The sequence below is a fragment of the Psychrobacillus sp. BL-248-WT-3 genome (assembly GCF_012843435.1).
Lineage (GTDB): Bacteria > Bacillota > Bacilli > Bacillales_A > Planococcaceae > Psychrobacillus.
The window spans coordinates 1-42,517 of the sequence record NZ_JABAFC010000031.1 but is presented as its reverse complement, the minus strand read 5'-3'; the positions used below and the strand labels follow the sequence as shown (position 1 = coordinate 42,517).

Annotated in this window: 44 protein-coding genes, 3 riboswitches and 1 other annotated feature; of the genes, 18 read left to right on the top strand and 26 right to left on the bottom strand. The window is 37.8% G+C overall.

Annotation, left to right across the window (positions count from 1 at the left end; genetic code table 11):
• Window positions 1–810 precede the first annotated feature (810 nt).
• A complete protein-coding gene (gene mreBH, locus HF876_RS14385; protein WP_169360739.1) occupies window positions 811–1,818 on the top strand; it encodes a rod-share determining protein MreBH in 1,008 nt (335 codons plus the stop codon).
• Window positions 1,819–1,887: 69 nt separating this feature from the next.
• Window positions 1,888–2,457, top strand: a complete 570-nt coding sequence (locus tag HF876_RS14380) for a beta-class carbonic anhydrase (protein ID WP_169360738.1) — start codon at window positions 1,888–1,890, stop codon at window positions 2,455–2,457.
• 174 nt (window positions 2,458–2,631) lie between these two features.
• Here the strand turns inward: HF876_RS14380 and HF876_RS14375 are convergent, their stop codons facing one another.
• Window positions 2,632–3,174 carry a GNAT family N-acetyltransferase gene (locus tag HF876_RS14375; RefSeq protein ID WP_169360737.1) on the bottom strand — a complete coding sequence of 181 codons (543 nt, stop codon included), beginning with the start codon at window positions 3,172–3,174 and terminating at the stop codon, window positions 2,632–2,634.
• Between the two features lie 6 nt (window positions 3,175–3,180).
• The gene (locus HF876_RS14370; RefSeq protein WP_169360736.1) at window positions 3,181–4,983 is read right to left on the bottom strand and encodes a M3 family oligoendopeptidase; all 1,803 of its coding nucleotides are present in this window, start codon (window positions 4,981–4,983) and stop codon (window positions 3,181–3,183) included.
• 158 nt (window positions 4,984–5,141) lie between these two features.
• Between HF876_RS14370 and HF876_RS14365 the strand changes: the two genes are divergently transcribed.
• On the top strand, window positions 5,142–5,870 hold the full coding sequence (locus HF876_RS14365) for a tryptophan-rich sensory protein (protein WP_169360735.1): 729 nt from the start codon (window positions 5,142–5,144) through the stop codon (window positions 5,868–5,870).
• 20 nt (window positions 5,871–5,890) lie between these two features.
• On the opposite strand, the gene map is transcribed toward HF876_RS14365, so the two are convergent.
• Both map and thiT read right to left on the bottom strand, forming a co-directional pair.
• Window positions 5,891–6,640 (bottom strand): type I methionyl aminopeptidase, encoded by a 750-nt coding sequence (gene map / locus HF876_RS14360; protein WP_169360734.1) that lies wholly within the window; start codon window positions 6,638–6,640, stop codon window positions 5,891–5,893.
• 51 nt (window positions 6,641–6,691) lie between these two features.
• Window positions 6,692–7,270, bottom strand: a complete 579-nt coding sequence (gene thiT / locus HF876_RS14355) for an energy-coupled thiamine transporter ThiT (protein ID WP_169360733.1) — start codon at window positions 7,268–7,270, stop codon at window positions 6,692–6,694.
• Between the two features lie 62 nt (window positions 7,271–7,332).
• Window positions 7,333–7,426: riboswitch (TPP riboswitch) on the bottom strand.
• A 100-nt stretch (window positions 7,427–7,526) separates the two neighbouring features.
• On the opposite strand from thiT, the gene HF876_RS14350 reads away from it, so the two are divergent.
• Together HF876_RS14350 and HF876_RS14345 are read left to right on the top strand one after the other, a co-directional pair.
• Window positions 7,527–8,591, top strand: a complete 1,065-nt coding sequence (locus HF876_RS14350; RefSeq protein ID WP_169360732.1) for a M20 family metallopeptidase — start codon at window positions 7,527–7,529, stop codon at window positions 8,589–8,591.
• A 36-nt stretch (window positions 8,592–8,627) separates the two neighbouring features.
• A complete protein-coding gene (locus tag HF876_RS14345) occupies window positions 8,628–8,969 on the top strand; it encodes a magnetosome magnetite crystal formation protein family (RefSeq protein WP_169360731.1) in 342 nt (113 codons plus the stop codon).
• 341 nt (window positions 8,970–9,310) lie between these two features.
• On the opposite strand, the gene HF876_RS14340 is transcribed toward HF876_RS14345, so the two are convergent.
• From HF876_RS14340 to HF876_RS14315, 6 genes are all read right to left on the bottom strand, one after another.
• Window positions 9,311–10,213, bottom strand: a complete 903-nt coding sequence (locus HF876_RS14340; protein ID WP_346764084.1) for an SGNH/GDSL hydrolase family protein — start codon at window positions 10,211–10,213, stop codon at window positions 9,311–9,313.
• Between the two features lie 14 nt (window positions 10,214–10,227).
• On the bottom strand, window positions 10,228–11,457 hold the full coding sequence (locus HF876_RS14335) for an aminopeptidase (protein WP_169360730.1): 1,230 nt from the start codon (window positions 11,455–11,457) through the stop codon (window positions 10,228–10,230).
• 3 nt (window positions 11,458–11,460) lie between these two features.
• On the bottom strand, window positions 11,461–12,612 hold the full coding sequence (locus HF876_RS14330; RefSeq protein ID WP_169360729.1) for a DEAD/DEAH box helicase: 1,152 nt from the start codon (window positions 12,610–12,612) through the stop codon (window positions 11,461–11,463).
• 110 nt (window positions 12,613–12,722) lie between these two features.
• Window positions 12,723–12,884: a Fur-regulated basic protein FbpA gene (locus HF876_RS14325; RefSeq protein ID WP_169360728.1), complete on the bottom strand. Its 162-nt coding sequence runs from the start codon at window positions 12,882–12,884 to the stop codon at window positions 12,723–12,725.
• A gap of 56 nt (window positions 12,885–12,940) precedes the next feature.
• Complete coding sequence (locus HF876_RS14320; protein WP_169360727.1) at window positions 12,941–13,522, bottom strand: VanZ family protein; 582 nt, start codon at window positions 13,520–13,522, stop codon at window positions 12,941–12,943.
• Window positions 13,523–14,239, bottom strand: a complete 717-nt coding sequence (locus HF876_RS14315) for an AAA family ATPase (RefSeq protein WP_169360726.1) — start codon at window positions 14,237–14,239, stop codon at window positions 13,523–13,525. It abuts the gene before it with no gap.
• A 53-nt stretch (window positions 14,240–14,292) separates the two neighbouring features.
• Between HF876_RS14315 and HF876_RS19290 the strand changes: the two genes are divergently transcribed.
• The 5 genes from HF876_RS19290 (at window position 14,293) to HF876_RS18930 (ending at window position 16,808) form a co-directional block, all read left to right on the top strand.
• Window positions 14,293–14,901, top strand: a complete 609-nt coding sequence (locus HF876_RS19290; protein WP_169360725.1) for a DUF3298 domain-containing protein — start codon at window positions 14,293–14,295, stop codon at window positions 14,899–14,901.
• A gap of 69 nt (window positions 14,902–14,970) precedes the next feature.
• Entirely contained in the window at window positions 14,971–15,756 is a 786-nt protein-coding gene (locus HF876_RS14305) for an HAD family hydrolase (protein WP_169360724.1), read from the top strand.
• A gap of 207 nt (window positions 15,757–15,963) precedes the next feature.
• Window positions 15,964–16,461, top strand: coding sequence for a hypothetical protein (locus HF876_RS14300; protein WP_169360723.1), 498 nt, complete (start codon window positions 15,964–15,966; stop codon window positions 16,459–16,461).
• Window positions 16,462–16,534: 73 nt separating this feature from the next.
• Entirely contained in the window at window positions 16,535–16,693 is a 159-nt protein-coding gene (locus HF876_RS18935; RefSeq protein WP_240949777.1) for a hypothetical protein, read from the top strand.
• A gap of 28 nt (window positions 16,694–16,721) precedes the next feature.
• Window positions 16,722–16,808 (top strand): hypothetical protein, encoded by an 87-nt coding sequence (locus tag HF876_RS18930; RefSeq protein ID WP_240949779.1) that lies wholly within the window; start codon window positions 16,722–16,724, stop codon window positions 16,806–16,808.
• A gap of 131 nt (window positions 16,809–16,939) precedes the next feature.
• Here the strand turns inward: HF876_RS18930 and HF876_RS14290 are convergent, their stop codons facing one another.
• The 3 genes from HF876_RS14290 to HF876_RS14280 all read right to left on the bottom strand — a co-directional run bounded on the left by HF876_RS14290 (window position 16,940) and on the right by HF876_RS14280 (window position 21,034).
• Window positions 16,940–18,040, bottom strand: coding sequence for a metallophosphoesterase (locus HF876_RS14290; protein WP_169360722.1), 1,101 nt, complete (start codon window positions 18,038–18,040; stop codon window positions 16,940–16,942).
• Between the two features lie 230 nt (window positions 18,041–18,270).
• Window positions 18,271–19,857, bottom strand: a complete 1,587-nt coding sequence (gene serA, locus HF876_RS14285) for a phosphoglycerate dehydrogenase (RefSeq protein ID WP_169360743.1) — start codon at window positions 19,855–19,857, stop codon at window positions 18,271–18,273.
• Window positions 19,858–19,888: 31 nt separating this feature from the next.
• Complete coding sequence (locus HF876_RS14280; protein ID WP_169360721.1) at window positions 19,889–21,034, bottom strand: pyridoxal-phosphate-dependent aminotransferase family protein; 1,146 nt, start codon at window positions 21,032–21,034, stop codon at window positions 19,889–19,891.
• Window positions 21,035–21,090: 56 nt separating this feature from the next.
• Window positions 21,091–21,317 (bottom strand) — a binding site (T-box leader).
• A gap of 368 nt (window positions 21,318–21,685) precedes the next feature.
• On the opposite strand from HF876_RS14280, the gene HF876_RS14275 reads away from it, so the two are divergent.
• Window positions 21,686–23,050: an aspartate kinase gene (locus HF876_RS14275; RefSeq protein ID WP_169360720.1), complete on the top strand. Its 1,365-nt coding sequence runs from the start codon at window positions 21,686–21,688 to the stop codon at window positions 23,048–23,050.
• A gap of 217 nt (window positions 23,051–23,267) precedes the next feature.
• Window positions 23,268–23,756 (top strand): DinB family protein, encoded by a 489-nt coding sequence (locus HF876_RS14270; protein WP_169360719.1) that lies wholly within the window; start codon window positions 23,268–23,270, stop codon window positions 23,754–23,756.
• A gap of 774 nt (window positions 23,757–24,530) precedes the next feature.
• Here the strand turns inward: HF876_RS14270 and HF876_RS14265 are convergent.
• The 8 genes from HF876_RS14265 to HF876_RS14230 form a co-directional block, all read right to left on the bottom strand.
• On the bottom strand, window positions 24,531–24,992 hold the full coding sequence (locus HF876_RS14265) for an SRPBCC family protein (RefSeq protein WP_169360718.1): 462 nt from the start codon (window positions 24,990–24,992) through the stop codon (window positions 24,531–24,533).
• Window positions 24,993–25,003: 11 nt separating this feature from the next.
• Window positions 25,004–25,981, bottom strand: a complete 978-nt coding sequence (locus HF876_RS19385; RefSeq protein WP_240949776.1) for a GNAT family N-acetyltransferase — start codon at window positions 25,979–25,981, stop codon at window positions 25,004–25,006.
• A gap of 433 nt (window positions 25,982–26,414) precedes the next feature.
• Window positions 26,415–27,704: an MDR family MFS transporter gene (locus HF876_RS14255; protein WP_169360717.1), complete on the bottom strand. Its 1,290-nt coding sequence runs from the start codon at window positions 27,702–27,704 to the stop codon at window positions 26,415–26,417.
• Between the two features lie 151 nt (window positions 27,705–27,855).
• On the bottom strand, window positions 27,856–28,173 hold the full coding sequence (locus HF876_RS14250) for a YbjQ family protein (protein ID WP_169360716.1): 318 nt from the start codon (window positions 28,171–28,173) through the stop codon (window positions 27,856–27,858).
• Between the two features lie 74 nt (window positions 28,174–28,247).
• On the bottom strand, window positions 28,248–29,531 hold the full coding sequence (locus tag HF876_RS14245; protein WP_169360715.1) for a nucleobase:cation symporter-2 family protein: 1,284 nt from the start codon (window positions 29,529–29,531) through the stop codon (window positions 28,248–28,250).
• Window positions 29,524–30,114, bottom strand: a complete 591-nt coding sequence (locus HF876_RS14240; RefSeq protein WP_169360714.1) for a xanthine phosphoribosyltransferase — start codon at window positions 30,112–30,114, stop codon at window positions 29,524–29,526. Before HF876_RS14240 ends, HF876_RS14245 begins: the two co-directional genes overlap by 8 nt.
• A gap of 129 nt (window positions 30,115–30,243) precedes the next feature.
• Window positions 30,244–30,345: riboswitch (purine riboswitch) on the bottom strand.
• A gap of 187 nt (window positions 30,346–30,532) precedes the next feature.
• A complete protein-coding gene (locus tag HF876_RS14235) occupies window positions 30,533–31,354 on the bottom strand; it encodes a hypothetical protein (protein ID WP_169360713.1) in 822 nt (273 codons plus the stop codon).
• Window positions 31,355–31,667: 313 nt separating this feature from the next.
• Window positions 31,668–31,958 (bottom strand): hypothetical protein, encoded by a 291-nt coding sequence (locus HF876_RS14230; protein ID WP_169360712.1) that lies wholly within the window; start codon window positions 31,956–31,958, stop codon window positions 31,668–31,670.
• Between the two features lie 74 nt (window positions 31,959–32,032).
• Here HF876_RS14230 and HF876_RS14225 point away from each other — a divergent pair, with 74 nt between their 5' ends.
• Window positions 32,033–32,695, top strand: a complete 663-nt coding sequence (locus HF876_RS14225; RefSeq protein WP_169360711.1) for an HAD family hydrolase — start codon at window positions 32,033–32,035, stop codon at window positions 32,693–32,695.
• Here HF876_RS14225 and HF876_RS14220 read toward each other — a convergent pair.
• The 3 genes from HF876_RS14220 to HF876_RS14210 are packed head-to-tail and all read right to left on the bottom strand — an operon-like array spanning window position 32,688 to window position 35,746.
• Window positions 32,688–33,596 carry a methyl-accepting chemotaxis protein gene (locus HF876_RS14220; protein WP_169360710.1) on the bottom strand — a complete coding sequence of 303 codons (909 nt, stop codon included), beginning with the start codon at window positions 33,594–33,596 and terminating at the stop codon, window positions 32,688–32,690. The two genes, HF876_RS14225 and HF876_RS14220, sit on opposite strands and share 8 nt — an antisense overlap.
• Before the next feature lie 20 nt (window positions 33,597–33,616).
• Entirely contained in the window at window positions 33,617–34,708 is a 1,092-nt protein-coding gene (locus HF876_RS14215) for an NAD(P)/FAD-dependent oxidoreductase (protein ID WP_169360709.1), read from the bottom strand.
• 3 nt (window positions 34,709–34,711) lie between these two features.
• Window positions 34,712–35,746, bottom strand: a complete 1,035-nt coding sequence (locus tag HF876_RS14210) for a S66 family peptidase (RefSeq protein ID WP_169360708.1) — start codon at window positions 35,744–35,746, stop codon at window positions 34,712–34,714.
• Between the two features lie 112 nt (window positions 35,747–35,858).
• Here HF876_RS14210 and ypfJ point away from each other — a divergent pair, with 112 nt between their 5' ends.
• From ypfJ to HF876_RS14195, 3 genes are all read left to right on the top strand, one after another.
• Window positions 35,859–36,710 carry a KPN_02809 family neutral zinc metallopeptidase gene (ypfJ, locus tag HF876_RS14205; RefSeq protein ID WP_169360707.1) on the top strand — a complete coding sequence of 284 codons (852 nt, stop codon included), beginning with the start codon at window positions 35,859–35,861 and terminating at the stop codon, window positions 36,708–36,710.
• Window positions 36,711–36,866: 156 nt separating this feature from the next.
• Window positions 36,867–37,715 (top strand): diaminopimelate epimerase, encoded by an 849-nt coding sequence (gene dapF / locus HF876_RS14200; protein ID WP_205964116.1) that lies wholly within the window; start codon window positions 36,867–36,869, stop codon window positions 37,713–37,715.
• A gap of 180 nt (window positions 37,716–37,895) precedes the next feature.
• Window positions 37,896–38,453 carry a 3D domain-containing protein gene (locus HF876_RS14195; protein ID WP_240949775.1) on the top strand — a complete coding sequence of 186 codons (558 nt, stop codon included), beginning with the start codon at window positions 37,896–37,898 and terminating at the stop codon, window positions 38,451–38,453.
• 495 nt (window positions 38,454–38,948) lie between these two features.
• On the opposite strand, the gene HF876_RS14190 is transcribed toward HF876_RS14195, so the two are convergent.
• Window positions 38,949–39,575 carry an NUDIX hydrolase gene (locus HF876_RS14190; RefSeq protein ID WP_169360706.1) on the bottom strand — a complete coding sequence of 209 codons (627 nt, stop codon included), beginning with the start codon at window positions 39,573–39,575 and terminating at the stop codon, window positions 38,949–38,951.
• Window positions 39,576–39,687: 112 nt separating this feature from the next.
• Here HF876_RS14190 and HF876_RS14185 point away from each other — a divergent pair, with 112 nt between their 5' ends.
• Both HF876_RS14185 and HF876_RS14180 read left to right on the top strand, forming a co-directional pair.
• Window positions 39,688–40,497 carry a polysaccharide deacetylase family protein gene (locus HF876_RS14185; RefSeq protein ID WP_169360705.1) on the top strand — a complete coding sequence of 270 codons (810 nt, stop codon included), beginning with the start codon at window positions 39,688–39,690 and terminating at the stop codon, window positions 40,495–40,497.
• Window positions 40,498–40,634: 137 nt separating this feature from the next.
• Window positions 40,635–40,679: riboswitch (PreQ1 riboswitch) on the top strand.
• Window positions 40,680–40,685: 6 nt separating this feature from the next.
• Complete coding sequence (locus HF876_RS14180) at window positions 40,686–41,198, top strand: QueT transporter family protein (protein WP_169360704.1); 513 nt, start codon at window positions 40,686–40,688, stop codon at window positions 41,196–41,198.
• Between the two features lie 35 nt (window positions 41,199–41,233).
• Here HF876_RS14180 and HF876_RS14175 read toward each other — a convergent pair whose 3' ends face one another.
• On the bottom strand, window positions 41,234–42,211 hold the full coding sequence (locus tag HF876_RS14175; RefSeq protein ID WP_169360703.1) for a ring-cleaving dioxygenase: 978 nt from the start codon (window positions 42,209–42,211) through the stop codon (window positions 41,234–41,236).
• Between the last annotated feature and the right edge of the window lie 306 nt (window positions 42,212–42,517).

The following is a 42,517-nucleotide window of genomic DNA, read 5'->3' as shown; positions in this document are numbered from 1 at the left end:
CCCCTTAACGGATAAAGTAAGTATGTGTTTAGAATAAAGATAGTAATACATTTACACAAAATATTTTACATTCCCCTTTAGGTGCGCTTTTACTTTGTTTAGGTGGCACTTCTTTACTTTTACGTGTGGTTTCCATGATTAGGCGAAAATTTCTACTTTTTAGGTATCACTCTTCTACGCTCTAGGTGCGCTTTTGCTCCGATTAGGTGTCGCTTTCTCTACTTTTACGTGCGGATACCCCTGATTAAGTGTCTCGTGTCTACCTGTACCAGGCAATTATCCGTTATACGTGCCTCCTCGCATTTTCCCATTTGCCTGTCGGGGCAGAACAGGCGCCTCCGCTTTTCTTGATGTCTAGCTCCTGCGCCTTGCCCCTCAGGGTCAAATGGGAAAATACTGCGGTGGCTGAGGAGCTGCCTCCTCGCATTTTCCCATTTGCCTGTCGGGGCAGAACAGGCGCCTCCGCTTTTCTCTGTTGTCTAGCTTCAGTGCCTTGCCCCTCGGGGTCAAATGAAGAAAATCTCCGGTGGCTGAGGAGCTGCCTCCTCGCTTTTCTTCATTTGCCTGTCGGGGCAGAACAGGCACTTACTCTTTTCTTAATGTTATTTCTTATTTTTTTCATTTCATTTTAGATAAGTTTGTATTACAAAACGAATACAAAATAGGTTTTTGTCATTATTTTTTTCCCTATAAATGCCCCTTACTACCCACAAAGTATTGAAACATACGTAAAATTCCATTATGTTACAAATGGCAATTGTGCTATTTTCCATTATAATAACGTAGAGCAAGTGAAATGGAGGAAGACATATGTTGTCAAATTCACATATCGGTATTGATTTAGGAACTGCTAATACTTTAGTTTATACAAAAAATAAGGGATTACTTATAGATGAGCCAACTGTGGTGGCAGTAAACACAAAAACAAAAGAAATAATTGCCTTTGGATCAGAGGCCAAAAAGATGATAGGTAAAACACCAACATCTATTGAAGTAGTTAGACCTCTAAAAGATGGCGTGATCGCAGACTTTGATGTTACTACCCAGTTGTTAAAACTTATTATGCAAAAAGCTAGCAAAAAACTTGGTACTTCTTTACGTAAGCCTACTGTGATTGTGTGCACACCTTCAGGAGCAACTTCTGTAGAACGCCGTGCCATCCAAGATGCGGTACGTCAAAGTGGCGCTAAAGAAGTGCAGCTAATGGAAGAACCTGTTGCCGCTGCAATTGGTGCTGGGTTGCCAGTCAATGAGCCAGTAGCAAGCATGATTGTTGATATCGGTGGAGGTACTACAGAGGTAGGGATTATCTCATACGGAGGTGTAGTCGCGTCTAGTACTGTGAAAGCTGCAGGAGATCGAATGGACGAGGCAATTATCCACTATGTACGTAAAGAGTTTAATGTGATAATTGGTGAGCCTACAGCAGAATTGATAAAAACGACTATAGGGTATGCCCTTGTTCCTCATACAGAAGAAGTAATGGAAGTGCGAGGAAGAGATGTAGTGACGGGGTTACCAAAAATAGTGAAACTATCTTCTACTCAAATACAGGGAGTTTTAAAAGAATCATTAGAGACAATTCTAGAAGCAATTCGTGCGACACTAGAAATTTGTCCTCCTGAGCTTTCAGGAGATATCGTAGACCATGGTGTTATATTGACTGGTGGCGGAGCGTTGCTAAAAGGATTAAAGGAATGGCTTAGCGGTGTAATTGAAGTACCTGTCCACCTTGCACCAGAACCATTACAGTCAGTTGTAATCGGTACAGGGAAGTCTTTCTTTATCCATGATCGCAAAAGAAACATTGCAAGATAATTTCTTTAAACAAATATTAAGTAAATTTCTTCTTTTTCGTATAAAATATATTAAGAAGGAGGAATTACTATGCCAAGTTTAAACGACATACTAACCTATAACAAATCATTTGTAGAAAACAAGCTGTATGAACCTTATGTAACTACTAAGTTTCCTGATAAGCGAATAGTTATTCTTACTTGTATGGATACACGTTTAGTAGAAATGCTTCCTAAATCAATGAATCTTAAAAACGGAGATGTAAAAATCGTTAAAAGTGCAGGGGCTGTTATTAACCATCCATTTGGTGGTATTATGCGCAGCTTGATCGTTGCAGTTTACGAGCTTCAAGCAGATGAGATTTATGTAATTGGTCACCACGATTGTGGAATGAGCTCCATTCAAACAGATAAAATTCTTGAAAAAATGACAGCTCGTGGAGTAAATCCTTCCACTTTTGATGTACTGAAAAACTCAGGTATTGAAGTGGAAGAATGGCTTGAAGGGTTTTCAGACGTGAAAGAAAGTGTCTTACATAGTGTGGAAATGATACGTAACCATCCGTTGATGATTTCTGAAATTCCAGTTCATGGACTAATTATCGATCCTCACACGGGACGACTTGATTTGGTAACAGACGGTAAAATCGACAAAAAATAATGTATTTCCCGGGAAATCGCCAATTTTTTTGAGCTTGCTTATGGTTAACGCCATGGCAAGCTCTTTTTTTGCTATTTGGTGTTAAGAGCAACCTACCTAACCTTCTGTCCACCACATAATACAAAAAACCTGTTGATAAACTAAGTTTACCAACAGACTCATTTATAGCCCCTATTATTCTCCTCTTAAAGTGGAATACATATAGTGATCTTCCCATTTCCCATTAATGAATAATAGCTTACGCAGCAATCCCTCACGAACAAACTTGTTATTCTCTAGCACTTTGATAGAGCCAAAATTTCTAGGGGATACATAAGCTTCTATTCGATTTAATTGAACGTCATTAAAGCCAAATTGCTTTACTAGTCGAACAGCCTCAGACGCAATTCCTTTACCAATTTGCTTCTGGTCAACCGAATAGCCAATTAAACCACTAGAAAACGGCATTCTTTTCAGGCTATAAAGTGAAATGCTGCCTATCAAAACATCTCGTTCATGAGAAAAAATACCAAAGCTATATTCCCTTTTTTCCTGCATGAGCATGATTGATTCACGAATCTTCTCTCTTTGGACGCTAGCAGTATAATATTCTTCTTGGTGTAATGGTTCGAAAACAGACCAGTACAACTTGTTGTCATAGACTAAATTTGCAAGAGCAGGTGCATCCTTTACATTTAAAGTCCTTAAGTAACAACTTGCTCCTTCTAGATAAATCAAGTACCGTCACCCTTTAGTGTTAGTTAATTGCAAAAACTCCTCAACATCTTGAATGCAAAGGTCAATTCCCTTCTTCCAAAACGCTTCTTTCGTTATATCCTCTTGTAAATGTTTCATCGCTAAATCCTCTACAGACATTACTGCTGTGTCCTGTAATAAAGCAATATACTTCTCCTCAAAACCAGATCCTTCTTCTTTTGCCTTTGAATATATACTTAAAGAAAATAAGTAGCCAAAGGTATAAGGGAAATTATAAAAAGGAACTCCTGTAATATAGAAGTGGAGCTTAGATGCCCAAAAATGCGGATGTACCGTGTCTAAAGCATCCCCATAGGCTTCTCTCTGTGCTACTTCCATTAGCTCGTTTAACCGGTTTGCAGAAACAATGCCGTCTTTTCGTTCCTCATAAAATCTAGTTTCAAACAAGAAGCGGGCGTGAATGTTCATAAAGAAAGCAACACTGCGTTGAATTTTATCCTCCAACAAAGCAATTTTCTCTTCTTTGGACTTTGCTTCGCGAACAGAGGCATCCGCCACTATCATTTCTGCAAAGGTAGATGCAGTTTCTGCTACTCCCATTGCATATCTCCGGTTCATCCAATGCACTGGTCTTAAAGCATATGAGTGGAATGCATGACCTAATTCATGAGCAAGTGTAGAAACATTTGACATGGAACCACTATAAGTCATAAATATACGGGATTCCTCTGATACAGGCATTCCTGTACAAAAGCCACCCGGTCTCTTATTTGGACGATCCTCTGCTTCAATCCATCCATTTTCAAAAGCATTTCTTGAAAAGGCTTCTAGCTTCGGTCCAAACTCTTTAAAATGCTTTAGGATAAATTCCGCTCCTTGTTGGAACTCCATTTTTTCGGTAGACGTACTGATAGGTGCATCTAAATTATACCAATGCATCGCTTTTTCGCCTAGCATCTCCGATTTCCTATTTAAATATTCCACAAATGGTGCTTTATTTTTAGAGATTGCTCCCCACATTGCATCCAATGTATCTTGTTTCATACGATTGATGGCAAGAGGTTCTTCTAAGACAGATTCCCAGCCTCTTTTTTTATACGTAGCCAGACGGAAGCCAGCTAAATGATTAAGCGTTTTCGCAAAAACTTCTTCTTTTTCAGTCCATACACTTTCTAACGCTTCAAAGGAATTTTTACGAATTTCAGCATTATCACTCGAGCTTAAGTTATCAGCTTGTCCTACCGAAAGTATTCTTTCTTCCCCATCGATAGTCATTTTTATATGGATGTCCCCTACAAGCATGTTATATAGTTGGCCCCATGCATCATAACCGTCTACTTCTAAGGTAGTTATTAAATCCTCTTCTTTTTCGGAAAGCATTTTACTCGCTTGCTCTCTCCATTCATTTAATATAAATTTAAATGGGGTTAATTCGTCCGTATTTAAAAGCTCTTCCCATACGGTAGATTCTGTCTTGCTAAGCGCTTGTTGTATTGTAATCATTAACGAAGATAACCTTGCATACAATGAACCAACCTCGCCTTGTAAAAGCGTCGCTTTTTTATCTGTTGTATCTTGAGCTAGATAGCAGCCAATAACTGCCCCTGCTTCTGCTAAATGGACAGCTACATCTTTTAGTTCCTCGATTATTTGCCTAATTTGGTTAGACTCTTGAGCTGAGGCTGGGACAACTATTTCCTTAACATTTATTTCAAATTTTCCTAGTTTTTCCTTAACTTTATCTAGATGCTCCCGTAATTCAGAGGAGCTGCTACCACCACGGAAAAATCGATCTAAATCCCAGACGATTGGATAATTTTGTTTTAACATCTGAATATTCCCCCTATTTTAAAAACTTTTACATTTTTCATTATATCATGAATTACTTTCCTAATTATTCATTTTTTTGTCACATAATTTCTATAATTGAATTTGTGTGCTCTTAGATTGAAAGGTATACTTATTAAATATAGAAGGAGGCGAATCTTTTGGTCAAAATAATCCTTTTGATTTGCGGTTATCTCGCAACAATCCTTGTAAATATACTTGCTAATACGTTACCTATTAATGGTCAAACGACTGGGGAAATCTCTGCTAGAATTCCAGCCCTCTTTACACCTGCTGGTTATGTATTTTCCATCTGGATTGTTATTTATATACTATTAGCATTTTGGATATGGAATATTATAAGAGAATATAGAATTGAACATAAGATTCCCTTACAAAGAGTAGTATTATTTCTAGCAACGTGCCTATTTAATATTTCTTGGATTCTACTATGGCATTATGAGCATTTTAGCTACGCTTTAATTACAATACTAGCGCTGCTTTGGTCCTTATTCCTTTTATATTTAACTTACTCAAGTAGTGAATCCAATTGGAAAAGAAGAATACCTATTTCCATTTACCTAGGATGGATTTTTGTAGCCACTATAGCAAATCTTGATTATGTTTTAACATATTATGAGTTTAGCGGCTTTGGAATAACTACTTCTTTATGGGTCGTTATATTCCTAACGTTAGCTACTGCAATTGCCTTACACTTTAGATATCATTATGATGACCGAGCAATCGTTCTAGTCTTTATATGGGCTTTCATTGGAATCGCTGTACGTCATAATGTAAACGAATTATTAATATCTGCAGCCTCCCTCTTCCTAAGCACAGTCTTAGTGGTTGGAATACTATTTATAAAAAAAACGCCAACGAAAAATTAAATTTCGTTAGCGTTTTTTATTTAATCTATTTTAGTTAAAATAATTGGTTGGTCTTTTGTAACGATCACCGTATGCTCGATTTGAGCAACTAAGGATTTATCTGGAGTGACAAATGTCCAGCCATCACCTGATTCAACGATATGTTCTGCCTTTTCGGAAATGAAAGGCTCCACTGCTAGAACCATTCCTTCTTTTAAGATTGTTGACTCCCATGCATCATAATAATTCAACACATGCTGAGGTGCTTCATGCAAGGACTTCCCAATACCGTGACCAGTAAGATTCATGATGACATGTAAACCGTTTTCTTTTGCTTCTCTTTCCACTGCCTTACCTATTTGGTTAAGACGAGAACCTGCTTTTACTTTAGTCATAGCACGATTAAATGCACTTTCTGCTACCCGACAAAGTTTTTCCTTATCCTCGTAGCCATCTCCTACTACAAACGAGATACCAGTATCTGCGAAGAAACCTTCATATGAACCGGAAACATCAATATTAACAAGGTCTCCCTCTTTAATCACTCGAGAGCCTGGAATTCCATGTGCAACCTCTTCATTTACACTTATACAAGTATACCCCGGGAAATCATACTCTCCCATTGGGCCGGAAACAGCGCCTTTATCTTTAAATAATTTACCGCCAATTTCATCAAGTTCTTTAGTAGTCACGCCTGGTTTTGTTGCTGCCTTCATTGCATCTCTTACCTCAGCTACAATGTGACCAATTTTTTTTAACATTTCTAATTCTTCATTTGTCTTTACTATCATCTTTACAAGATCCCTTCTTCACTTAGATGTATGAATATCATATCATATATCTTATGACTTCGGGAGTAATAGGCGCGGGGCTTTTACGAATAGGATCGAACAGATAAAAGCTGCAAATAGAAATACAGGTATCATATAAGTAGAATTATAAACTAATGAATATACGATAACATTTTGGCCCTCAGCAAATTCCCCAAAGAATAATATCCCCGATAATACGTGGGCTAAATAACGTAAAAATGAAGCAATTAAAGCACCCAGCACAACCGCTATTGTCATTTTCATCTTATTTTGATGTTGATATGCTTTAATATATGCTGGTCTTAATAATCCTGCAAGCCCTGCAACCATAAATGCTATAAAATAATCAATACCTACTTGCATAATTACTATTTCAAATGATAAGGGTGCTGGATAAAAGCGTCCTGTCACAACCTGCAACAGCCCTATTAAAAAGCCGGTCACTACGCCTGCCACTATGCCTCGACGAAAGGCAATTAATATGATTGGAACGAGAACAAATGTAACACTGCCTCCCTGTGGCATACCAAAACCAATTAAATCTAATACATAGCCTAATGCTGCAAAAATAGCAATCTCTACGAGTAACACAACACGTTGATTTCTCATTGTAATCCCCTTTTTTGACCACAAAAAAACGCCGAAGGGACAGAGCCAGACATCGCGCGATTGCCAGTTTCCATCCACATCCCTACGCAAGTATGAACTTACAGGTTCTAAGGGTACTATCTCAGCCGCTTTGTAGCGACGCCCCTTGTGGTTTCGAATTTATTTTATTTGAGTTCATTGTAGCCGATAGGTGTTTAGAATGCAACCCCGATTGGTATTATATAATAATACAAATTTATTATTAGGGGTGTAATAATTGATTAATTTACTAACAGATCTAATTAAAATAAAGAGTGATAATTTGGAAGGTGCAAATGAGGCACTGCAATACTGTAAGAATTGGCTAGAAAAAAGAGGCGTTAAAACAAAAACGTATGAGCTAAACAACAAACAAATGCTTGTAGCTGAAATTGGAACAGGTGAAGAAACAATCATATGGAACGGACATATAGACGTAGTTCCAGGGAACCCAGAGCAATTTGAACCGAAAATTGTAGAAGACCGACTATATGGGCGTGGCTCAGCTGATATGAAGGCTGGTGTTGCTGCAATGATGGAAGCTTTCGCGGTTCTTTCAGAAAAACAAGATTTACTTACCAAAAAAGTACAGCTACACATAGCTACCGATGAAGAAACAGGAGGAAAAACATCCAAGCACTTAGTTGAACAAGGTTATCATGGTGATTTTGTTATTTGCGGTGAGCCAACTCATGTTAACATCGGACTCCAAGCAAAAGGTATTTTACAATGGGATGTTCACCTAAAAGGTAAATCTGCTCATGGCAGCCGTCCGTGGGAAGGAGTAAATGCAATTGAAAAAGCCATGTTATTTGACCAAGACTTAAGAAAATGCTCGTTCATGCAGGCTAGTAATGAATATTATGAATATCCTTCTCTAAATTTGGCAAAAATAGAAGGAGGAGACCGATATAATATGGTACCAGACGAATGTATCATAAGTTATTCTTTAAGATTTGTTCCTGGACAAGACGTCGAGGAAATCTCCAAAGAGTTAAGAAGCCTTTTAGAGAAATACCCTGGCAGTGAAATACATTTCCAAGGTCATACTCCAGCTATCACTAATAAAGAAGATGATAAGTATATCCAGAAGCTTTTAGCTACTTGTAACGCTATCAGACAAACCCCAACTACCCTATTCGGACAGCATGGTGCTGCAGATACTCGTTATTATGCAGCGAAGGGTGCGGTAGCCATAGAGTTCGGGCCAAGCGGCTCTGATTGGCACGGGGATCAGGAATCGGTTTCTATTTCATCCGTTGAGGAATATAAAGACATACTTGTTAAGTTTGTCTTAGACTAATTAAAAAAGTAGCGAGAATATGTGAGGAGACCATGTATGGATACCAATAAAATTTTAAGTGCATCAACCTATTTTTCTATTTTATTTGCTCCCTTTATTCTTCCAATAATTGTTTACTTCCTTACGACAGATAAAGGGGTAAAATACCATGCAAAAAGGTCTTTAATCTCACATATTATTCCTACTATTTTCTTTGTGTTTCTTATGTTAGCAGTATTTGCAAACTTTTCCCCACTTAGTTATTCAGGCGACACAACAAACATGTGGTCTAGCATGACTACAGCATTAATTTTTATAGGCTTATATACGTTGATTAATATAGTTCTGTTCATTTGGAACATTGTCCAGGGAATCAAGGTATTACGTCATGATGTTTAATTGCTTCTAAAATGGGAATAAGATAAGTATAGAAAAGCAAGGAGCGGATTGATTATGAAAGTAGGCAGATTAGTTAAGTCAGCTATTAAATGGGCACCAGTAGTATATCCAATTGTTCGTAAAGTCTTAAAATCGAAAAAAACAGTAAAGCGCTGAACTTTTTACGCTAAAGCTATATAAAAGAAATTAAAGACTAAAGACAAACTCAAAGATCTTTCAGTTTGTCTTTAGTCTTTTACTATTTGCTAAAAAAGAACCCCCAATTTTATGAACCATAAAATTGGGGGTTCTTGAAGTTCTCAGCTAAGTTGATTGCTCATAACCCTTTTGAGCAATGTGTTTTATGATAAAATACGTTGCAAGACCATAGCTATATAATTACCGTTTGTAAACGATAGATAGCGATTAATTGGCAGTGCATTTGCTTGCGTTTGCGTTGAACCATTATTACTTTGGTTTCTATTTTCTATAAGCTCTTCAAAGGTTAACGGATTAGGCTTAGGCAATTCGTGCTCATACACAAGCATACGGGAGTTGTACTTACTAAAGAATGAGTTAGCCATTTGACGGTAGCCTTCTAGTGTAGGATGAACATCACCAACACTTGGTACTAATTTTTTTTCTTTCCCATCGAATGACTCTTCCACTGAGATATAAGTTGCTCCATTTTGCTCTGCTACAGTTTGTAGAATCGTATGTAGCTTATCTAACTCTTTGCCGACACCTTCTTTTTGAGACTCATGCACATGAGGATATGCAAAATAGTATCCCATCACATATATTTTAGCCTTGGGTGCAGTAGCTTGAACTTCTTTTATGATTTCTTGCATATTTTTTCTAACATTATTTAGTGCAAAATTGGCGGAAACTTGCGAGTAAGCGACCATCCCACTTGCAGGCTTAACCTGAACTAGCCTTAACAAATCGTTAGCCCCTGCAGAGATAGTAACAAGTGTGGCATTTGCCAGAAGATCCTTCGCTTCAGTTGACTGAACGGTTTTCAAGACATCACTAGTTGTATATCCTGGAAATGCTAGTGCTTTAGAGTAGAATCCAAGCAGATTGGCCCTCTTCAACTCTTGTGAAATTAAGTCGGTATATCCTGCATCAATTGCCATATTTGGTGTTTGACCCGCGGCAAGTGAATCACCTAAAGGAATATAAACCTCTGGCGACTTTGCCTCTACTGAATACACAGGAGATAAAATTAAAAGAATCATAAGTAAACTTATCCATCTTTTCACTGAAGATCAGCTCCTTAAAATGCCCATGCACCTTTAATAAAGATTGGTTCCTTCGTTCCATCTGCTAATTCGCCTGTTATATCCATACCTGCGCTTCCAATCATAAAGTCCTCATGGACGATAGAAGTGTTAATACCCATTTTTTCTAATTCCTCTGCTGTTAAACCTCTAGCTCCCTCTACACAAGTCGGGTATGCTTCTCCGATAGCAAAGTGATTTGAGGCATTTTCATCAAACAAAGTGTTGAAAAACAATACATTAGATGCTGAAATAGGAGATTCATGTGGTACCAATGCGATTTCACCTAAATATTTTGCGCCCTCATCCGTTTGAATCAGCTCTTGCAGAAGCTTCTCACCAGAAGCTGCCTGAACCTTAACAATCTCACCATCTTTAAATGTCAATTTGAAGCCATCAATCACGTTCCCTTGGTAGACAAAAGGCTTAGTATTGCTTACAAAACCGTTCACACCAGTTTTGAGTGGCGCAGTGTAAACCTCCTCAGTAGGCATATTAGCGATAAATGGTACTGCTTGAGCGTTTTTACTAGCTCCAGATTGCCAGATGTGTTCTTTTGGCAATTCCACTTCAATATCTGTACCTTCTGCCTTGTAATGCAGTTTTTTATATCTTTTCTCATTCAATAATGTTGCACGTGACTCTAAATTGTTAATATGCTCCTGCCATTGCTGAACCGCAGTTCCTTTTCCAATGCGCACTACTTTGAAAATAAGCTCCCATAATGCATCCATTTGTTCTGTTTCGTCTAGGTTAGGAAATACCTTTGCTGCCCATTTTTTAGAAGGCATTGCTACAATCGACCAAGTGATCACATCATTCATTACAGCCTTGCGGTAATTTTCTAATGCCTTACCTGAAGCCTTTTGATAGTTCGAAATACGATCTATAGCCACTCCCTCTAGCAAATCTGGATTATCTGCATCAATCCATAACAAGGCACCTTTTTTTTCAATTAATTCATCTCGCTGCGCAACCACCCATTTTGGTACTTCATGAAATGCTTCATCAGGTGCCATATCATAAAACAATCTAGCATTTACTTCATCTGTATAATTGACCTCAACCCTTTTTGCTCCTGCTTCATATGCCTTTTTAACAATAAGTCTGGTAAAATCAATCGTATCTGTAGTGGTATTAATTAAAAGCGGTTGTCCCTTTTGAATGTTCAAGCCAACCTTAACTACTAACTCAGCATATTCCTCAAGATTTTGTTGGAACCCCATTACTTACTTCCCCTTTTTATCGATCGTTTTGGATGAACCTTCTATTAATTCACCACGATACCATATTTTTTGAACGGCTTTACCCGGAATCTCTTTTGTCCATTTTTTATAGGTTTTTTCATCGTTATATGATAAAAGTGTTAAAACTTCTCCATTTTTGCCTGCTCGTCCCGTACGTCCTGAACGATGTAGATACTGCTCAATAGAATGTGGAACATCTACATGAATGACGTGTGTAAGTCCAGAAATATCTAATCCTCTAGCTGCAACATCCGTCGCTATTAAGATACTCACTTTACCATTTTTAAAATCATCTAATGCTTTTTTACGTTCCTCTTTTTTCATTTCCGAATGCAAGGAAACGATAGGTGCATCTCTGTAGGAGAGCTTATAATCCTTCATTAGCAGCTGATCTAAGCTGTTCACAAATGCTAGCCCTCTCATGCCTGGTAAGTGAGACAGCTTTCTTAAAAGCTCTGTTTTGTCTCTCGTTTCTGTTTTAACAAAGCTATGGATGACTTCGCCTTTAGCTGGCACTTCCTCAGCTGTCACATGGATTCGGACAGGGTCCTTCATCATACGCTCTGCAACTAGCTCTATTTCCTCCGTGATTGTAGCTGATGTTACGACAAGCTGTCTTTCAACAGTTGCATCTATTAAACCCTTTACAGTTGTACGATGTTCTCTGCTTAGGAGCTGGTCTCCTTCGTCTAATACGATGGTATTAATTTCATGCATTTTCAGCTTTTTCACTTTGACAAGCTCCTGCAGCCTACCTGGTGTCCCAACTACAATATTTGGCTTTTTCTTTAATCCTTCAATTTGACGATTAATATTCGCTCCACCGATTAATTGAGCTACAGAGACACCCGTTCCTGTAGACCATTCTCTAAATACCTCTACAATTTGCATCCCTAATTCTTGTGAAGGGACTACGACTAGCGCTTGTATCTGTTTCTTAGAAGGATCAACCTTTTGTAGTAAAGGAAGAACGTAAGCCAATGTCTTACCTGTTCCTGTTGGGGACTCTGCTACTATATCTGAACCGTTAAGCATATGCGGGATTAGTTGGGTTTGGATAGGCATTTCAAATGCAAATTCAGCCTCTGCCCATTTTTTTTGTAATGTTTCATTTAAATTCTGTATAACTGTCAAGTTTTTCTCCACCTCATCTGTGTTTGAATCAAGTGTACCACATTTTTATTATCGACCATTAGCCATATAAGTAGATTAATGCAATTAAAAAAAGTGCCTTTTAATAGGCACTAATTTGTTTGTTTCTCATCATTTATATATTGCTTCATTAATTGATAAAAATTCAGTTCATATAATTGTTTTCCATCAATTTTAAAAACACCTTTGTTTACTAAATCCTCTATAATATTGTCTCTTCTTTTTTCTGTTTGTGTGTCCTTCTGTATCATCATTCTTGATGTCTCCTTGCTTTATACTGTCCGATTCATATTTACCCAAACCGGAACCATTATAAACTCGTAGGTTGATTTTTTTTGAACACCCTACAAAAAGCAGGAAATTTCCTTTTAATAATTAGATAAAAGATATAACCTACTAGTGCTCCTAAGCTATTTAACCAAAGGTCATCTACATCACTACTTCTATTTTGTGGAATCTGTACGATTTCTATAAATAGCGAAATAAAGAAGCCAATGAGTACAGGAAAGGGGAAAATCTCCATACGCCTAAAAAGAAGTGGAAAAAGAAAGCCTATTGGTACAAACAAAACTATATTGCCAAGGAAGTTAATATAAAAGGGTTCCCAATACCCTAAGTAAATAATAGCGTTCCAAGTTTCCTCTATTACTCGAAATAATTCTAAGTTAATACTATGCACATATGCTTGCTCCTCTTCAGGCTTAGGAACAATTGTCTGCGAAAATAATCCCACTAATACTGCAATTAGAAATAGCACGCCCAGCTCATATAACCCTTCCCTTAAATGAAAACCTCGTCGTTTCCATCGAATGAGCCGCCAAATAATAAGGACCGGTAAAAAAATCATAATAGCATAAAGCATCTCATCTAAATAATCTATAATCACTGGCATCTAATCACCTTCCAATAACTCTTTTAAAAATTTCTCCCGGTGATCTAGAAAATATTTAGTTGTTTGATAATGTGCTGTTTGTTCATATTCGACTTCTTCAATATGTCCAGCATCAAAGCTATAAATTGTTGCCTCTGGAAAGCCTAAAATAATAGGAGAATGTGTAGCTATGATAAATTGGCAATCCTCTTCTTGTATTAAGTCATGCATTATCTTTAAAAAGGCCAACTGTCTTTGAGGGGAAAGTGCTGCTTCTGGCTCGTCCAATAAATAAATAGCTCTTCCATTAAAACGATGTAAAAATAAGGATAGAAATGATTCACCATGTGATTGTTCATGAAGTGATTTCCCTCCATAGGATCCAATACTTCCACTTTCCATCACATGAGAAGCAAATTGGTAGAATGTCTCTGCACGTAAAAAGAAGCCGTTCGTCGCCTTTGGCATCCAAGAGAGCTTCAAATGTTTTCCTAATGCACTCTCTGCAGCATCTACCTCATAGTAGTTGTTTCGGCCACCACCTGCTGTATTAAACTCACATTGATCTGCAATTGCTTCTAATAGAGTCGATTTTCCTGTGCCATTTTCACCTACAAAGAAGGTGACGCTATTGGTCAATTCAAGTTCCCTAAAATTCTGGATTGTAGGTATAGTAAATGGATATTCATCCTTTGATATTTCTTGATCCGTTCTAATCATTATTCTTTTTAAAAACATATGAAACTCCTTTCATTCATATAATTACTATTATGTTTGAAAGGTTGTGAACAGTGGATTTTCCAGTTTGCGTTACAAACAAAAACATTACCCATTCAAAACCTAACATTTCTGTTAATTATCCTCATATTACTAACTTACCTCATTCTTTAACAGAAAAAAAGATTAATGGAGATATTGTTTCTCTTTTAAATAACCTCCTTATTGAACAGGGCTTTTACAATGAATCATTAGTGGAGATGGTAGGAACTTATGAAATTAAGACAAACGAGCGAAATATTTTAAGCTTAAGCCTTACCGTTTATTCCTTTACAGGCGGTGCTCATGGTTTAACTATTACTAAGTCCCTAACCTTCGATGTTATGACTGGAAAGCAATATTCATTAAAGGACTTGTTTAACCCAAATAGTAATTATGTAGAGAAGCTATCTCAAATTATTTCGATGAAAATAGAAGCTTGGGAGGTTCCTCTTTTGGAGGATTTTACTACTATCAGACCAGACCAGGATTACTATCTGGCCGATCATACTATCGTCATTTATTTTCAACTCTACGAGATTACCCCTTATGTATATGGATTTCCTTACTTTCCGATTCCTATTAAATCAATAGAAGATATTATTCGTACAGATGGCCCGCTCAATACATTATTAACATTTTAGCTAACGCTAGTGACATATCTCCCTTTACTGAGGTAAAGTAATAAGTAAGTTAGTGGAGGGGGTACATAGATGAAGAAAAAAGCTGTATTTTTTGATTTGGACGACACCTTACTATGGGACAAGAAAAGCGTAGAAACGGCTTTTCAGAAAACCTGTGATTATGCTGCTGCAAAGGCTAGCGTAAATTCCAAAGAGCTCGAAAAATCCGTTCGTGACTCGGCAAGCCAGTTATATGATTCATATGAAACACGTCCATTCACCCAAATGATTGGTATTAATCCTTTTGAGGGACTATGGGGCACATTTGATGATCCAGGAGAAGATTTTCAAAAGATGAAGCTACTAATCGCTGACTATCAACAACATGCATGGACACAAGGCTTACAAAAGCTTGGCGTCGAGGACGAGACCCTTGGAAAGGAACTAGCAAGTTATTTTCCACGTATGCGCAAGGAAAGTCCTTTTGTATATGAAGAAACATTTGAAGTACTAGACAAATTAAAGAATAACTATACGCTACTACTAATGACAAATGGCTCACCAAGCCTGCAAAACACAAAGCTTGAAATTACTCCAGAAATTTCACCATACTTTGATCATATTATAATCTCTGGGGCATTCGGAAAAGGAAAACCAGATCCATCTATTTTTGAGCATGCCCTTGAGCTTGTTTCAGTTAGCAAGGAAGAAGTATTAATGGTTGGAGACAATTTAATGACCGATATCCTTGGAGCATCTCGTGCGGGTATTCAATCCGTATGGATCAATCGAGAAGCTAAGCCGGTATCGGAGGAAATTCAGCCTACGTATACTATTAAAAGTTTACATGATCTACTTAATATATTAGAACAATAATTATATAATTTTAAATTAGGCAAGAATGCTGTTAAATCAGCACTCTTGCCTTTTAACAGTTTGCTTATATAACGCTACTACAAAAAAATTATTTCAGAATACTCCACTCGTTTATTTTCAGGTAAACCTTTGAATTGGATATTTATGTTAAAATAAGAATTATGGTCATAAAAAGAGTATATCCTCGAAAAGGAGACGGGTATTATTTTGAAGAAGATAGTTGGAGCTGTAGTACTTACTTTTACATTGCCAATCGTTGCATTTGTAATATTTATTTATTATGTTTTATACACTTGGGAAATGGAAAACCAAGGAGAGTTTAGAGATTATGATAAAGGAGTTACTATAGAGGTTAATAATTTGAGTAATCAAGATCTATCTAATTTAATTTTTTCATATAGTGCCACTTACGGAGGCTTTGATGAGGTCGGGACGATAAAAAGTCTTAAAGCTGGAGAGTCAGCCCAAATTACTGGAAGCAGCAAAGAGATTAAATCAAGTGATACAAGTTTATATTTACATTATTACATTGATAACGGTGGAAAAGCGGAAGAGAGTTTAGCTTATTATAAAACAAGAGAACCATCAAAAGCAGTAGTTGTTTTAACGATACATGAAGTAGAACCCATTGGATTTTTAAAGTTCGAATTTAGTGGATACGATGGCTGGTCGCGATATGGTCCCATTAAAGTTAACTATGAATAAATAAAGTTAAGATGAAATTTTTCAAGTAAAAATCTTAGGTATGTTGCTGAAAAACTTCACAGGAGGTAATGAAATGGATGCTTTGATGTTAGAAGGATGGACTCCTATATTGCTTAGCGGAATTGTGTTTGCAATTGGGATGTTTATAACATCTCGTAAAGTTTCAAGAAAATCTTTATTTTCCACTTCTACTGTACTAAGTATGATTTGCATTGGGGGTAATTATTTTTAGCGTAATTGGAGTTGGTGGTTGGGAAGGCATGGGAATCGGATTATTTACAATTAGTATATTAATAGGAATATGGGTAGGTACTGGTATTGGATTTATTTCAGGGAGTTCAAATTAATAAAGTAGAATTTATTCTCCTCCCTCTTTTGTGAGGTGAGCAATAAGCCTTCCCCATCGTTTACGTCGATGGCTCTCTACTTATTGCCCCTTCTATTTGGAATGTCACGTTGAAGCTTGGAACGGTTCCCTTTATTCAAACTCGATTTGTATCATCACAATCTCTGAGCGTGTACCAATCCGAATCGGCGGACCCCAAAAGCCAAAACCGGATGTCACAACAGAATGCATCGTTTCCTTTTGCAGATAACCCCAATCATTTTCATAAATAGCACCAGTAATTAAATTGCCTGGGAAGACTTGTCCCCCATGCGTATGACCTGACACCATCAAGTCAATGCCTTGCTGCTGTGCTATATCAAGCTCATATGGCTGGTGATCCAATAAAATAGTTGGATTTGAAAGGTTCACATCATTCATCAGTGAATCTAAAGGTAACCTGTCCTTGTCGATGCGGTCTTTTCGGCCAATGAGCGTAAATTTTCCTTGAACCTCTACTATATCATCGTAAAGTATATTGATTCCGCTGTTCTCCAATGCATCTATTATTTCTTGCATGGTACCGTCATGCCTATCATGGTTGCCGAGAGAAGCATAAACCCCATAAGGTGCATGAAGCTTAGATAATATCTGATCTATTCTCTGATCAAGAAATGGTTGAATATCATCATCAAAGAGATCACCAGGTAGTAAGATTATATCTGGATTGAGTGCATTGATTTCCTTAACTAACCGCTCAGCGTGACTTTTACCAGACAGCAAACCAAAGTGTGTATCTGCTGCCAATGCAATATGAAGACCATCCAGATTTGAGGAGCCTTTAGCTATCTTAATATCATAGCTACGAACAATGGGACTGTATGCGTTATATGTGCCGTATGCAAGAAAAAAAACAACTAGACCCAAGGTGACGAAACCAGCCCACTTTTGTGTACTGTGTCTCGGTAGCCTGGTATAACGTAATAGGATAACTGTTATATGAGCAAGAGGAACTAATAGCAACAGTAAATAAAAGCAGGCCATCCAGTAAGCACCCACAATATTTATAAAGGTGATTCCCGATGTAAAACCGACAATTAAAGAGCTGGCTGCCAGTACTACGATGAAGCTGTAAAGTAATTTGAAGCGGCGACTTGACGATTCCGGACGGAGCCAGCGATATCCCCGCCAGCCAATATAATAGACGAGACCGCCATAAAGCAGCAATGTGATGATGATAATTAGGATGACCATATGTATGAGCTAGACTCCTTTTTATTATGTCAGATTTAGAACTTATCTCCTCTATGAAATAGAGTATCTACCCAAGAAGGCAAGTTTAATATTCCTTGTGAGAAAGTTAGTTTGAGGCAGACCTTCAACACGTATAATAATTTTAACATAAATATCCAATAAAAAATCACCTCTTTAGAAGACCTCGAGAGATGATTTTTCAATTTTAAACTAAGCTTTTAAATTTTCACTTATAAATCTATAGGTGTTGCATCGAATATATCTGCTAGTCCTTTTAGTTTCTCAATGCCTTTACCCTCTATATGCTTGTCGATTGTAAGCATCATGATTGCATCACCGCCTACTTCAGAACGTCCCACCTGCATCGTTGCAATATTCACGCCTTCCTCTGCAAGCAGCATACCTACACGCCCAATTGCACCTGGCTGGTCTTTATGGCGAATAAATAGTAAATATCCGTTAGGGACCACATCTACGATAAAGTCATCCACTCGAACGATTCGTCCGCCCAGTCCATTCAATAATGTCCCAGACACTTTTCGTGATTCAGTAGCAGTTTTTACTTCCACTGTAATTAGACTTGTAAATCCTTTAGAGTTTGTCGTTTTTAATTCATTAATAGAAATGCCAAGACGATCAGCAAGGAATTTTGCGTTCACATCGTTTACAGACTCGCCTAACTTGCTTTTTAGGAAGCCCTTAACTGCGTTTCGAGATAATGGGCGTGTATCAAAATTAGAAAGCTCGCCAGCGTAGGTAATATTTATTTCTTCTGGAGGTCCCTCCACTAAATCGCTCAAGAAGGATCCAAGCTGTTCGACCAGGTTGAAATATGGTTCAATTTTTGCCAATATGTCCTTCGGTACTGAAGAAAGGTTAACTGGATTTTTTACGACTCCTTCTGTTAAAAAGCTCACTACATCGAATGACACGTCAATCGCTACTATTTCTTGTGCTTCTACTGTGCTAGCCCCTAAATGTGGGGTAGCAATAACCTGTGGCAATGTTAACAGCTTATGCTCTACGAATGGTTCTTCTTCAAACACATCTAGTGCTGCCCCAGCCACCTTGCCCGAAACAATTGCATCATATAAAGCATCCTCATCGATAATTCCGCCGCGGGCACAGTTAATGATTTGTACACCGTCCTTCATTTTTTCAAATGCGTCCTTATTAATTAAGTGGCGTGTTTCTTTAAGTAAAGGAGTATGTATAGTGATGAAATCTGCTGCTTTAATAACATCCTCCACTGTACCAAATTGTACTCCAAGCTTCTCTGCTTTTTCAGGAGTTAAGAAAGGATCGTATGCAATTACGTTCATTCGTTGACCCTTTGCACGAACTGCAACCTCTTGACCGATTCGACCAAATCCAACGACACCCAATGTTTTATTCTTTACCTCTACTCCAATATACGTTTTGCGATCCCATTTTTTATTTTTTAAGGAATGGAATGCTTGCGGAATTTTTCGAGCAAGCGACATTAACATTGCAATAGTATGCTCAGCAGCAGAGTTGGTGTTGCCATCCGGTGCATTAACAACAATGATTCCACGCTCTGTTGCTGCAGGAAGATCGATATTATCTACTCCAACTCCAGCTCTGCCTATAATTTTTAGGTTCGTTGCCTTTTCAATAATTTCCCGAGTAACCTGAGTTTGACTTCGCACAAGCAAAGCATCGAATTCTCCAATTTTTTCTGCCAGCTGATCAGGGGTTAGATCTGTATCTACTACTATATTAAATCCCTCTGCCTCCCTTAAAGGGAAAATACCATCCTCGCTAAGTGGGTCGCTAATTAGTATATTGTAAGTCATCATTCATCTGCTCCTTCTCATTAAGTTTTACTTATGCTAAATAAACTCGTTGCGCCGCTGCTGTTCCTTTTCCAAGCTCAATATCCTTACCTAGTTTTTTTAGAGCTATCTCTATCGCACTAATGATCTGCAGCTGATCTGCTGGAGAGCAATAGCCCATATGCCCAATTCGGAAGATTTTGCCCGTTAAATGCTGCTGGCCGCCTGCTATGGATATCGCGAATTCATTCTTCAGAATCTTACGGAACTCTTCTGCATCAAAATCCTCTGGCTGAACAGCCGTAACAGTTGGGGAAGCATCCTCATCTGTTGTCAGTAATGGAATGTCTAGTGCTTTAAACGCTGCACGAGTCATATTTTTCATTAGCTCATGGCGAGCATATACGTTTTCAAGACCTTCTGTCTCCAATAAGTTCAGCACCTGCTCAAGTCCAAATAATAATGATAAGGCGGGAGTAAACGGTGTAGTATCTTTTAGTAAATTATCTCTATATTTTTTTAGGTTCAAATAAAATCTAGGCTGATCGTTTTCTTCGATCACTTTCCAAGCTTTTGCACTAGCAGCGACGAACGTTAAACCTGCAGGAAGCATGAATGCCTTCTGAGAACCAGTGACCATTACATCGATTCCCCACTCATCCATTTTTGTTTCTACTCCTGCCACACATGAAACTCCATCTACTACGATTAAAGCCTCTGACACCTCTTGTACGGCTAAAGCTAGCTGATCAATTGGATTTAAAACTCCAGTGGATGTCTCACAATAAGTAGAAAATACTGCTTTTACTTGTGGATGCTTTACTAGAAATGCCTTAACTTCTTGTGGATCTAATGCCTTGCCCCATTCAGTACTTAATACGTGTGTTTTAATATGATAGGCCTCACAAATCTTAGTGAAACGATCTCCAAACGCACCTGTTACTACAACAAGCACTTCTTCCCCTGGCTTTACGACATTCACAACTGCCGTTTCTAAACCTGCAGTCCCACTCCCAGCAATAATGGCAACCTCTTGGTCTGTACCAAACACTTTCTTCAAACCAGGGGTAATACGCTTAAGCATATCTGAGGTTTCTTTTCCTCTATGACCAATCATTGATTGATTCATCGCTCGTTGCACACTCGGTGGAATTGGACTTGGTCCTGGAATACGTAAAATGGTTTGATCTTGAAGCATACAAATCTCCTCCTTATTTTGGAAAAACAAAAAAGCCCTTCGTCCCCTACATTAATGTAAGGGGCGAAGAGCTAAAATAACTCACGCGGTACCACCCAAATTTACTGCAAACATACTGCAGCCTCTTAAGTCATATGCTTAACGCGCATTCACGGATGAGCCTACTGACTTCAGCCCACCGATTCAAGAGTGCTACCTCACATACGAAACCACTGATTTGCACCAACCATCAGCTCTCTGTAGATTTACAAAATGTAAAGCTTATCTCTGTCAAAATCGTTTATCACTTATTGAATTATCCCTATCATACGCAGGATATTTTTAGTTGTCAATATAGTTTGAAAACTTGAAAACGCTATCATTTTATTACATCGTATATAAACGTTGATATTATGCTATTTTAAAAAATTAAAAATATTTATTATTCGTATATAAAATGATTCAAGATGGACAATCCGTTGTTTTATTTAATTAATTAACCTAATTACGAACAATAATATAATTAATCACAGAATCATACACTTATATGAAATATTTTTTATTAAATATTGACTAACGTATTGACGAATATGATTAATATTTGTACACTGTATAAAATCATTTGTTTTTCCCATAAATACAATTAATCGAAAATAGTAAGGATTTGATGAGATGATCGTAAGTAAATTTGGAGGAACATCGGTAGCGAGCGCAGAACAAATTAAAAAGGTTGCTGAAATCGTAAAGGCTAATTCTAAAAGAAAATACGTAGTCGTTTCAGCACCAGGCAAACGTTTTGAACAAGATAAAAAAGTGACCGATTTATTAATAAACCTAGGCAACGCTGCCTTACATGGTGAAAATGTAGAGCCTAGCCTTGAGGCTGTGTTAAATCGCTACAAGGAAATTGCTCTAGGTTTAGACTTAGATTTACTCATTTGTGATGTAATTGAAGAGGATTTACGTTCAAGGCTATCTATGAAACAAGAAAATCATAGTTTATTTATGGATTCCTTAAAAGCAAGCGGAGAGGATAATAATGCGAAGCTTATTTCTACTTATTTCACAAGCATCGGAATTCCAGCTAGATACATGTGTCCTAAGTCAGCAGGTCTGTTAATAAATGACTTACCCGAGCGGGCAATGGCACTCCCGGAGGCTTATCAAAACCTCCATACGAGTCTAAAAAATACTAGTGAAGTGATTGTTTTCCCTGGATTTTTTGGTTATACAAAAAAGGGCTTACTACGGACTTTTGATAGAGGTGGATCAGATATAACCGGATCCATATTAGCAGCCTCTATTCAAGCTGAGCTTTACGAAAACTTTACCGACGTGGATTCTGTTTTTTGTGCAAATCCGAAAGTAGTTAACTGTCCTGTGGAAATAGAGGAAATCACATACCGAGAAATGCGTGAGCTTTCGTATGCCGGTTTCTCTGTATTCCACGATGAAGCATTAATGCCGGTATACAAGGCTAAAATTCCGGTATGCATTAAAAACACGAATAACCCCTCTGCACCTGGCACCAAGATTGTCTCATCCAGAAAAGTGAATCGAAGACCTATAACTGGGATTTCAGCTGATAGTGGATTCTCTATACTATACGTCAGTAAGTATTTGATGAACCGAGAGATCGGTTTTGGCCGCAAGCTACTTCAAATTCTAGAGGAAGAGCATATTTCCTATGAGCATACTCCTTCAGGTTTAGATGATATATCTGTGATTTTTCGAAGCCACCAGCTAACACCCGAAAAAGAGGACAGAATAGTAAAGAGGGTTAAGGAGGAATTACACGCAGAAGATGCCCATTTCCGACATGAGTTCTCCATGATTGTAGTCGTTGGAGAGGGCATGAACAATAGCACCGGCCTAGCAGCTAGAGCTGCCACAGCCATTGCTCGAACTGGAGCTAACATTGAAATGATTAACCAAGGATCGTCAGAGGTCAGCCTTTCCTTTGGTGTTCATCAAAGCAATGAAAACAAAATTCTTCGAGAACTTTATCAGGAGTTTTTTGCTCCTGTGATAGTATGATGTGACTTCCTAGAAATTTCAAAAGTCTCAGAAATTTTACCATTCGTAAAATTTCTGAGACTTTTTTATTATGACTATGTTAAAGATATGGTTAGATTTTTGTAGGGCAGAATTGTGTTAAATGTTACATTTAAACTCACGTGAGAAGGTAGTTTAAGAAGGAATCTAGTTCGAAATAGAGAATATAAAGGTATGACATCTATAAGGGGTGGGTATAGTGACTCAAAACGAATATGAATGGGTTAGACAGACTCGAATGACACTTCTTGACTTTTGTAGTGAACTAGATCCAAGTGACTTTACTCAAGAAAATAACTTTGGTTGGCAAAGTGTAAGAGACACGCTGGTTCACATAGCAGACTGTTATCATGCTTGGCTTGGCTCATTTGTTTTATTGAAAACAAAGAAACCTCTCACTTCAAAGGAAAAACTGTTGGAACTCGGTTGGAATGAAATAAAAGTACACTTTGAACAAGTAGATTCTTATGTAAATGAGGTATTTGAAGTATTCGCACAACAAATGGATAAGCCGATTAAGAGGCAGATTCCTTGGAGAGAAGGAGGAGAACCGATATCAATGACACCTCGTAAATTGCTCATGCATACAATCACTCATGAATTCCATCACAAAGGACAGATTATGGCTATGGCACGCCAGATGGGGTATGAACCTCCTAATACAGATGTGTTAGGAACAGTAGATTAGAGGCGATTATATGTGGTACTTTCTAATAGTATGCTTTAGAAAACATGACCCTCATTTCGGTTGTCTGTTGTTATGTCCAAAACATTAACTTTGCTCCATTAAGAATCGTATCCAATATACAAATATAGATTTAGAGAAAAAACAAGTTACAGGGGAATAAAATATGGCTATGTTAAAGGGTAGGGTTGATTTATGATGCAAAGAAATCTTAAATCAGAGAGTAGAATTGATTTCCGCCCCAGCCGGACGCTTTCCTCGGGGTGAGCGATAAGCCATCACCCATCGCTTACGCGCGTGGTTGTGATGTCTTATCTGTCTCACTCATCCCGTAGGAGTCGCCGTCTGGTGCTCCAATCAATAAATGGGAACAGCTTTGGCATCATAAAGCGCTAATAAATTTACTCGCATAAACAAAGCTAAAAACTGTCACCAACCCCAATTTCATCATCTATTTATGTTCTTAATAGCCATTTGAAAGTTTCTTATTATAATGTTTACAGTCACTATTAAAAAATTTTATTTAATTGCCAGTGTTTCTGATACAGATTTTCCTCGTTCTAGAAAAATTTACGACAATGACCCCATAATTTACTACAATCCATCTTTACTTTACGACAATCAACCAATAGATTACTACAATCACTCAGCAACTCTTTCGTTCTAGAAAAATTTACGACAATGACACCATAATTTACTACAATCCAGCCTTACTTTACGACAATCAACCCGTAGATTACTACAATCCACAAGTCGCTCTCTCTTTCTAGCGACTTATTAGCATTGCTGGATTTCTTTACTTTCCTCTTTGTATACTAGACCCTCCTCCAAGTACACCTTTAGGAGTGTTAAAGTTTCTCCCCAGCCAACTGCACAGTTTAGGCAGGCCTTTATATCGTTGTCTGAATTGGAATAGCCTGTTTCCTTAAATACAACAAGTGTCCCATCTCGATAAGGTTCTAATTTAAATTCAATTGTTGTAACACTTTCTCCTGGAGTCCATTGAAAAATGAAGGATTTATTCGGAATGGTCTCCAATATCTTACCGCCATCCACTAAATCCTTTTTGTCCTTACCTAAGCCAGTCCATTTCAAACGTATCTCACCAGTTCCATCTGACTCTTGATGTATTGATGTTTGATCAGTAAACCAAGCGTTCCATCCTTCTGCCGTTGTTAGTGTATCAAATACTCTAACAATACTTTCCTTAATGTATACTTGATGATCGATTTCTGGCATCGGTATTCCTCCTATAAAGGTTGTAATTGGCTAAGTCCTGAATGTTTTTCATAAGAAATTATAGTCATGTTATCGTTAATCTTTTTCTGTTCTCCTGTACGTACATAGCCCATTTTTTCATATAAATAGCAGTTTTTTTCTTCTTGGAGAATGGTATCGAGCTCCCAGCTAGTCACTTCAGGATAGATCATTTCTAGCCGTGTCATTACCTGTTGAGCCAAACCCTTTCCTTGAAAGCTTTCTAATATATTGATCATATGCAAACGCATTGTTTGCGATGATTTTTTGTACACATGTACACTACCTGCTAATTCATCCTCTACTATAATTTTATAAAAGATACCTTGATGCAAGCGTTCTTGAAATCGTTCAAAGGTTTGTAATACAGGAGTAGTTTGATGATCCTCATATTTTTTATAAAGTGGCAGGAATACTTGTTTTTGAATTTCATATAGCACTTGCGCATCTTCTATTGTTGCTTTTCTTAAGCTAATTTTTGATGCTATTATGTCAAATACATTGTCTAATATATGATAAGCAATAAACTCTCCAAGCTTCACCATTTCTTTTATTTCCTGAATCGTTGCCCATTTAGCATCTGCCACTTCTTCATATTGAAGCTTTAAATCCTCTTTCTCTACATTTTGTTTTATTAAATAATTATCATCGAAGCCTCGTAAGAATTTAACTGTGAATAAAACCTCTGCTTGCTCCATATTTATATCAATTCCCAGCTCTTCCTTTGTTTCACGGACCGCAGCCATTTCTGAGGTCTCTCCAGTTAATACAGATCCTGCAGCGGCACAATCCCACATATTTGGCCAGCCTGTTTTCCAAGCCTGACGTTTTTGTATTAAAAGCTGTCCTTCATCATTCATGATCCAAACATGGACAACTTCATGAAAGACCCCCTCTTCCATTTCTTCTCCACGGATATGAGTTTTTCCTGTTTTCTCTCTGTAATGATTAAACGTATCCCATACTTCCATTTTCCCACCAGCCTTGTCATTGTTTAGAATAGTTTATCATAAATCTATTGACCTTCAATAAAAAATATGATATATTATAGGTTGTTAACAATTTAGGTAGAACATAAAAAAGAAATTTGGCATTCTACAAACGTGTTTTTGAACATACTTATTCACACTGGAGCGATTATAGGGTCGCAAGGACGTAAAAGAAGGTAGGGTTTACGTTGCTTAGGTTAGAAGACAACCAGTGGAACAATTTACCGCGGCATTGAAAGCTTAAACCTTTCATGGAAATTATTCACCGAACATTCGGGATGAAATTTAAAAATTCAAAGATTATGTTTTACCTCATACAAATCAAGGGCTGGTCTCCAATGGAGATCAGCCCTTGTCCAATTTATTGGAGAATATAAAGTTACCCCGATGTATCTCTAATACGTCGGGGCTGTTTTTATAATTCGCTACTTTTCGCTAGACTATTTTGTCTTTTGTAGTATTCCTTAAACGTTAGTAGATAGATAAATCCGCTGAGTAATGCCAAAACAGCAAGTAGAACAAACGTCCACGTGAAGCCAACCCATGTGACAAGCGGCAGAACAAGCGGTGCTATCGTTCTCCCTATAGTATATCTTAAGCTAGCGGCCGCAAAGTACTGTCCACGCATATCCTCTGGTGCTAGCTTAGATACAAAGCTTTCCTGCAATCCTACTGTTGCTAGTTCTCCTAAAGTAAATACAGCCATAGCAAACACGAATACCCAGAAGTTAGCCGTCATAGGGAAGATGAGCATGGCAATCGCATATAAGAGCGACGACAAGAAGAATACTTTGTGCTCCGGATACTTCGTCATCCAACGAGTGACAAACACGGTGAAAATAACTACTAATAAGCCGTTTTCAGATAAAAGTATACCGAAGGAGCCTGCTCCAGTTACCGCCCATTCACGACCAAATAGGTTGCCAAGAACTTGAACATCAATTGCTTCCTTCATATAGACAGGAATTAGCATATCCAACTGCATATATGTCTGGGCTAGCAAGATTCCCGCAATGATAAATAGGAAAAATACTTTGTCCTTAACAATTAGTCCATATGCTTTTATTTGATTAATAACTACTTGAACCCAACCGTTTCCACCACTTTCTTTTAATTGCTGCTTTACCTCATCTGGTAATGTTTCCTCTGTTAGGAAACGTAGTGCTAATCCTACTAGACAGAAGATAACGCCTGATATTAGAAGCAATAAGAAACGATGGTTAAAGAATAAAACAGCTCCCACTATAGGTCCAATGACAACCGAAATATTAATAGATGTATAAAATACAGAAAATACCGTACTTCTATCCTTTTCTGGCACAACATCAGCAACAATTGCCTGACTTGCAGGGTGATAAAATGATCCGCACATACCCGCTATCGTAAATGCGACAAAGCTAAGCATTGGTGAATCATACCAAGGAGAATTAGCAAAGGCAAATAAAATAAAAGCAAAACCTTCTGCGGTTGCAGAGAAAAATAACATCGTCCTTCTACCGAATCGATCCGCACAATAACCCCCGATTAAATTTGCTCCAACAGAAAACACTTGGGATAAGACCAGCAATACCCCTGCCATACTAGCCCCGAATTCATCTGCAAAATAGATAGCTAAAAACGGAAAGACCATCCAAAAGCTTAAATTACTAAAAAATTCACCAAACAAACGAACCTGTAAACTACGATTCCAATCTCTAATTCTCATGATGTTGACCTCACCTAGTATTATTCTTGCAAATCCATATATTATTTCGACTTACGTAATAGTTATTTAAATAGTACTATAGTATAAAAAAAGAACTCTCAAAAAAAGTCGTAAACCCTAGGCTGGGTTTACGACTTTTGACTTTAACTAATCAGTCCCTATATGTAACTGCAGTACCTGTAGCTACACACATCATCATGCCCTCACGGATTGTTTCAAAGTCTAAATCTACACCAATTACAGCATTAGCTCCAAGCTTACTAGCAAGAGTCTTCATATCCTCTATAGCTATTTCTCGGCCTTGAGATAGCTTATTTTCATAAGCAGAGCTTCTTCCTCCTACTATATCTGTTACTGAGGCAAAAAGATCTCGTACAACATTTGCTCCCATAATAGCTTCTCCAGACACGATGCCGTGATATGTTTCAATTGTCTTTCCCTCAATGGTAGGCGTTGTAGTTACTAACATAAACATTCCTCCAATAATTGTAGTTACCTTTATCATACAACACTATCAGTTTATAAGCATTTATTATTCTGAATCTACTGTTTTTTCTTTCTAGTAGGTAGCATATTGAACAATATATTCAATACGATTGCCGTGAAGCTTCCCGCTACAATACCATTACTTGTTAAGATTCGGACACTCTCTGGTAAGGATATGAATAAGTCAGGAACAACCGTCACACCTAGACCTATACCAATGGAGCACGCGATGATCATAGCGTTATCAGGTGAATTCGAATCGGAAATAATGGTGCTTAGCATTTTAATTCCTTGTGAGATTATCATCCCAAACATTGCAATCATCGCCCCGCCTAGGACAGCCTCTGGAATGATTGTAGTAAGTGAAGATATCTTTGGGATAAACCCTAGAAATATTAGCATACCTCCCGCAATATAAATAACCTTGCGTGTTTTAACCCCAGAAATCTGCATGAGTCCTACATTTTGTGAAAATGTAGTATATGGGAATGAGTTAAAGAATCCACCTAATACCACTGCAATCCCTTCAGCTCGGTAACCTTTTGTTAAATCTTTCTTCTCTATTTTTTTCCCAAGCATATCCCCAAGTGCAAAATATACCCCTGTTGATTCTACTAACGAAACGATAGCTACTAGAGTCATCGTAAGAATAGGAGACCATTCAAATGTAGGCATTCCAAAATACAAAGGCTGAATCATATGAAAAACGTCTGCTTCTTTCACAGCGGTAAAATCTAAAATACCCATAAAATAAGCAGCAACCGTTCCACCAATAATACCTATTAATATAGAAATAGCTTTAACGAATCCTGTGGAAAATCTGTATAGTAAAACGATAAAAATTAGCGTACCAAATGACAATAATACGTTTTGAATAGAACCGAAATCTTCTGCACCTTGTCCTCCACCCATGTTATTAATAGCAACAGGAATTAGAGTAATTCCAATAATAGTAACAACTGAGCCGGTTACTACTGGTGGGAAAAATCGAACTAACTTACCAAAAAAACCACTGATCAAAATAACAATAATACCAGAAACAATAATTGCTCCGTAAATAGCAGATATTCCATAATCCCCACCGATTGCAATCATTGGTCCCACTGCTGTAAATGTACATCCTAAAACTACTGGTAAACCAATCCCAAAAAATCTATTGCTCATTACCTGTAAAATAGTTGCAACTCCGGACATTAAAATATCGATTGCAACTAAATAGGTTAACTCCTCTGAGCTGAGCCCAAGAGCCCCTCCTACTATAAGAGGTACAATAACTGCTCCTGCATACATTGCTAATACGTGCTGTAAGCCAAGTGTGGTGTTTTTAAATATATTATTCATATGTAGGTGCACCTTCTAAAAATTCTACTTTGCCATCTTCCAAGGATTGAATAATGGCTAGTGATTCTACGCGAATACCTTTTTCGCGAATCAATTTCCCACCAGGCTGGAAACCTTTTTCAATAACAATACCTACACCAGCAGTAGTAGCTCCTGCTTGCTCGATAATTTCAAGTAATCCAAGGACAGCTTGTCCATTTGCTAGGAAGTCATCGATGATTAATACAGTTTCTCCTTCTTGCAGGAAATCTTTTGAGACAGAAATATCGCTAGTAATATTTTTTGTAAAGGAATGTACCTGTGACGTCAATAAGTTTTCAGACAGAGTTACAGATTTGCTTTTCCTCGCAAATACAACAGGAACCCCAAGTTCAAGGCCCGCAAACATAGAAGGTGCAATCCCAGAAGACTCAATCGTCAAGATTTTTGTTATTCCCGCTTCCTTATAACGATTGGCTATTTCTTCACCAATAGCCTTAATCACAACAGGATCAATTTGATGATTTAAAAAAGCATCCACCTTTAAAACGTCCTTTGATAAAACCTTGCCTACTTCTACAATTTTATCCTTTAATAACTTCACTTGGATTCCTTCTTTCCTCATATTTGGATACAAAAAAACTCGAATGACAAAGCCCCACCCTAAGAGTGGAGCAATGGCATTCGAGTTATAAATCGAATAATAAAATAAATGGTACACAAAGTGTCCCAATCATTTAACCATGCCACTCATAGTCGACTTCTTTACGGTAAGTCGGTAGAAACTTGCAGGCCATATCCCTGCTATTATACGAGTATACGAAATTTGATTGTTCTCATTATAGCACGGTAAAATTCTTTTACAATAATGAGTGTAAAAGTTCAATCATTCTTAAAATTCTGTTCATAATCATTATTATTACAGGTGTCTATGCTTTCTTTGGTTCTTCTTCTAATCTTTATCATAAAAAAAGGAACACCATAAGCGATGTCCTTGAAAATAAATTTATATGATAGGGAAACTATTCTTCTCTTGGCTTTACAGACCCCTGCATTATATCCATTTGCATCAACCTGGATAGCATCACATCCAAATTATTCAGCAACTTCTCGGCAGTGATGTTCAACTCGTTAAAAGAGTACTCTGGCCGGCCATGCATTCCATAACTATAGGTTTGCTGTGTTCCATACATTTGATGCTCATTCTTTGATAATTCTCTTCGTTGAAACGAGACAGTTAGCTCATCTATACCCACAAAGTATCTATGGGTTGCTATATCCCTATAATCTTTTAATAATCTTATATCTTCGTGGATGGTATCAGCATAAGCAATGGACAAAATACCTGCTACTTCATTAATTTCCTCATGTGACAGCCATCCCGCCTTCTCAACACGAGACTCTAAAGCAAGCATAATTGTTCTGTAATCAACACGCCTTACATTTGAAACCAATTCTCGTTGAGCGAGCTCATTAATCATAACAGCCACATAATCTAAGAGAGAGATAATTCTTGGAATGACAGTTCGAAAATAATAATTCTTCACTTCGAATTTCCAATAGTTGCTCCAGCCAATGTCACCTTTCCCTCTTAGTTCGGCTTCAATTTTATAAGCAGCTTGAGCATAGTAGTGGGTCTTCACAAGCTCACGAAATGCTTCAGAAATGGAATAGAGATAGCCTTGACATAACATTTCTTTCACTGGTGCCAGGCCCTCCATTGCTATTTCATATTGTAAGGTTTTAAACTTAGAAGTAAGCAGCATTACAGAATACTCTTTATGCCACTTTAACAAATAAGGCTGCATCTTTTTCATATCTTCATTTAATAATTGTTCATCCATGTATTACACCCCCTGTCCCAAGTTTAGCATAGGGGTATTATAGTAGGTTGAAAACCAACTGTATGATTGAAAATAATACAGTCAGAAATTCAGAACCTCTATAGAATTATCTTAATATAAAAGGAAATATTAGTTGTTCGGAGTGAAGGCGGCGACTCCTAGGGGACAAGCGCGTGGGAGAGACTACAGGCTCGACCCGTGCCCCCAGGAAAGCGTCCGCCGTAGCGGAGAACAACTGCTCCGAAGTAGGCATAAAAATAAAGCAGTTCAAATTTTGAGGTGGGTTTTGACCCATGCTCTTTACTAGTTTGGATTATTTATAAGATGATTTTAATGTTTTGAAGGCCTCTATAAAATAAGCAGGATTTTCTTTAATGTTGTAGGAAAAGACACCTTGATTGGTATGCAGATATAGTATTCCTGCTCCATACGAAAAGGGCTTATAGGATATATCATGAACATTTTGAAACTTAAATTGATGTTGAGCCGAGACAATTGCCATTCCGTCCATCTGCAGAGTAAAGCTAGACTCTATATGCTGCATCTGAAAATAGAAATCGATTTCTCTCTTAACTTCGATATAAATGATAGTATATTCACTCAAAATGGCACCTCCTATAACACTTAATAGTGTAACATGTTTTTATATAATCATTAAACCATAAGGAGTGATGTCGTTTGATAAGAGCAGTGCTTTTTGATTTAGATGGGACTTTGTTAAACAGAGAGGAATCTTTAAAGAAATTTATTAGCTGGCAATATAATATGCTCCACACTCATTTAGGTCATATTCCAAAGGAAAAATTCTGTAGTCGTTTTATAGAGTTAGATGATCGAGGCTATAAGTGGAAGGATTTTGTTTATAAAACCCTAATACAAGAATTTAACATAAAGGATATAACAGAAATGGAATTATTAAATCATTACATAACCAACTTCCATTCGTATTGTGTACCATTTTCAAATCTATTATCCATGCTGGCTCAATTAAAAAAACTGTCCCTGTCGCTTGGAATGATCAGCAACGGAAAAGGACAGTTTCAAATGGACAACATTGTTTCTTTAGGAATCAGACCCTATTTTAAAACTATATTAATCTCAGAGTGGGAGGACATGAAAAAACCAGACCCTCGGATCTTTGAAAAGGCTCTTAGACAGCTTAATGTTAACGCTGAAGAAGCTGTCTATATAGGCGATCATCCTATAAATGACATAACTGCCGCCAAAAATGTTGGACTTCATACGATATGGAAAAGAGACATGTATTGGCCTGACGCTAATGCCGACTACACGATAGACAATTTGGATGAAATTCCGTTTCTTCTAAACAAAATTAGATAAGCTTGCTAAATTCTTTAGTCTGATGCTCCAGTTTTTCAGAAGCAGTTGAAATATCCTTAAACTCTTCTAGTGCAGTTCTTATTTCCTCTTGGCTTTTTTCGATAACCGTCTGCGAGTGACTATTGCTCGCAGTTACCTTATCAACTTGTTTAGCTATTCCTTCAATATTCTCTCTTACTTCTACGATTGAAGCCTCGACTCTACCAGCCAGCTTACGCACTTCTTGAGCGACAACGTTGAATCCACGGCCGTGCTCTCCAGCTCGTGCTGCCTCAATAGCAGCATTTAATGCTAGTAAGTTCGTTTGTGCTGCAATCTCTCTGATAGTTTGAACAATCCCTTTAACTGAATCTGCCTGTTTTTGAAGGCTTTCTAATGTATTTGTATTTTCTCTAGAACCAGCAGCAATTTCATCTATTCTTTCTAGAAGGTCTTCGCTTCTTTTAATCCCCACTTCGGCACGATTACTCAATTCTTCAGACATATGATTTAATTCTTCTGTAACACCCATTAGAATTTGATGACGTCCCGTTACGTTAGTAGCGACTTTGGTAACCCCAAGCACCTTGCCGTTCCCCCCAAAAATAGGCATATAAGAAGCTTCTAAAAACACACTATTGCCATGTTTATCTTTTCTTTCTACCTTATCGAAAAATGACTTACCCGCAAACAGATCCTTCCAAAGCTTTTCGTATGCCGGGCTGTTCACAAAATCTGGAAAACAGAATTCTCTGTGATGCATGCCTTTTACTTCACTTACAGTATAGTTAAGTTCTTTTGCAAAATTTTCATTAACATACGCCACACGACGGTTCATATCAAAACGAATAATCGCCAAGTTTTTTTCTAGCGCCTCTACCACGGTCATATCATTAACTTCTTCTGTTTGTATGTAACTCATTTTTCTTCCCCCACGCCCTTTTAATTGGGTGTATATTTTTCTAAATCTAGTATCGTTTCTCTTCCTAACACTAGCTTGGCTAGCTCTGAACCAACAAATGGCCCAGCCGTTAAACCAGATGCCCCAAGACCGTTCGCAAAATAAAAACCGTTCTGTCCCTCCAGCTTACCAAACACAGGTAGAAAATCTGGAGTATACGGACGAAAGCCTACTCTTACTTCCTTTATTTTCTCATCTTTTAGGCTTTTTGCAATACTTATTGCATTATCAAGCAGTTCTTTTTTCCCTTCCTCAGTCACTTGAGAATCATACCCAGTATTTTCTTCATAGGTAGATCCGGCAACCACTTTCCCATTTTCAAAAGATAGCATATATTGATTAGTTGGAGGTAGGACTACTGGCCATTCCCCCGTAGACATATCATTCTCCAATTGAAAATGCATTATTTGAGCCTTCTGAAAGGTCACGTTTAGATCTAAGCCTAACGTGGATGGAATCTCATTCCCCCAAGCACCAGCCGTTAATATAACAGCCTCTGCATCTGTCCGTACTCCATCGATCCATAATTCATTGTTCTTCCAGACAGCTTCTCCATACACTATCTCTGCGCCTAGCTTTTTAGCTCCATTGATCAGAGCATCCCTCATAGCCTTGCCATCTACCCTTGCTCCCCCTTCTACGAAAAGAGCATGCCATTCACCTGAAATAATAGGAAACTTTTCTTTCGTTTCTTCGGGAGAAAGGATTTTTAGCTCTCCTATTTCTGGAGCATCCATTCTTTTTTCCAACGCTCTCTCTAACATCTTTCGCAGCTTCTTTTCATCATTCTGTAAAGCAATCGCACCTACCTGCTTATACCCGGTAGCATTTTCCCCTAATTCCTCTAGCTCTGCTACTAGTTGCTTATAGTATTTGGCACCATTTTTTACAAGCTCATACCATTTCTTATTTCTCCTTTGGGAAATCCAGGGACATATTATACCCGCTGCTGCAGCGGAAGCTTGCCCCTTGTCCTGGCGATCCACCAAAGTTACTTTCACACCAAACTTTGCGAGATGAAAAGCGGTAGAAGCACCTAAGATTCCACCGCCTACTACTACATAAGAAGACATCTATCACTCAACTCCACTATCTATAATCGAAAACTTAACTTCCTCACAATTAATCTCTGCCATTGCCCCATATGGAATGACAAACTTAGGCTCTGTATGACCAAAGTTTAAATTATATAAAACTGGCAATTCATTTAATCCAAGCTCATGTAAAATGGTAGCAATGGATTCTTTGTATTCTTCATAATACTTTTCGTGCTGAGGCTTTGCAAAAATAATACCGTTTACCTCTTGTAGTATTCCTTGGGTTCCGTAATTTCTTAGCCAATATTCAATGTTAGCTGGAATAGGAAGATCCTCTGACGTTTCGAAAAACAATATGGAATCCTTAAAATATGCTTTATCTGGCCAAAGTGAGGTACCTTTCGCAAACTCCAACACTTCAATACATCCACCAATTAGTCTTCCTTGTGCAATGCCTTTTCCCTGTAGCAATTCATATCCTTTATTATCTTCATTCATTTCTCGGCTGATGTGCTTATTTTCAATAACCCATTCTAATCTTTGACTAGTCCAGACTGGTGACGGTTTAATTTCACCAATCACTTCATTAGAGAAAAGTGTTTTTTTAATCGACTCCACGGTATACTCATGCATCTGCACATTCTCTGCAAAGTCAGTTAGAATAGCTGGGCCATAAAAGGAAGAAATACCAGCCTTATGGCAAAATAAATGCGTAATAGTAGCATCTGAAAACCCTATAAAAACTTTAGGATTCTCGCGGATTACATCAAAGTCTATGTAAGGGAGTAATCGTATGCTCTCACTACCTCCGATATTGGATACTATCCCCTTAATAGAAGGATCCTTAAAGGCATTCATCAAATCCTCAGCTCGAGCCTGAGGGTTTTCATATAAATAAGCTGCTCCCTTTAAGCTATTTGGCATAGCTACTACCTCTAAACCAAATACATTTTTTAATCTTTCCACCCCTTGCTCATATCTCCACCTTAATTCAGGCTCACCTGCTCCGCCCCACGACAAACTAATTGTTGCGACTTTATCTCCACGTTGAAGCATTTTAGGTTTTGTTAACATGATCCTATCCCCCCCTTCCTTTATTATAATTCAAACCCCATCATTTGGATGCCTATTCTTTTTGCTAAATGGGTATAAGAAGATAGAAGACATGAAATAGGTGGTGTGGAGCATGAAATATAAAGGTCGTGCACGTAGTTCGAATGTAGAAGATCGTCGCGGTATGAGTGGCGGTAAAGCAATAGCTGGCATTGGTGGCGGCTTTGGTTTAATCATTATACTTCTAGTTACGCTGCTCGGAGGAAATCCCGAGGAGCTCTTAGGAAGTTTAAATGGAAATGAAGCAACTACTAGCTCTGTCCCTTATGAGGAAACGGCAGAGGAACAAGAACTCGTCGAATTTGTTTCAGTCGTTTTAGCAGACACAGAAAAGGTGTGGACGAAAATTTTTCAAGAAAATGGACTTACATATGAGGAACCAACACTTGTTTTATACACAAATAGTATAAATTCTGCATGTGGTACAGCTGGTGCTTCTGTAGGACCGTTTTACTGTCCAGGAGATCAAAAGCTTTACATAGACTTGAGTTTTTATAAGGAGCTCCAAACACAGTTCGAGGCTCCAGGGGATTTTGCTATGGCATACGTCATAGCTCATGAGGTTGGTCATCATGTACAAACCCTATTAGGAAAAAGCAACGAGTTAGCTTCCCTAAGACAACAGTTAAGCGAAGAGGAATACAATCAATATTCTGTTCGCTTTGAGCTACAAGCTGATTATTATTCTGGAGTTTGGGCAAAGCATGCGCAAGGAATGGACTTATTGGAGGAAGGTGACTTAGAGGAAGCACTAACAGCTGCAAGTGCTGTTGGAGACGACACTATTCAGAAGAAAGCCCGAGGCTATGTGGTACCGGAAAGCTTTACTCACGGTACGTCGGAACAACGGAAGCAATGGTTTTATAAAGGCTTTGAAAACGGAACTATTAAAGGCGGAGACACATTTAATATTAAAAACCCATAAATAACTACCTAAGCCCAATAGCTATGATGCATTGGGTTTTTATTTGTAAAGAAAAGCATTATAAAAATATGTTGACACTATTTAGAATATTTATTGACCACCTTTCTCCCTAATTCTATAATAAAACAAATTGCCAAATGGAAGAAGGTTATAAAAATGATGATACCTTTTACGAAAATGCATGGCTGTGGAAACGATTATATTTATATCAATTGCTTTGAGAATGAAATAGAAAATCCTGAATTGTTAAGCAAGAAAGTATCCGACCGTCATTTCGGTATTGGTGGAGACGGTATTGTTTTAATCTGTCCTTCTGAAGTGGCTGATGCTAAAATGCGAATGTTTAATATAGATGGAAGTGAAGGAAAAATGTGCGGTAATGCCATTCGCTGTGTAGCTAAATATATATATGACAACGACATTGTCCCAAAAGAGATTTTAAAAATAGAAACACTAAGCGGGGTTAAAATAATTGAATTGCATATAGAAAATGGTGTGATGCATTCTGCCACTGTGGATATGGGGCAAGCAATATTGGACCCTGCTGAAATCCCTGTGGATCTACGCGGTAACCAATCTGAAGGGTTTGTGTTCCCTCTTACTATCGATAATGAGACCTATGCTATTACCCCAGTATCTATGGGTAATCCACATGGAGTAATATTTACTAATGACGTACTTTCATTAGATCTTCCCACTATTGGGCCTAAATTCGAGCATCATCCTATGTTTCCAGCCGGTGTAAATACGGAATTCATTGAAATTGAAAATAGGAATTCACTTAAAATGCGTGTTTGGGAACGAGGAAGCGGTGAAACATTGGCTTGTGGAACCGGAGCTTGTGCTGCAGTGGTTGCCTCCGTATTAAATGGTTACTGCGAGAAGAATACCGATGTGATTGTAAAGCTCCTTGGTGGAGAGCTCATCATTCGCTATACAGAGGACACAGTTTATATGACAGGTCCTGCGACTACCGTCTTTACAGGTCTTATAGAACTCTCATAGCCACAACATACTATATATAAATTAGTAAAAAATAGACTTATAACCTAATAAGTTTCATCTAACCACGAAATTTAACAGAAAATACTGTCAATTGTAACGATAATGGAAATTCATTGTAATCAACCTGTAACATTTAACTGCTACTATATGTTTAGACTAAATAGCAGGGGGATAGTGTATTTGAAGAGAATCTTAGGAACACTTATCATAACGATTGTACTATTGGTCAGCGGAGTAAATGTTGCTTTTGCCGCAACCACGACTCACTCAGTAAAAAAAGGAGAAACTTTATATACGATTTCTAAAACGTACAAAGTTTCCGTTAACAACTTAAAAACATGGAATAAATTAACTACAGATAAGATTAAGCCTAATCAAAAACTAACTATTGCTGCTCCAGCAAAAAAAGAAAAATCTAAAACACCATCTAGATCTAACGACAAAGTAACAAAAGAAATTACCGTTTCAGCAAGTGCATTTACTGCAAACTGTAATGGCTGCTCTGGTATCACTAGCTCTGGTATTAATCTAAAGAAAAATCCAGATGTAAAAGTAATAGCTGTTGACCCAAGTATTATTCCAATTGGGACAAAAGTACACGTAGAAGGCTACGGTTATGCAATCGCAGGCGATACGGGAGGAGCAATTAAAGGCAACAAAATTGATGTATTTTTCCCTACTAAGAACGAGGCTTACAAATGGGGACGCAAAAATGTAACGGTTAAAATATTGGAATAGGATTTAAAAAGCATTGAATAGCGTTGACTACAGACACTCAAAGAGATTTGAACGTGTTTGTAGTCTTTTTTATGTCTATGTTAAAGGTAAAAGTTGATTTTAAATACACATAAAAAATGAGCTAGGATATTTTCTCCTGGCTCATTTTACTTTAATATTATTTTTGACTAACGCACCCTTTATCCAATTTTCTTCTGATTAACTTCTAGTATTTTCTTTAAGGTAGAATGAATATTTTGGAGGCTAATTAAAATAAATCCAAGCATAATAAATGTCACTATTTCCCCTGTAAATATTGAGACTATCGCTATTATTAAAGCATATATCCCATATAGGTAGCCTTTCATTTTATATCACCTCGCCAGTTAAACATTCCAATTATTTTAAAACTTTTTCTTAAACTAAAATACCGTGTGAGTTTAAGTGTAACATTCTTTTTTCGGTTACTTCTACCATTGTGAACAATCAAATTTATTTATTATGGATTCCCTAAATTCATTCAGTAACCCTTAGCTTTTCCTCTATTCTCTCTAGAACTTTTTCAAAATAATCTAATGGATGAGGCACAAAGTTGCCCTTACCTACATTTTTTTCTATACTACACCTTACTCCTTGCTCGTTGATCAATATTCCTTCTATCTTAATAGATTCTACGTTACCTTTCCATAACCCCATAAAAGAAGAAAACTCAGTTCTAACAATTCCCGCTACCTCTTCTGTTTGTAATGTAAATGCATCCCATGTAGGAGTAGCTTTATAAACAAAGTTATGAGCAAACTCCTTATCGATTAACTCCTCTGAGATAATCGTGTAGCCTATTACCCCTAAGGACTCCAGCTCCCTAAAAGCCACTTCGATCCCTAGTTCCTCTTCTACCTCTCTTACCCCGTCTTCTACTGATTCTATTGATAACAGATGACCAGCTGCCGTAATATCCAATAAGCTTGGGTAATCTTTTTTCTTATCACTCCTTAGCTGGAGATAGATGTAATCCACTCCTTCTTCTCTACAGACAATCCAGCAATGAAAGGTTTCATGCCAAAGTCCTAACCTATGTATTTCCTCACGAGTAGCCACTCCCGTAACATTTCCTCTATGGTCGAACGTTTTCAGCATTTCCATGTGAAGACCCCTTTTAAAATAATCATTTTTTATTCTATATGTTGTTTGAGTTGAATATATTTAAATATTGCAGTCATATAAAACTCGTAGAAAGAAAATAGGTGATTCCAATATGATAAAGCTTCTATTATCCTTCAGTCTGACATTACTAGTTTTTATTCTACCATTTCCATCGGTTAGTCTCGCTACTGAAAGCAATTCATCTGTGGATCATACAGTTGTAGAAAAACATATTAACAGATTATTAAATAAGAAAATAGAAGATAGCCGTCCTCCCGTCCCACCCTCACCAAAGAAAGCTAACGTTTACTTAACCTTTGATGATGGGCCAAATAAGTTTACAACTATTAACCTTCAAACCCTTAAGCAATACGAGGTTAGTGGCACATTCTTTTTTTTAGGAAAGCATATGAAGGAACATGAATCCATTGTGAAAGCTGTAGCAAAAAATGGGCATTATATTGGGACTCATAGCATGACGCATGACAAGACTAAGGTTTACAAAAACGCAGAAGCCTTTATACAAGAAATTAATAGCGGGGTTAGCCTGATCGAGCAGATGACGGGGCACAATCCAAGGCTGATTCGTGTACCTTACGGAAGCAAGCCACATGTAACAACAGCCATGCAGGACAAACTTATTAAACAAGACTATAAGCTTTGGGATTGGGATGTGGACTCTAACGACTGGAGATACACTGATAAGCAGTATAAAGAAATTGTTAAAAACGTTCAGTTGGAAACAGAGAAAGCGTACAAATCGGGTGACAAAGACATTATTATACTCCTTCATGATAGAAGCCAAACTACTAAGGCACTCCCTCTTATTATTGAATGGCTCCAAGAGGAAGGCTACACACTTAAAACATATGAAGAAGAAAGGCATATAGTTCAAAATTTCCTTCGTGACAAATCATTATAAAAGACAACTTAAACCATGAGTGGTCCCAGCCTATTCATGGTTTTTTTTATTTCCCATGCTAATCTTTAAATTACCTTTATGTTGGAACTTCTTGACATCCTACCTCTATTAGCCTATTATTATGGATTGTTCGATAAATTAACGTGGTTCGAGAACCTCCCACGGTAAAAAACTAAGGAGAAATGAATATGAACATAAAAACGATGGCTACGAGCGGGATTATTGCAGCTTTATATGTGGCTGTATCTATGCTAGTGGCACCCTTTGCATTCGGTGCTTTTCAGTTTCGGATATCCGAGATGTTTAATCACCTAATAGTATTTAACAAAAAGTATTTCTTTGGTATTGTGATTGGAGTATTTATTACCAACCTGTTTTCCACTTTGGGGCTTTACGATTTAACCTTTGGTGTAGGTCATTCCATCATCACTTTATCTATTAGTATAATCATAGGAAAATTTGTAAAAAATAAGCTATGGCATATGATTTTAAACACCATTTTATTTACATTTACTATGTTTATCATCGCAATCGAGCTGCATCTTGCATTCAATATTGAACTATATTTTGATTTCGATATTGCTAATCCTTTTTATTACACTTGGTATACAGTCGCTTTAGGTGAATTTGTAGTTATGGCAGTAGGTATTCCATTAATGCTTGCCTTAAATAAACGCTTAAAATTTAAGGAACTCATATAAAAAAGTAGAGCCCTCCGTTATGGAGGGCTCTTACTTTATTCCTTTACAAACTCAATCGTGCTTCTTACTGTATCTATAGGTCTCACTAAGCCTTCGATTTGAGCACGTTTCGACTCTAAAAATGGTGGCAAGGAAAGCTTTTCTCCTAAGGTTTCATAGGGCTCGTCACCCATGAATCCAGGACCGTCAGTCGCAAACTCAAATAATATTCCATTCGCCACTCTCGCATATAGGGATTGGAAGAAAAAGCGATCTACGAATCCCGATGTATTGAATCCAAAGCTTTCCATTCGCTCTGTCCACTCATCTAAAACCGCTCTGTCTTCTACGCGGAATGCCGCATGATGCACTGTTCCAAAGCCTTGACGACCAGGTGGAAGAACAACATTCTTTTCTACAATCACCTGTGCTCCGTTTCCACCTTCTCCAACCTCAAACAAGTGAAAATCTCCATCCTGGGCAATCTCTTTAAACAGTAATACCTTTTCTAAAACTTCTTTCATATAGTCAAACTGTGCAATTCGAATGTGGATCGGTCCTAGTCCAGTAATGGCATGCTCTAAAGGGATAGGCCCTTTTTTCCAAGGTGTTCCTGATTCCACTCCTGTATTATACTCATCAGAAATTAATTGATATTGCTGGTCGTCAAAGTCAACAAAAGAGAGAACCTTCACTCCGAACTGCTCCTGTATACCACTGTGTTTAACGTTCAAGCGATCAAATCGTTTAACCCAGTAATGGAGGGAATCATCCGTCGGAACGCGAAAGGACGTTTTGAATATTTCATCCGTTCCATGTGTACCTTTTGGAATTCCCGGAAAATCAAAAAATGTCATGTCTGTCCCTGCTCCACCAACATCATCTGCAAAAAACAAATGATACGTTTGAATATCGTCTTGATTCACCGTTTTCTTTACTAATCGCATTCCTAATACGTATGTGAAAAATCGATAGTTTTCTTCTGCACTGCTCGTAATTGCCGTTACATGGTGTAATCCCTTTAAATGATTCATATATGGTAAACCTCCTGTTTTATCTCTAATTTAAATATCTTTAATTCGAGATAATTTTATCATGTAAAAAAATAGAAGTCAATCAGAAAAGCATAGGCGCCTATCCTGCCCCGACAGGCAAATGGGAAAAAGCGAGGAGGCAGGTCCTCAGCCACCGCAGCTTTTTTCCATTTGACCCCGAGGGGCTAGGCGCCGGAGCTAGACAATCAGAAAAGCATAGGCGCCTATCCCTGCCCCGACAGGCAAATGGGAAAAAGCGAGGAGGCAGGTCCTCAGCCACCGCAGCTTTTTTCCATTTGACCCCGA

What these genes read in the sequence shown, in the direction of transcription:
- mreBH (WP_169360739.1), top strand. Translation starts at nt 811, where the DNA reads ATGTTGTCAAATTCACATATCGGTATTGATTTAGGAACTGCTAATACT.
- HF876_RS14185 (WP_169360705.1), top strand. Translation starts at nt 39,688, where the DNA reads ATGATAAAGCTTCTATTATCCTTCAGTCTGACATTACTAGTTTTTATT.
- HF876_RS14315 (WP_169360726.1), bottom strand. Translation starts at nt 14,239, where the DNA reads ATGTTTTTAAAAAGAATAATGATTAGAACGGATCAAGAAATATCAAAG.
- serA (WP_169360743.1), bottom strand. Translation starts at nt 19,857, where the DNA reads ATGACTTACAATATACTAATTAGCGACCCACTTAGCGAGGATGGTATT.
- HF876_RS14325 (WP_169360728.1), bottom strand. Translation starts at nt 12,884, where the DNA reads ATGATGATACAGAAGGACACACAAACAGAAAAAAGAAGAGACAATATT.
- HF876_RS19385 (WP_240949776.1), bottom strand. Translation starts at nt 25,981, where the DNA reads ATGGAAGTATGGGATACGTTTAATCATTACAGAGAGAAAACAGGAAAA.
- HF876_RS14215 (WP_169360709.1), bottom strand. Translation starts at nt 34,708, where the DNA reads ATGTCTTCTTATGTAGTAGTAGGCGGTGGAATCTTAGGTGCTTCTACC.
- HF876_RS14290 (WP_169360722.1), bottom strand. Translation starts at nt 18,040, where the DNA reads ATGGTCATCCTAATTATCATCATCACATTGCTGCTTTATGGCGGTCTC.
- HF876_RS18930 (WP_240949779.1), top strand. Translation starts at nt 16,722, where the DNA reads ATGGGAATCGGATTATTTACAATTAGTATATTAATAGGAATATGGGTA.
- HF876_RS14180 (WP_169360704.1), top strand. Translation starts at nt 40,686, where the DNA reads ATGAACATAAAAACGATGGCTACGAGCGGGATTATTGCAGCTTTATAT.
- HF876_RS14245 (WP_169360715.1), bottom strand. Translation starts at nt 29,531, where the DNA reads ATGAATAATATATTTAAAAACACCACACTTGGCTTACAGCACGTATTA.
- HF876_RS18935 (WP_240949777.1), top strand. Translation starts at nt 16,535, where the DNA reads ATGGATGCTTTGATGTTAGAAGGATGGACTCCTATATTGCTTAGCGGA.
- HF876_RS14190 (WP_169360706.1), bottom strand. Translation starts at nt 39,575, where the DNA reads ATGGAAATGCTGAAAACGTTCGACCATAGAGGAAATGTTACGGGAGTG.
- HF876_RS14345 (WP_169360731.1), top strand. Translation starts at nt 8,628, where the DNA reads ATGGATACCAATAAAATTTTAAGTGCATCAACCTATTTTTCTATTTTA.
- HF876_RS14335 (WP_169360730.1), bottom strand. Translation starts at nt 11,457, where the DNA reads ATGGGGTTCCAACAAAATCTTGAGGAATATGCTGAGTTAGTAGTTAAG.
- HF876_RS14265 (WP_169360718.1), bottom strand. Translation starts at nt 24,992, where the DNA reads ATGCCAGAAATCGATCATCAAGTATACATTAAGGAAAGTATTGTTAGA.
- HF876_RS14175 (WP_169360703.1), bottom strand. Translation starts at nt 42,211, where the DNA reads ATGAATCATTTAAAGGGATTACACCATGTAACGGCAATTACGAGCAGT.
- HF876_RS14280 (WP_169360721.1), bottom strand. Translation starts at nt 21,034, where the DNA reads ATGCTTCAAGATCAAACCATTTTACGTATTCCAGGACCAAGTCCAATT.
- HF876_RS14370 (WP_169360736.1), bottom strand. Translation starts at nt 4,983, where the DNA reads ATGTTAAAACAAAATTATCCAATCGTCTGGGATTTAGATCGATTTTTC.
- HF876_RS14250 (WP_169360716.1), bottom strand. Translation starts at nt 28,173, where the DNA reads ATGTTAGTAACTACAACGCCTACCATTGAGGGAAAGACAATTGAAACA.
- map (WP_169360734.1), bottom strand. Translation starts at nt 6,640, where the DNA reads ATGATAGTAAAGACAAATGAAGAATTAGAAATGTTAAAAAAAATTGGT.
- HF876_RS14305 (WP_169360724.1), top strand. Translation starts at nt 14,971, where the DNA reads ATGAAGAAAAAAGCTGTATTTTTTGATTTGGACGACACCTTACTATGG.
- HF876_RS14320 (WP_169360727.1), bottom strand. Translation starts at nt 13,522, where the DNA reads ATGCCAGTGATTATAGATTATTTAGATGAGATGCTTTATGCTATTATG.
- HF876_RS14210 (WP_169360708.1), bottom strand. Translation starts at nt 35,746, where the DNA reads ATGTTAACAAAACCTAAAATGCTTCAACGTGGAGATAAAGTCGCAACA.
- thiT (WP_169360733.1), bottom strand. Translation starts at nt 7,270, where the DNA reads ATGAGAAATCAACGTGTTGTGTTACTCGTAGAGATTGCTATTTTTGCA.
- HF876_RS14255 (WP_169360717.1), bottom strand. Translation starts at nt 27,704, where the DNA reads ATGAGAATTAGAGATTGGAATCGTAGTTTACAGGTTCGTTTGTTTGGT.
- ypfJ (WP_169360707.1), top strand. Translation starts at nt 35,859, where the DNA reads ATGAAATATAAAGGTCGTGCACGTAGTTCGAATGTAGAAGATCGTCGC.
- HF876_RS14380 (WP_169360738.1), top strand. Translation starts at nt 1,888, where the DNA reads ATGCCAAGTTTAAACGACATACTAACCTATAACAAATCATTTGTAGAA.
- HF876_RS14220 (WP_169360710.1), bottom strand. Translation starts at nt 33,596, where the DNA reads ATGAGTTACATACAAACAGAAGAAGTTAATGATATGACCGTGGTAGAG.
- dapF (WP_205964116.1), top strand. Translation starts at nt 36,867, where the DNA reads ATGATGATACCTTTTACGAAAATGCATGGCTGTGGAAACGATTATATT.
- HF876_RS14275 (WP_169360720.1), top strand. Translation starts at nt 21,686, where the DNA reads ATGATCGTAAGTAAATTTGGAGGAACATCGGTAGCGAGCGCAGAACAA.
- HF876_RS14235 (WP_169360713.1), bottom strand. Translation starts at nt 31,354, where the DNA reads ATGGATGAACAATTATTAAATGAAGATATGAAAAAGATGCAGCCTTAT.